This window comes from Pseudoalteromonas sp. C8 (assembly GCF_011378685.1).
In the GTDB taxonomy this organism is placed as follows: domain Bacteria; phylum Pseudomonadota; class Gammaproteobacteria; order Enterobacterales; family Alteromonadaceae; genus Pseudoalteromonas; species Pseudoalteromonas arctica.
On the sequence record NZ_WTKT01000007.1, the window covers coordinates 115,343 to 173,013 of the forward strand.

The following is a 57,671-nucleotide window of genomic DNA, read 5'->3' on the forward strand; positions in this document are numbered from 1 at the left end:
ATTTCCTACTAACGACGCTGATATTGAACGTTTTAGAATAAGCTACCGCGAAAAATTTGGTGCAAGCTCGCAGCAAGACTCTGTATACATGCAAGTAAGCAAAGGTAACTGGCCTGCCGGTATCGAATACTACATGCCGTTGTTTTTTGAAAAGCTAGCGACTATTTTTGACTACCTGCCAGATACAACAACTGTTATGCAGCTGGGTGATTTAGAGCACGCAGCAGATAATTTTTGGCACGATGTAAATGTACGCTATGAGAACCGCAGAGTTGACCCACTTCGTCCATTACTTGAACCCAATGCGCTTTATCAGCCTATTGAAGAGCTGTTTTCTAATTTAGGCAATTTTGCACGTATTCGTTTATCTCTTGCAAAGCTTGGTACTAAAGCGGGCAATAAAAACTTAAGCGTTAGCGAGCTACCAGCGATTAGAATTGATCATAAGCAGCATGAACCTTATGCCGCGTTTATAAATTATGTAGCAGAGCAAAAAAAGAAAAAAGGCCGCATATTACTCAGTGTTGAATCCGATGGTCGTCGCGAATCATTACTGAGCATTCTAAAACCAAGCGGTTTAAAATTTAAAGAATTTGAAACACTCGAACAATTTACAAAAAGCGCGAGTGATGTAGGTTTAATAGTAAGCCCGCTTGAACAAAGTGTAGTACTTGGTACTAAACCAAGCCTTTCTATTATTACCGAGCAAGAACTGCTAGGTATTAAAGTATCTCAACGCAGACGCCGCAAGCACAAGTACGAAGCCAGCCAAGATGCGCTAATCCGTAATTTAGCTGAGCTTAAAGAAGGCCAACCTGTTGTGCATCTCGATCATGGTGTTGGCCGTTACCAAGGTTTGCAAACAATTGATGCCGCAGGTGTAGTTACTGAGTTTGTTACGATTACTTACGCAAGTGAAGCTAAATTGTACGTGCCAGTATCTGCATTGCATATGCTGAGTCGTTACTCTGGTGGTGAAGAAGCCAGCGCCCCGCTGCATAAGCTTGGCTCAGATGCATGGGAAAAAGCAAAAAAACGTGCGGCTGAAAAAGTTCGCGATGTAGCAGCCGAATTACTCGACATTTATGCACAGCGCCAAGCAAAACCCGGTAATAAATTTACTCTAGACGCCCCTGCATATCGCCAATTTAGCGATAGCTTCCCGTTTGAAGAAACTGACGATCAGCGCAACGCCATAGAAGCGGTGTTAGGTGATATGCAATCAAAGCAAGCCATGGACCGCTTAGTGTGTGGTGACGTAGGCTTTGGTAAAACAGAAGTGGCCATGCGCGCTGCTTTTGTAGCGGTTAACGATGATAAACAGGTAGCCATTTTAGTGCCTACCACCTTGCTGGCTCAGCAGCACTTTGAAAACTTTAAAGACCGCTTTGCTGATTTTCCTATTGAAGTTGGTGTACTTTCGCGCTTTAACTCCACTAAAGAGCAAAAAGACACGCTTGAAAAAATGGCGAACGGTAAGCTCGATATAGTTATTGGCACACATAAACTTATTCAGCATGACATTAAATTTAACGATTTAGGCTTACTCATTGTTGATGAAGAGCATCGCTTTGGTGTTCGTCAAAAAGAGAAAATTAAAGCCCTGCGTGCCGATGTAGACATACTCACACTAACTGCAACGCCAATACCGCGTACACTTAACATGGCCATGAGCGGCATGCGCGATTTATCAATAATCGCAACGCCACCGGCTAAACGTTTAGCGGTAAAAACCTTTGTACGCCAACGCGATGTAGAACTAATACGCGAAGCTGTACTACGTGAAATTAAACGTGGTGGCCAAGTTTACTTTTTGCATAACAATGTGGAAACTATTGACCGTGTTGCGCAAGAAATTAGTGAATGGGTGCCTGAAGCAAGCGTCACCTCAGCCCATGGTCAAATGCGCGAGCAAGAGCTTGAGCAAATAATGACTGACTTTTATCATCAAAAATACAACGTGCTGGTATGTACCACGATTATTGAGACCGGTATTGATGTACCAACAGCCAATACCATTATTATGGATAGAGCAGATAAACTTGGCCTTGCGCAATTACACCAATTACGTGGACGAGTTGGTCGAAGCCATCATCAAGCGTATGCCTATTTACTCACAGGTGACCCAAAAGCACTTTCTAAAGATGCGAGTAAACGCTTACAAGCAATCGAATCGTTAGAAGATTTAGGCGCAGGTTTTGCCCTCGCTACACACGATTTAGAAATTCGTGGTGCGGGTGAGTTACTTGGCGACGATCAATCAGGTCAAATGCAAACTATCGGTTTTAGCTTGTACATGGAAATGCTCGAGCAAGCCGTAAATGCGCTACGTGAAGGAAAAGAGCCAACGCTTGAAAATCTACTTAAAAAACAAACCGAAGTAGATTTAAAACTGGCTGCATTATTACCAGATGACTACATACACGATGTAAATGCACGCCTAGGTATGTACAAGCGAGTTGCTAGTTGTGCTAACCTTGATGATATGGATGAACTACAGGTAGAACTTATAGACCGCTTTGGTTTACTGCCTGATGCCGCTAAAAACCTATTTAGCCTACAACTATTAAAAATGCAGGCAAGTAATTTAGGGATAACAAAAATTGAGGCAAATCCAAAAGGTGGTTACTTTGAGTTTAGCCAAGATACTAAGGTTAACCCTAGCTTCATCATTGGTTTGATACAAAGTGCGCCTAAGGTGTACAAAATGGATGGCGCAAATAAACTGCGCTTTGCAATTAGTGAAGCTAACGCTCGCGAACGCTTAAAAATGGTCACTGCAATGATTGCAGATTTCGAAAAAAAGGTTAGCCATTAATGTTGCTAAAAAAATCGCTAGTTATTTTATGCTGCTTGTTTAGCAGCACTGCATTTGCAGAACGCTGGTTTGAGGTTGAGGTGCTTGTATTTAAGCAGCGCCCTGCTCCGTATTTGCAAGAAGATTTTACACTTAAGCACAAAGCTATTGAGGATAAAAACTCTCTAGATTTAATGACCCCTCTTTATACAGAGCAAGCAATGCAAGCCTGTATAGATGGTGATGAGCGTTTTCAAAAACGCTCTTTTACCGACTCATTAGTTAATTCAAACCCGCAATCGGGTGTATGCGGTGACAGTACAAACTACCTACAAAGCTACGATGAGCTACCTATAACACCTCTAGCACCTGCTAAAGATGATATGCAGCAAACTTATTTATTAGCGCCAGAACAACTGCAATTTAAAGCGCAGTACCGACAGCTAGATCGCAAAGGATTAACACCTATTCTACATACTGGCTGGCGCTTTGAAGGCGCAAGTAAATCGCGTGCTCCAAGTATGCATTTAATAGCAGGTAAACACCTTAAAAGTGATTCCAACGTAACCCCTAGCTATTCAAATCCTGATTTTATAAGTTTATTAAATTCACAACCTGAACTATTTAACGACCCAAACCAATCAAAAGCAGAATGGGAACTAGACGGTTTATTTAAAATACACTTACGACATTATTTATACATTACAGCTAATTTTGATATTAGCCAAAAACTAGAAAATGGCGATATAGAGTCAGCCCGCTTTTCTCAGTTTAGACGTGTAATAAGTGGTGAAGTACATTACTTTGACCACCCACGAATGGGCATGATCGTCCAAATCAGAAAATTCAAACATTAATACTAAGTAGGATATAACAATGAAAAAACTCCTTATCATCGCAGCTACATTAAGCCTTGCGGCTTGTTCTAAGGTAAGTCTTGAGAGTTACGAAAAAATCAAAGTAGGTATGGATAAGACTGAAGTTGAAACCATTTTGGGAAGTGCAGATAATTGTGTTGAAAAAACACTGCATACTAATTGTGTGTGGGGCGACGAAGCAAAAAATATCGAGATCACGCTAGTATCAAACAAAGTAACTTTATATAGTAAACATGGTTTAGCTAATAAATAAATTTAAAAAAGGGACTGATTTTATCAGTCCCTTTTTTAATTACTAAAATTCATTTTTTGGAGTAGATAAGCTCAATATTAACGATTTTACTACGATTTAACGTTATTTTATAGCGTTGGTAGAGTGTTCTATCTTCCTCAGTTAGCACAAGCACCATGTTTAATTGATAACGCCGTTCAACCGCCTGCTTAGAAATTTTATTACTATCTAAATGATATAACTTCCCTTCACCACGCTTTAAATAACGCGCAAATGGTGCAAGACTAAATTGCAGTGTTTGTTGCAGTGTATCGTAACCGGGTAAAAATTCTTTGGCACTAACACGTGTCTCACTTGCAAAGTGTAACCACTGCGCGGCTTGTTTATTTTGCTGACGACGCTTTGAAAAAATAGATCTAACTTCTTTAGGTATTTTTTTAAAGCGTGTGTATTCAAGCCAAATTAGCTGACTCGCTATTTTGTCTTTGGTAATACTATTTTTAAAACTAAATCGCCACTTAGGTCGCCCTTGTACAATAGCTCGCCAGATCATACGTGTAATGTCTTCTTTAAATATTTCACGTAGTCCGTAAATGACCCCCAAAATTAAAATAAGCGTCGCGGTGACTTCAGTAAACGTTGAGCGGGCATTAAGTATCACAACCATCACAAATGCCATGATAACAGCTGTTACAGTGCCTTTAACTAATCGTTTAAGGTAGCTGTTAAGAAAACGCGTTTGGCGCTGTAATATAACGCCATGCTCAATTAAACGTTGTAACAAGCGCATTTTATTTGTTATTCGATTTGCGTCTTGCATGGTGGTTTCAGAATTGTAGCTTTTCTCTGCTCGGTACGTATTTTCGTTTTTACAAAACTGCAGTAAATCGTTACGCTCTTTAGCATAATCGCTACTACGTGGGCCTTCATCTAAAAGCTTTAAAAATGATTGTTCGACATGCCAACTTAAATAGTTATCAGCATTGGTAAAAAATGGAAGTAGTTTTTCGTCATCTGGCGTGTAGCGACGCAGCTTTTTTAAAAGTCCTTCACTTTGTTCATATACTTCGTTAGCGCGTTTATAAAAGTCTTCTGCTTCATCAATTTTTAACGCGTCTTTAATGTCGGCATCAAGGGCTAAACGCACTTGGTAACAAAATAAATTAAGGTTTTGACGGTAATCTTGCTGCTCACCTTTGTTTTTACTAACAAAACGGCTTCGTACTAATGGCAAGTGTATATTGTTAGCATTGTAGGCTAAATGCGATTTAAAGTGGTTATTAAAGTAAGATTCTTCGGTAAGCGTTTGCGGATTAATCCCCATTTCATTAGGGATAGAAAAATACAGATCTATGCGCTGTTCAGAACGAGGAGTTAGCTCTGGTTCAATGACAAAAGATAAGTTTTCATCTTGTTTTAACAATCAGTTCTCCTTCTAAAATATCGTTTTAGTGTACTTGTCTCCTTTGTTTTGTTCAATAAAAAAGGCTCAGTAAATACTGAGCCTTAATACGATTAATGTGCTAGTTAAAACTTGTAGTTTACACTTGCAAAAACACGTGAACCAATTACATCATAAACTTCTGGAACAGTACCCATATCGTTACCACCTAATACTTTCTCAGGCTCTTTATCGAAAATGTTGTTCATGCCACCAGTAAATCGTAATGCATCATTCAAGTTGTAGCTCATTGAAATATCGTGGTAAATAACGTTGTCAGTACTAAAGTTTTCACCGTAGTAGTCACCATCCATTCCACGAAGGAATCTTGCGTTATAAAGGATATTTAATGAATCAGTTAGATCGTAATTAACTGAAAGGTTAGACTTTATTTTAGAGTAACCACCGATGTTGCCATCAATAGTACCTGTGTAATTAATGTCATCTTCTTCAAACTTAATTAAATAAGTTGTATCAAGGTTTATACGGTAGTTATCTGCAGAGTAGCTAATATTCCAATCAACACCTGACGTTTCTTGAGAACCTACGTTAGTAAGTGCTGAACTTAGGTTAGATAAGTCACCAGATTGTGTAATGTTTACTGATGAACATGATTCTGAGTCACCTGCAAAACAGCTATTCATTTCGTTTTGAACATCTAAGCGAGTAATCGCATTAGTAATATCAAACTTCCAGTAATCTAGAGTTGTTGATAAACCGTCAGCTACTTCCCAAACCATACCAAAAGTGAAAGAGCGACTTTCTTCGGCTTTAAGATCGTTATCACTTGTGTAGTTTACAAGTATTTGAGCATCTTGTTCGTTGCCCCATGGATCAGCTAGGTAATCGTACGAACCTGAGTTACCACCAAACAGTTCTGATACGTTTGGTGCTCTAAAGCCAGTAGCTAATACAGAACGAACCATAAACTCTTCAGTTACATTCCACGTTGCACCAAGTTTCCACGTTGTTTCGCCACCAAAGGTAGAGTAGTTATCGTAGCGAGCAGCACCTTCAAGGGTAACAGTCTCTAATACCGGCATAGATGTTTCAAAGTAGATAGACTGTACTGAGAAATCACCTTCAGTTGGATCTTGTTGTGCAGCTGTGCTCTCACCAAGCTGAGTAATTAGATCTGGTGTGTAGTAACCACTTTCAAAGCGGTTTTCTACACCGATTGCGTAACCAATATCACTTTCTGTTACTGCGCTATAACCAGCTGAAAGAATAAATTGCTCGTTACCACCTTCGTTTGACTCAGTATAAATTGAATCGTTAGATGTTAATAAGCTACGATCTAAAGAATCACCGCTGAACCAAAGAGCTTGGTTTGCATAAATGCTTTCTTCAACTCGACTTGCATTAATTGAGTTTTGAACTTTATCTTTTGAGTCATTACGACCGTAAGTTGCACTTACATCCCAGCTTGCATCGTTATCTAATAAACCTTGTAATGCAACAGATACACGGTAAGTGTCAGTTTCTTGCTCATAAATACGAGGACCAGCATCAACCATTCTTCTTCTGTACTCTAAAGAGTCAGCAAGATCGCCTGTATCTGCGTCACGGAAGCTATCTGTGTAAGTTGAATCCAAGCTAGAAGTACTTAAATCAATACTTGCTGGTTGTGGTGCAAGTTGTTGATTAGATTCACGACGTGTATACATCAAATCAACATTAAATGTAGTGTCTGAGTCTAGCTCTTTGTCAAAACTAGTAAATAAGCTGTATAGCTCATTAGGTGTTTGAGCATAGCTTGATGTTGTGAAGTCGTATGAAGTAGTTCTATCTGCAAAAACACCATTACCCTGGTAAGTTCTGCCGCCCAGTGTTCCTTCAGGGATAAATGAAGACTCGCCAGGCTCTACAAAACGACGATCCGACTGAATTACTTCACCACGGTTTGAGTATTGAGCACCAACAACTAAGTTGCCATCGGCAATATTCATTCCGTGTAATAAACTAACACCGTAGTTATTGCCATCACCTTTTGTAGTGCGGCTGCCTTCAACGTTTAGCTCTGAACCTTCAAAATCTTTCTTTGTTATGATGTTAACAACACCAGCAATAGCATCAGAGCCATATACTGCAGACGCGCCGTCTTTTAAGATTTCGATAGATTTGATCATTGCTACAGGAATGGTATTTAAATCAACAGAAGAATCTGCGCCAGTACCTGAAGAAACCATACGACGACCATTTAATAATACCAGTGTGCGTTGCGAACCCATACCACGTAAGTTAACTGTCGCAGAACCACCTGAACCATTATTACTTGAAGCGCCTAAGCTAATACCAGCAGCTGATGGCTGGGTAGAAAGTATGTCAGCAACAGATGTGAAACCACTTTTTGCAATGAAGTCATCACCGATAACTGTGATTGGGCTTGCTGTTTCCATATCAGTACGGTTAATACGAGAGCCCGTCACCTGAATTTTTTCAATTGATGTAGCTGCTTCGTCAGCCGCTAAAACTTGCACACTTGAGAACATTGGTATTGCTGCAATTACAGCTAAGCCAAGAGTTGATTTTTTCATGAAAGAACCCTACTTGTTGAAGTTTACCTTTATTGGTAATGCTCACTTGTTATAAGAATAGTGAGTCAGATGGGCAACTTAGGCGCTTTTAACTGAACGAAAACTTAACACCAGTACGTTTTTTATCAACCAACAAAATAGAACAACTCTTTTGGGGACATACGTTACAACTTGTTTCATTGTTAACGAATAAATACATTTAAATATCAATAGCATAAACAATTTAAGATACTTAAATAACACAGTTGAAACCAAACTGGTCAACTTTGTAATTCAATGTAACTAATCGAATTATGTACCAAATTCAGATAAATTAACAAGTTAATCACAGCAAATTATTAAAACCGCAAAACTAAATGTTAATTACTAACCGAATTTACGCATGTTTGGTGCTTAAATAGCTTTATTTGACTACTTTGCGGTTTTTTTGATTAGACTTTTTGTTCAGCCACAATTAAAACTGTGTCTTTATTGAATTAGTTTCATATTATAAAAACTTAATTGGCTACTTGATTCAAATAGCAGTTTTAGTGATCTTCTCGCTTAAATAATCGTATGGATAACAATGCAAACTTCTAATGATAAATGGATTGCATGAAAGTTAGGTATTAAGCCTAATACGTTACATAAAAAGAGTAATTTAGTGTTTGTATTAAAGAGGTTGTATTATCTTTAACGGTTAGCTCTAAATTCCAGAGCATATTTTGCTCAGAACAAATGCCAACCATGGTATTACTCTGCCACAGGCCATTATGTTTTTTAAATTGCTGAGGAATGTAACCCATATACATAGTAATGCCTTTAAGCTTGGCATCTTCAATTGTAAGGTTTGTTGGTAAATCACTAAAAATAGTAAATGGAGTTTCGGGAGAAAGGGTTTTCTCGCTTAACCATACTTTAACATCATTTGAAAAAGTACAAGGCAAATTGGCTGTGCATGTGGCATTTTTTAGAAACTTTTCATCTGTATTTTTGGAAAAATCACACGCTGTTAATAAAAAAAATACCGCCGTGAATAAACTTAATCTATATATAAGCATAACAATTTCGCACTAAAGAAAAACAAATACTAATAATCGCGACTGCAAATAACAAGTGCGAGTGTTACTATTAAGCCAAATTAGGCACAAACTGTATCAAAAAATAAACAACAAGCTCACAAACATTGATTGATGTCATAATTTTATGTAATTGACCTATCTTTTTTAGGCCAAAAAATTTATCATTTCACCCGCAAAAAATAAGGGTTTCTCAAGTTTTTTTTCTGAAGCTTTCATGTATTGAAAGTTTTAGATAACACGCTTGAGAAAATAGTAGGCCCCACTTTTAAAGGTGGGTAATTCATTTCTAAACGCATTTATTGCAGCGGAAGCCAGAAAATGAGCCAAACAGTAGCATCACAAACTGAGTATAACTATAAGGTTGTACGCCAATTCGCTATTATGACAGTGATTTGGGGCATCGTTGGCATGAGTATTGGGGTTCTGATTGCTGCCCAATTAGCTTGGCCAGCACTTAACTTTGATACACCATGGTTAACTTACTCTCGACTACGTCCGTTACACACGAACGCAGTAATTTTCGCATTTGGTACCAGTGCACTTTTTGCGACGTCTTATTACGTCGTACAACGTACTTGTCAAACGCGTCTTTTCTCAGACAAACTCGCCGCCTTTTCTTTTTGGGGCTGGCAGCTAGTTATTGTATTAGCAGTAATTACATTACCACTTGGTATTACTAGCTCAAAAGAATACGCAGAACTTGAATGGCCAATCGATATTTTAATCGCTGTGGTTTGGATTGTTTACGCTATTGTATTCTTTGGTACTTTAATCAAGCGTAAAGTGTCGCACATTTATGTTGCTAACTGGTTCTATGCTGGCTTTATTATTACTGTTGCAGTACTACACATTGTAAACAGCATGGCAGTGCCTGTATCGTTAACTAAATCATATTCAATCTATGCAGGTGCCGTAGATGCTATGGTTCAGTGGTGGTACGGTCATAACGCTGTAGGTTTCCTACTTACTGCTGGTTTCTTGGGTATGATGTATTACTTTGTACCTAAACAAGCAGGTCGTCCAGTGTACTCATACCGTTTATCGGTAGTTCACTTTTGGGCTCTAATTTCATTATATATCTGGGCTGGTCCTCATCACCTTCACTACACAGCGCTTCCTGATTGGACGCAAAGTTTAGGTATGGTTATGTCTATTATCCTATTCGTACCGTCTTGGGGTGGTATGATCAACGGTATTATGACGCTATCTGGCGCGTGGCATAAACTACGTACTGATCCAGTACTACGCTTCTTAGTTGTTTCATTGTCTTTCTACGGTATGTCTACGTTTGAAGGCCCAATGATGGCAATTAAATCTGTAAATGCGTTATCTCACTACACAGATTGGACAATCGGCCACGTACACTCAGGTGCACTAGGTTGGGTTGCTATGATTTCAATTGGTGCTATTTACCACTTAATTCCTGCGTTATTCGCGCAAGGTCGTATGTATAGCGTTAAATTGGTTAATACCCACTTCTGGTTACACACTGTAGGTGTTGTTTTATACATTGTTGCAATGTGGATTTCAGGTGTAATGCAAGGTCTAATGTGGCGTGCAGTGAATGCTGACGGTACATTAATGTACAGCTTTGTGCAGTCTTTAGAAGCGTCGCATCCTTTCTATATCATGCGCTTTGTAGGCGGTGTATTCATCGTAACGGGTATGTTAGTTATGGCTTATAACGTTTACCGCACTATTTCAGCTGAGAAAGAATCTCTGAAACTAGACGCGCAAGCACAATTAGCATAACGGAGTGAGATGATGAGCAAGAAAAATTCACAAAACAAACATGAAATAGTAGAAAAGAACGTTGGCCTTATGGCTATTCTGACTGTTTTTGCTATTAGCTTTGGCGCACTAGTTGAGATCACTCCGCTAATGTTTCAAGACGATACAACTAAACCAGTGGAGGGTTTACGCCCTCTTAACGCTTTAGAAATGGAAGGCCGCGACCTTTACGTGCGTGAAGGTTGTTCTAACTGCCACTCACAAATGATTCGTCCTTTTCGTGATGAAGTTGAGCGTTATGGTCACTACTCTGTAGCAGGCGAATCAGTATGGGATCATCCTTTTTTATGGGGTTCTAAACGTACTGGTCCTGACTTGGCTCGTGTTGGTAAGCGCTACTCGGACGATTGGCATTATGCTCACTTAGTTGATCCACGTGCTGTGGTTCCTGAGTCAAACATGCCAGGCTTTCCTTGGTTAGCAGAGAATACGGTTGATACAAGCCTTACTCTGAAAAAACTACAACTTTTCCGTGATACTTTTGCTATTAACCCAGAAAACCCAAAACATCCGGGTTTAGGTTATGGCGATGATGCAGAGCTTCAAGCAGATGTTGATAAAGTTAATGCTATGAATGATGGCAAAGGCGCAACAGAAATCCAAGCTCTCATCGCGTATTTACAGCAACTTGGTACCCACTTGAAGTAAAAAATTATGGATTACGGAACATACAGAGGTATTTTGACTCTGGTAATTTTAGTATTGTTTATTGTGATTGTTGCATGGGCATATAGCAAGCGAAGCAAAACTCGTTTTGACAGCGCTGCTAATGCCATTTTTGAAGATGAAAAAAAACATGACAACACGCTCTCTAACGAGGAAAAGGAGTCTGAAAAATGACTAGCTTTTGGAGTATTTGGGTTATTGTTTTAACCCTTGCATGCTTATGCATCATCTTTGGCCTATTAGTTTGGAACTTAAAAAACTATGCTGGCGTAAAAGAAGGTGAAAGCTGTGGACATGAATTTGACGGCATTGAAGAGCTAAATAATCCACTACCAAAATGGTGGACTTACATGTTTTTCGCAACTTTTATTTGGTCAGTATATTACCTTGCAGCTTACCCAGGTTTAGGCAACTGGGAAGGTTTGGGTAAATGGACGAGTTCTAACCAAGGTATTACGTCTTTAGCTGAATCTAAAAAAGCAGTTGCAGAGGCCAAAGCAGAAGGTCGCTTTGTTAAACTTGATAAAGAGTATGAAGCTGCAGAAGAGCGCTTCGGTCCTATTTTTAATAAATTGGCACAGGTACCGGTTTTAGATTTAGTTAATTCTAAGTTTGAAGGTGACGCAGCGCAGCAAGTAGCACTTGATAATGGCGACAAACACGAGCAAACAGATGGTCAATTAGCCATCGAAATTGGTCAGCGTTTGTTCTCACAAAACTGTGCGCAATGTCATGGCTCTGATGCGCGTGGTGGTACCGGCTTTCCTAACCTAACTGATAAAGATTGGTTATATGGCGGAACACCAGACAAAATTAGAGAAACACTCCTTAATGGTCGTATAGCTGCAATGCCAGCTTGGGGCGATGCTCTTGGTGAGCAAGGCGTTAAAGAAATGACAGCACATGTGCTAAGCCTTTCTGGCCGTACTGTTAACCAAAAAGATGCAGCAGCAGGTGCAGCTAAGTTTGCAATGTGTGCCGCATGTCACGGTGCTGACGGTAAAGGGTCGGTTGCACATAACCTACCATTTGGCGCGCCTAACCTGACAGATAACATTTGGTTATATGGTGGTTCTCAACGTGCAGTTGAAGAAACACTTAACCATGGTCGTGCTGGTGTAATGCCTGCATGGAAAGACATTTTAGGTGAAGAAAAAATTCACTTATTAACAGCCTATGTTTACAGTTTATCGCAAGATAAATAAGCATGCGGTTAATAAAATGTTTATAAATTAATTTATTTAATTCAATAGATTAATCCAGATCAAAAAAGCCTCCACTGTGAGGCTTTTTTTTAGTCTTTTACGTATAAATCCTATAAAATAAACCTCCCTAAACTAATTTAGAGCAACTATGCAACCTACTCCGTGGTATAAGAATTTTTGGCCTTGGTTTTTAATCTTTTTTCCGTTAGTGGCCATTATTGGCTGTATTAGCCTATTTATTACGGCAATAGGTAACGGTCCAGATATGGTTGTTGACGACTACTACAAAAAAGGTAAAGCAATCAACTTAGAACTTACTAAGTTTGAAAAAGCAAAAGCGCTTTATCTGCATGGCGGATTAAATGTAACCAATGAGCGCGTAAGCTTTAAATTTACAAAAGGCGACAGCAGCAATGTGCATGTATTAAAACTCTCTTTTTACCACCGCACAATTAAAGCACATGACTTTACCGCTACTCTAACCCCTAATGCCAATCAAGAATTTACAGCACTACTTGATAAGTACACACCAGGTGCCTACTCAGTATTTATTGAGCCTATAGATGGCAGTTGGAAAATGAAAGAAAATATAACGTTACCAACTGAACAAACTGTTTTAGTTACTCCTAATTATAAGTAGTATAACTATGTCTAACTCTTGTTTTCATTGCCTTGAAAATGTGCCAAACGGATTTAGTGCAAGCGTTATAATTGACGATAAAGCCCAGCCAATGTGTTGCATTGGCTGCCAAGCTGTTGCACAAAACATCGTTGACCAAGGTATGACCGATTACTACAAATATCGGACCGTACGTGCAGGTAAAGTGGAACAATTGGTACCCGAGCAACTCGCATTTATAAAAAGTTATGACAACGAAGACATTCAAGACGAATTTATAGCCACTAACGATAATATCTCAGAAGTATTACTGAGTGTCGAAGGTATAACCTGCGCCGCTTGTGCGTGGCTTATCGAAAAACAACTATTAAATTTAACCTCAGTAAAACGTGTTGATGTAAACACATCCACTAACCGCGCTATGATCCAATGGGATAAAACCACCACCCCATTAAGCGAAATAATTACTGCGCTTGCTAAGATTGGTTATAAAGCCTACCCGTTTCAAGCCGATACTGAATCCCAACAAAAGCAACAAACAGCAAAAGCCTATATTCGCCGTTTAGGTGTTGCCGGTTTAATGACCATGCAAGTAATGATGTTTGCATTTGCCATGTACTTTGGCATGTTTTCAGGCATGGACAGTAATTTTGAGCAGTATTTTAGATGGATCAGCTTAGTACTGGCCTCACCAGTTATTTTATATAGTGCTCTGCCCTTTTTAACCAATGCTATAAATGGACTAAAAGCAAAACAGCTCAATATGGATTTACCCGTATCACTGGCTATTTTTGGTGCGTTTGGTGCAAGTTGTTACGCCACATTTATGCAAGTCGGCGAAGTGTATTTTGAATCTGTGTGTATGTTTACCTTTTTGCTGTTATTAGGTAAATATCTTGAATTTAGAGCGCGTTTAAAAGCCAGCGAGTTTACTGCAAATTTACAAAAATTATTGCCATTAACAGCCCGCACCATTAACGAAAGTGGCGAAGAGCTTATAATTGCAGCCAAAAAACTAAAACTTAATGACGTAGTGCTTATTAAAGCAGGTGAAACAATTCCTGCCGACGGCGAACTTATTAAAGGTAAAACTACGGTTGATGAATCAATGATGACGGGAGAACATCAACCCGTTACAAAGTTTATTGGCCATAATGTCTATGCTGGGTGCGTTAACCACGACGGCGTTATTGAAATAAAAATTAATAAAATTGGTCAAAATACGCTTTTAAACCAAATTATACGCCTGCAACATAACGCTTTAACCAAGCGCCCTAAACTGGTTGAAATTACAGATAAAGTAGCGCAATGGTTTATTGCGTCTTTACTTATATTTGCTTCACTTACAGCTATTGGCTGGTACCAAATTGATCCCGAACATGCATTTTGGATCACTATTTCGGTTTTAGTTGCTACCTGCCCGTGTGCCCTGAGTTTAGCCATACCTACCGCACTCACATGTGCAGTGGCAACGCTTACCCGCAAAGGCGTATTAATAAAACAAGCGCATGTGCTTGAAACGCTCTCACAAATTACTTTATTTGCATTTGATAAAACAGGCACACTTACGCAAGGTAAATTTAGCCTTGATGAAGTAGATATAATCGATAAACAATATACAAAAGCGCAAGCGCTAGATATAGCAGCCATGCTAGAGCGTTATTCTGAGCACCCTATCGCCAGTGCATTTGATGAGTTTACGCCAGCTCACCGCAGTCTTAATAACGTTGAAGTACATCCAGGGCTGGGAATTAGCGCACAAGATGCAACTAATCATTACGCAATTGGTAAAAGTGGTTGGTTTAATAGCAAAAAATCAAATGCACAAGCGAGCTTGTATATAAATAAGCAAGTTGTTGCACGTTTTTACTTTGTTGATAAAGTAAAAAGCGATGCTAAAAAGCTTATAGACTCACTTCAATCGCAAAACTTAACGTGTCACATGTTAACCGGTGACGCGTCAGATGCTGGGCAAAAAGTAGCTAAGCAACTTAAACTTGAAAGTGTGCAATTTGGATGTTCTCCACAAGATAAACAAACCGCCGTTGAGCAATGGTCTTCACAAAATGAAGTCGTTGCAATGGTAGGTGATGGTGTAAACGACAGCCCGGTATTTGCTAGTGCGCACTTATCTATTGCTATGGAAACCGGTGCAGACATATCAAAAAATAGCGCCGATGTAGTGCTTCTTAATAGCGATTTAGCCTCCATTGGTCACTTACTTAATGTAGCAAAACAAACCAGACGTATTATTAAGCAAAATCTTGCGCTGTCTTTATTGTATAATGCTTCAATATTACCACTGGCAGCGTTGGGCTTAGTTGCTCCTTGGATGGCTGTTATTGGCATGTCTGCCAGCTCAATTATTGTGATTAGTAATTCACTAAGGCTATTAAAGTTATGAGCATAATTTACATTTTGATCCCTATCGCCATTTTGTTCGTCATTATTGCTATTGGTGTTTTCTTTTGGGCAGTGAAAAGCGAGCAGTTTTCGGATTTAAACAAGCAAGGTCATAGTATTTTGTTTGAAGATGACAAAGAGCAACATAACAAAAGTAATGATTGACCCTCTTTATACCAGCGCATTTTTAATGGGACTAATCGGTAGCGGTCATTGCATTGCTATGTGTGGTGGTATTGCAAGCTCATTACAACTGGCAAGTGACAAACGTAAAACATTTACCTATTCATTTGCTTATAATATTGGACGTGCACTGAGCTATATGGCTGCAGGTGCACTTGTTGCTGGTATTAGCAGCCAATTTGCAAGGCAAAACACCTCCTTCTCTTTAGTACTTTCGTTCATTGCAGCTATTTTTATGCTCCTCGTTGGCGTGTATATAATGCGCTTGGGCCCTACTTTGCAATGGTTAGAGAAAATTGGTAAAACCTTGGTGTGGCAACACATTGTTAAACTAAATAAATATTTAATGCCTATTAACTCTCCTTTTAAAGCCCTAGGTTACGGTGCTTTGTGGGGATGGCTGCCATGCGGACTTGTTTACTCAGCACTTACATGGGCGATGACTAGCCCAAGTGCCCTTGACGGTGCCTTAGTTATGCTTTGCTTTGCTTTGGGTACTTTTCCCGCGATGATCACATTAGGCGTTACCGCGCAAAAACTAAATACTATTATTAACCATCCATGGACCCGAATTGTATTAGGCAGTGTTATAATTTGGTATGGTATCTACTTATTGATTATTGCAACTGACAAACTGGTACATTAATCTATTCGCATTATTAACCTATAAGGTTATTTTGCAGTCGTGTATAAAAATTTAAACGGATTAAATTATGGATTTCTCTCAAAGTCGCGCTAAAGGTAATTGTGCTATTAGCTGTAATAACTGCAGTATTAGTCAATTGTGTTTGCCATTTTCACTCAATGGCCAAGAAATGGACAAGCTTGACGAAATTATTGAGCGAAAAAAACCACTCCATAAAGGCGACTATCTATTTGAATCAGGTGCACCTTTACAGGCTATTTATGCGGTTCGTTCTGGTTCATTTAAATCGTACACGTTATCGGAGCGAGGTGATGAGCAAATTACCGGCTTTCATTTAGCGGGCGACCTAGTTGGTTTTGACGCAATAAGTAAAATGACTCACCCCAGTTTTTCGCAAGCACTTGAAACGTCAATGGTGTGCGAAATCCCATTCGATACTCTTGATGAACTATCAGGAAAATTACCAAAACTTCGCCAACAAATAATGCGCTTAATGAGCAGTGAAATTACATACGATCAAGAAATGCTGTTATTACTCAATAAAAAATCAGCAGAGGAACGCTTAGCTAGTTTTATTTATAACTTGTCGGAGCGTTTTGGTGAGCGTGGTTTTTCGCGTAAGGAATTTAGATTTACGATGACTCGCGGTGAAATAGGCAATTACTTAGGCCTAACAGTAGAAACCATTAGCCGTTTATTAAGTCGTTTTCAAAAAGCTGACTTAATTAAAGTAGAGGGTAAATTTATTACAATTTTAGATAATGATGCCTTGGCTAAAACAGCGGCTATAGTTAAGCCTCGCTAAATTAAATAGTTTGATTTAGAACAACAATTTATATGCTACCCCTTTAACTGTTTTATATTTACGTTACACTAAATGTACACCCGTTAGGTAAATGGAGTAGCATATGAACACTATTAAACGCATTATTGCGGTTATTGACCCCACCAAAGATGATCAACACGGTTTAGCACGTTCAATAGATTTAGCTAAAAAATCTGGCGCAAGTATTACCGCCTTTATGACGGTTTACGACTTCTCTTACGAAATGACGACTATGCTATCTGGCGATGAACGCGAAGCAATGCGCGATGCCGTACTAAAAGATCGCCAGCTATGGCTAAACGATTTAGTTTCCCCTTACAAAGATATAAATATTGAAACCCAAGTGGTTTGGCATAATCGCCCTTACGAAGCCATAATCGATACTGTAATTGATGAAAAGTACGATTTAGTAATTAAAGGCACACATCAACATGGTGCACTTAAATCAGTTATTTTTACCCCGACCGATTGGCACTTAGTACGCAAATGCCCAGCCCCGGTATTATTTGTAAAAGAAATGGCATGGCCAGCAAACGGTAATATTTTAGCTGCTGTAAATGCGGTTAGTGAAAACGAAGAACATGTAGCACTTAATAAACGCGTTATTAAAGACGCACAATATTTATGTGAACTTGCCAACGCAAAACTTAATTTAGTTAATGCCTACCCAGCAACTCCTATTAATATCGCCATCGAAATTCCTGAGTTTAACCCAGGACTTTATAACGAATCAGTTAAAAAGCATCATCATGAATCAACCAATGCACTTGCTGCAGAGTTTAATTTAAACCCAGAGCAATGTTTTATTGAAGAAGGCCTGCCAGAGGATGTAATCCCTGATGTAGCGAAGCGGTTAAATAGCGAATTAGTTGTTATTGGTACTGTAGGTCGCACGGGCTTAAGTGCCGCTCTTGTAGGTAATACAGCAGAGCATGTAATTGATAGCCTAGACTGTGATGTACTGGCACTCAAACCCGATGGTTACGTGAGCCCTATGGCAAAGGATTAATTTTAAGCCTTATGTACAAGTTATAAGCGAGTTATTTTTACGTGCTAATAAGGCATGTTTAAATCAATTTTAATTACATCCTAAACTCGCATATTCAGGTGGTTTGGGTATAATACGCCCCTTTATTTTTAGCAAATAACTTTGCTGTATTGTTTTACTAGGGGGCGTAATTGTCACACTCAGATCAAGCTAAAGCTCAATTTAACTTAAATAAGCTGCAAAAGCGTTTACGTCGCCAAACTGGTCAAGCCGTTATGGACTTCAATATGATTGAAGAAGGTGACCGTATAATGGTATGCCTTTCTGGCGGCAAAGATAGCTACACAATGCTTGAAATGCTTCAACATTTAAAACGTGTAGCACCTATAAAGTTTGACCTAGTTGTTGTAAATCTTGATCAAAAACAACCTGATTTTCCTGAGCATGTTTTACCCCAGTATCTTGATAAATTAAATGTTGAATACAAAATTGTAGAAGAAGATACTTACAGTATTGTTACCGATATTATCCCTGAAGGTAAAACAACGTGTTCACTTTGCTCACGCTTACGTCGTGGTATTTTATACCGCACAGCAAAAGAACTAGGCGCTACTAAAATAGCCCTTGGTCATCACCGTGACGACATGATTGAAACATTGTTTTTAAATATGTTTTACGGCGGAAAGCTAAAAAGTATGCCGGCTAAATTAATGAGTGATAACGGCGAGCATATGGTTATTCGCCCACTTGCATACTGTAAAGAAAGCGACATAAGCCAATACGCATTTGTACAAGGTTACCCTATCATTCCGTGTAACCTATGTGGCTCGCAAGAAAACTTACAGCGTAAACATACAAAAACAATGCTCGCTAAATGGGATGCGGAGCACCCAGGTCGTATTGAAAGCATTTTTACGGCAATGCAAAACATAGTGCCTTCACATTTAGCTGACGCCGACTTGTTTGATTTTAAAAACTTACAAACCGGTGAAGTAATTGATGGTGGCGATATAGCCCTTGATAAACCAGATATTCCTAAAGTGCCTGTTGCTAATGAGCTTGATGAACAAGAAGCGCCAAGTGTAGTTACTATAAATCTAAGCTAACAAATTTAAGGGGGTTGTATTTATGTACAACCCCCTTAAATTTACCAATTCAGCATTGCGTTCTATTTTTAACTCTCAGCTAAGCCTTGTAAAAATTCCAAACTTAACTTTTCTTGTGCATTAGCCTGATATGGTAATTGCTGCAAGCTATCGTACGAAAAATCGTTAATATCAAAATGACTTATTTCACTATTCCCAAAGCTGTTTCGCTCACCTGGGCTTGGCGACATTCTCTCAATAACAAAGTCGCTTAAGCGCATATCTGTAATGCCTTGTGGTAACACGGACCAATGAGCTTTCAAATTAAGAGTTTGGCTTCCCTTCGTTAACCGCTCTTTAGATACTAAATGAGCAAGTGGTGTATCGCCACTGTATAAATTAGCCCTAACACGATACAAACCACTTTTTACTACCACTATGTTAGCTGGCAAAATCATGTTTTCGTTTTGTGCATAAGCAGTTTCAAAACCTGTTAAAGTTGCACTCGGCGGCATATATTGAATTTGCGCAACTACGGGAACTTTTTTACCCGCAACATCACCCTCTACAAACACTTGTAAGCTACGAGGGTAATCTTCATCCTCTTCAAATGTTATAATTGCTTCACCGTCACGCGCATTGCCTGTATGGGTATTTAACACTTCTTTTGTATCTGTATTTGCAAGCTCAACGACCACTTTTCCAAGCCCTTGAGCGCTTATCTTTATTGTTATTTCTTCTGGGTATACAAAACGATATTGCTTAAGACTTAACGTTAAAGCATCGCCACTTTCATCAATAGGGCTCGATACCGGGTAGAATTGATTTGGCTTTAATCGATCTTCATCTAATGGACTCAATGGCTGAGAATAAGGAGGAAATTTAAGTGCACTTTCATATTGCATAACCACTTGCTGCGCTGCTTTTGTTAAGTCTTCATTAAACGCGATTTGTTTTTTTGATTGTGTTTTTTTTGCTGTAGGTACATCTATAGGGATCACTTTTACAGGCGATAAATCAGCTACGCTCGCACTGTGTTTACCCTGAGGTGTTATTGGCTCAACAACTTTATGAGCATCATTTTTACCTGTAAACCATAGCGAGAATAAAATAGTGCTAATAATTAAAGCAACGGCATAAAATTTTTTCATTTTTATATTTCAATCTTTTATAAGGCGTATAGTTTTTAACTACACGCCTTGTATGTTATGGAATCACATTATAAATAAGTGCTGATGCGCTTAAATTATTTGAATCCTTAATATAACGATATTGTTTTTTCCAAAACCAACTACCTGTAGTTTTATCAAACGTATTAAAACCTACAGTGTCACCTTCCACATTTACGTTATTCATGGCTATTGTTACATTACCTTTTCGCTGCGCGTTATGTATTTCGTTATGGCTATAACTGTCACTCATCATCATTGGATAATGGTTTGGCATAAAGCTACTTACTGCATCACCTTGCGATTTTAAATGGCCATTTGTATTAATACTGCTGCTACAACTTCCAAACGAGCCAGCCGAACTGGCACCACATGAAGAGTGCGATGCAACAACCGAATCATCATTGCCTTTTAAAAAACCACCCGTTAAACCCAAATATGCATTTCCATCGGCAACAAAGCGTAAACGTGGCGTACGTGCATCTGGGAATGGTGAAATTTTACGTGCATTGTTTACTTTTAAATCGTGTAATACACCAACAGCTTCGGTTACATCACTTCCTAGCCACCATTTGAGTGCAGCATCGACCGCAAAGTTCCATGATGCGCCAGTTAAAGCACTAACAGCTACGTCAGCCAGCTCACTTCCACCACCCGCGCCTGCTAAATCAAACGTAGCAACAATATTAAGCGGCTCTAAGCCTTCGTTTTCTAACCAGTTTTCTTGATTATCAATAATATGGCGTGCAACTAAGTCTCCTGTTGAATGTGTTACAAATACGCAGCCATCACTGCATAAATTAGAGCGTGAAATTTGCTTTAGCTTTGGCCACACCCAATCGGTAGCAATTTTACCTTCAATACGCTCATAAGCAGGCCAATCAATTCGCTCATCTGCACGATTATTCCAGTACGATTGCCAATATGTTTCACCATCATTAATTACATCACTACCCGACTTATTTGTTATTTGCGAAGTTTGTAAGCCATGAATTAATATAATTTTGTAGTCTTTACTCGCTGCAGAAAAGCTCATTAACATAGCTAACCCCGCACCAATTAGGTGGCTTGGCTTAATTAATTTGTGTGTGCGCTTTGTGTTGTTCATACAATTCCTTAATGTTGTGTACTTAATATCTTATTATCATTTAAGGTATTCATGTTGGTTTACATAAGCTTGTCAGCTTAGGTGTTCACTAGGGTCTGTTGTTCTTTGCGGATTAAAATTTGTTCAAACTAGAGGCTATTTAATCACGGCGCGAGATTTGTAACCTAGTGGGCTCGGTAACTGCTCCTGCGTTACTCTACTGGCTTACATCCATGTAAGAATAAGTAAAAACCGAGCAACAAAGAGTAAATAGCCTCTAGGAAGTACCCTTTGGGCAGCGTCTGTTTGGCATTAATGCTACGTTATCGCCTATTTATGGGGAACAACCACACTACTTAGGCTCTGCCTTACCTAAATACCAAACAGACTGCTGCAAATTTAACCTTGAAAGATCAACAGACTCTAGTATTAGGAACAACGAACAAAAATGCAACAACTTATTATCATTTAGGGAAGAGAAGAAACTTATTTCATACTGATTAATGAGTTAATAGAGGTATAGTTGTTATATTTGAAATTATTAGATGGGTTTCAAGGGGTATATTGAGGGTAGTAAGATTAAAGCGGATACCATTGAAAGTGCCCGCTTTAGAATAAGGACGAAGCTAATCTAACCGTTAGCTTTAAGTTCACTGGTAAATTGCCCAATCGCATTTACAACTTCTTGTGCACCTTGTTGGATCTCTTGCATCACTTCACCAGATTCTTTAGATAACGCCAAGCCTTGCTCTGCCTTCTCTTTACCTTTTTCTATTACAGCCACCGTATTTTGGGTTTGTGATTGGTTGCGCTGTACAACTTCTACAATTTCTTCTGTTGCTTTTGAGGTACGCGATGCAAGCAATCGCACTTCATCTGCAACCACAGCAAAGCCTCGCCCCTGCTCGCCAGCTCTTGCCGCTTCAATTGCGGCATTTAATGCTAATAAATTTGTTTGCTCAGCAATACTACTAATGCTTTGTACAATACTCGATATTTGTTGCGACTGCTGATCAAGCGCTGAAATTTCATTTGCAGCTTGCTCCATGTTAATAGCCAGCTCAGTCATTACTGCGACTGTATCTTGTATAACGCTCGCGCCTTGCTCTGCTTTTTTATCAGTTTGGGTTGAGGTGCTATAAGCAATTTCGGCAGCTTGTGATATCGCAATTTCTTGATTTACTTGATCAGTGATAACAGTTGCAAACTTCATCACTTTATAAAGCTCATTCGCGTCATTTGAGATTGGGTTATATGACGCTTCTAGCCAAACAATGTTGCCATGTTTATCTACACGCTTAAAACGCTCAGCAATAAACTTACCTTCTCTTAATTTAGCCCAAAATTGCAGATACTCTTGGGAGCTATACTCTGAAACCTCACAAAACGTACGGTGATGTTTACCTAGTATTTCACTTTCTTGATAACCCATTGCAGCTAAAAACTGATCATTTGCTTTTAAGACATGGCCCTCTAAATCAAATTCAATTACCGCCATAGAGCGATATATCGCTTTAATAGTATCGCTTTGCTCGCGAGAAGCCGTAATTGTTTTTGTAAGTACACTTCCGAATATAGAAAAATAGAGCAACTGATCTTGCTCCCCTTTTACTGGATGTACTATTAAACGTAACCATTCAGCTTTACCATCGCTGCGCATAACTTGCAATGCACCGCCCCAATGCCCTTCTTTTTTAATAGCTTGCTGTAGGCTTTTAAATTCTGAAGATTGACGAGACGAATCTGTAATAAAATCGTCAAAAGAATTATTAGTTAGAGCATCTTCACTGTAGCCTAGGTTTTCTAAAAACTTATCATTGGCGTGCGAAATTCGGCCATCATAAAGAATGTTTAGTACTAACATCTCTCGGTAAAGCCCTTCCCATACTTGTTGTAATGGGTAAAGTTCAGCTTTTAGAGAAGCTATTTCGTTTTGTTTATTTTTAGAAAAAAACATTAATATCCCTACTAATACATTCGATATGAAATGAAATTAATTTTATTATAGAAGATATTATTTATAACGCGATAAATAATAAGAGCTTTAATTACTAGATTCAGAAAGTTTTAAAATAGCCAATACATCAATAAAATAACTTCTATGTCCCAGCAGAACCTTTAATTCTCAAACTTTAATCTTTCATACAATCCAGACGCTCTCGATACGCTTTTATTCATTGCTAATTGCAGTACTTTTTTGTCAGCCACCAGCTCAAACTTATTTTTAGCGCGGGTTATTCCCGTATACACTAATTGCCTGTTAATACCCATGCGCGCTTGTTTTAGCGGTGGCAGTACCATGGCTGTGTAGCTAAACTCTGAACCTTGTGATTTATGAATAGTCATTACATATACTTTATCGTGCGCAGGGAGTCGTGCTGCCGAAAATGCTCGTTGATTACCTTGCTCATCAATAAATATGGCTTTGAGTTGATTACTTTCATCGGGCATTAAAATACCAATATCACCGTTAAATAACTTAAGTTGATAATCGTTTTGGCTCACCATAATAGGCATACCCGTGTAGTGGTGAGTATTAGGACTTACGGTAATTAAACCTTGCTGTTGCAACACGCGCTCTATTCGTTGATTTAAGCTATGAACGCCGTAATCGCCCTCTCGTACCGCAGCTAAAAGCTGATAACTTGCAAAAGCAGCATGTACCTGTGCAACACTTGCACCTTGAGCTATTAAGTTAAGGTACTTTGCATAATGACTTGCTGCACTTTTAACGAGCTTTTCAATTGGTTTTGCTACAAAGTCGTAATCTAAAATTACATCGTTAAAGCGCCCTTCACTACTTTCTTGCTCTACGTAATTTAAAATACCGGTGTTATTGGTGTTTACCGCAAGTGCGAGTTGACCAATGCCGCTTTGTGCATCAAATCGATAACTGTGTTGTAAAAAGGCAATGCAATCTGCGAGTTTAAATTCACTCACGCTTTGCGCTACGAGCTTAGGTTCATTATTAAAACATAAGCTATTTAGCTCATCACAACGTGCTTGCGAGTAGCTTGGCGTTTGCCCAAGTGTTAAACCTTGGCATAAATCGCTCATTACGCTGCCGGTATCTACCGAGGCAAGCTGATCTTTGTCACCTAGGAGTATTAATCGCGCGTGCGCAGGAAGTGCTTCTATTAATTTAGCCATCAGCGATAAATCGACCATACTGGCTTCATCAATAATTAGTACATCTAAATGCAGCGGATTACTTTTGTTATGCCTAAATTTATTAGTAAACGGTTTTACACCCAATAAGCGATGAATAGTTTGAGCGCTTTGCGGGATCAGCGTTTTTATATCATCAGGGATCGTTGTGAGCTTATTTTTGGCACCTAAAATAGATTCACTTAAACGTGCAGCTGCTTTACCAGTGGGTGCCACCAGCTTAATACTAAGCGGCGCGGTTTCATAAAGTGACTGCAAAATAGCCAGCAACTTAGTCACTGTGGTAGTTTTACCTGTACCTGGGCCACCCGTGATCACACTAAAGCCTTTGGTGGCCGCAATCGCACACGCCACTTTTTGCCAATCAGTTTCAATTGTTGAATCAGCAGGAAAATAGGTATTTAAAAGTTCAGCCAATACTTCATTATTAATATTGAGCTTTCGCTCGCTCATGCTTAATAATCTATCTGCGAGTGTTTGCTCATAACCGGCAAGGCGCGCAAAATAAAGTCGCTCGTTAAACAGTTGCAGTGGTTTACTTGCGCCTACGCTTTCATGGTTTTGTAAGTAACGGAGCGCTGTATGTACGTTAAAGTCATCACTAAACGGGCTTAGCGTACTGGGTACATTGCCATCGAGTTTATTAAAGTCGCTTTTGCGCAAATTAAAAGGATTACTCCAATCAACTTCACTCAAGGTTAGGCAGCTATGCTGGCTTTGCTGCGATAAGCACAGCAATAAAATAATATAAAACAGTTCATTGTGAGTTTTCTCAATGTCATTAGCACACAGTAATTCAGCGAGCTTCACATCAACTACACGCAGTCGGTTTTGCGCTAATAAATACTCAAGTAACGGGACTTCGGTAATCGTATTATTTAACACAATGTCCTCTAATGGGGCATCTTGTGCTACATTTTTTAAAGTAAGAGGCTCTGCGGCTTCATTATTAAGTGTCTCGTCAATATCGTCAAACAATCCAGGTTGCTCATTTAAATCGCTCATAGCATAGCTCCTTGGCTAAATAAGCCATCTAAAATAATCACTTGTTCTTCAGTTAGCTTTTTAAAGTACACGCCTTGCCCTGTCGGCATTCCACGTAAAAACGTGTAATACACGCCGCCTAAATGGGTTTCTATCGAGTAATCAGCTATACGTTGTTTTAATAAACGATGCAGCGCTACCGTGTAGATTAAATACTGTAAATGATACTGATGACTGCTCATCGCTTGCTCAAGCATATCGCCTTCGTAATCAGCTGGCGTACTGCCTAAATAATTAGACTTATAATCTAAAATATAATATTTGCCTTGGTAGCAAAATATTAAATCGACAAAGCCTTTTAACAAGCCTTTTACTTGTGAAAATTCAAGCTTACTTTGCGTAAAGCCAAAATGTTTAACCAGCATTTCGTTTAGCTTAGGTGCGCTTAAGCTCTCAAGGGGTAAATTAAACTCCATTTCGACTAGGCAGTCGCTTGGTGTAAGCACACCTAATGAAAGAAGGCTGTTTTCTAGAGAGCTTTTATCTAGGGGGCACGCAAGAACATCGAGTACCCACTTTTCAGCCACTTCTCGCCATTGATCACCTATGTGGTACTTTTCAAGGCTGCGCTTAACTACCTCAGATAAGTTTTGCTCGGTATTAGTTGGGTGAACTATTGGGCTAGTAAAATCTATTTGTTCAAATATTTCGTGCAAACAGCTACCCGGCTTTGGCCCTTTAGGAAAACTATAAGGTGATGGCAGCTCGTCCTCTTGCACTGCAAACTCGTCTTTTTCGTGATCTTCATCACTTCGCCCTGGGGCTAATTGGTCGCTGTGCTTTTTAAAGCTCAATGCACTAAAGCTGGTTGCTCGCCAGTTACGCTCAATGCTTGCTGTTACTTTATTAACACTTAACGTTTGCTGCGCACTTTCACTGTTATTAAAACAAAGTGTTCCCTGTTCTAATAATGTTTGTGAGGTAAATTGCTGATAGCTCATCGCACTATTAGCGTCGCAAAACTCACTTAAATGCGTGCGCCATGTTTGGCTACTGGCAAGCTCAAGCCCTGCAAATAAAACATGCCCTAGTGCACTACTTTGCATTGCTAAGCGGCTACTTTGCCCTTGCCCAATGTTATAAACACCAAGCGCACAAAAATGCACAGCGCGAGTAAGTGCTACATACAGCAGGCGTAAATCTTCAGCTAGGCGCTCTTGCTCTGCTTTTTGCAGTGCATCTTCGTCTTTACTTAAATCGTAAATTAGTTTGCCATTATCGTGATAAAGCGCTTCTTTAGTTTCGCGATAGCCACTGGCAAACGGCATAAATACCAGTGGGTATTCAAGCCCCTTTGAGGCATGCATAGTGACAATTTTAACTAAGTTGGCGTCACTTTCTAGGCGTACTTGTACTGTTTCACCGTCTTGTTGGCTTACCTTTTGTGCAAACCAGCGTAGTAAACGCAGCGTGCCTTCAAGCTCTATTTGTTTTTGCTGTAAGATTTCGCCCAAGTGCCTAAAGTCAGTAAGCCACCGCTCAACGTTATACCCTAACCCTTGCCATTTAGCGCTAAGCTGGTTGTGGCTCATTAAGCGCTCAAGCATTGCCATAGCGCCTTGCTTGTTCCAAATGTGGCTAAGTTGTGCAAAAAAGTTTAAGTAGTCTTGCCATTTATTTTCATCATCGGCGAGTGCATGTATTTCGTTATAACTTAAACAAAATAATGGACCAGCTAAAACACCGCGTAGCAATGACTCGTCATATTGACCATGCAGCGCTGTTAAAAAGTTAAGTAGGTGATGGCTAAGCTCTTGGCTAAAAACGCTTTCTCGTGATAAATACACGCTGGAAATTTTGGCATCATCTAGCGCTTTTTTCATTATTTGCGCTTCAACACGGTCGCGCACTAATATACAAATATCGGCAGCGCTTACAGGGTTACTGCCAATGCACGCGTCCCCCTGTTTTGCTTTTTCAAGCAGGGTCACTATTTTATTAGCAAAGTGAGTGGCTAAATGCGCTTGCCCTACACCTTTGTTAGTTGGTTTGTTTTTTTCATCGGCGGCTTCATCCACAAATACATTAAATTCGAATGCGGTAGCGGGTTTGCCATCAATTAAAAAAGAATCAGCCGCTTTTTTGCCTTTCGCAGCCACTGCGTTAAACGGTATAGCGTCGTTATAAATAAAGCTGTTAGCGTGTTTGCCAAATAAACTATTAACGCTATTTACTATATCGGTGCTTGAGCGAAAGTTAGTACCCAGCGTAAATTGCTGATCAGTCTGTACAGCTTCTTTTGCGCCAATATACGTAAAAATATCCGCGCCCCTAAAGCCATAAATAGCCTGCTTGGGATCGCCTATCATGGCAAGCGTGGTATTTTGTTGCCCATAAATTTTACTAAAAATACCGTACTGAATCGGATCGGTATCTTGGAATTCATCAATCATGGCAACCGGAAACAACTGCGCAATTTTTTGCGCCAGTACCTCGCCTTGCTCGTTATTAAGCGCACTGTGTAAATTGGTCAGTAAGTCATCTGGGGTGATAACGCTTTGCTCTTGCTTGCGCTTAACTATTGCGGCTTTTACCCAGCGTGCTGCATGTTGTACAACCGCTATTTTAAGCCCTTGGTTTATGGTGTTATTAAGGGCGGCAAGCTCGTCAAACTGACTCAGTAATGGATGCACAAATAATGGCTGATTCTTTTTATAGTTGCCTGCATCGCTTAAGTTTTCTGTACTCCATACTTCAAACGAATACTTGCTAGTGCCAAATTCAAAAAACAAATCGCCGCCTAAACAAAATACCTCAAGCGCACTAAGGCTGCCTTTTCGTGCTGGCGTTTTAGACCCGCTTAAACCCGAGCCTTTAATAGCACCTATAAACTCTTGCTCTAACACCGCTTTTTTAAATGCAGGTACACGGGTTATGTATTCGTCACGGGCTTTCCATACATCATCTAAATTTATTTGTGGCGTAATGTGCGCATTAGCTTTGTTTAAAATACTCGCCACTTGAGCAAATAAAGCCTCTGGTGCGGCAAATACATCTAAAATAGCATCGGTGCGCTCTTTGTTAAGTGGGTATACAAACGCGCGCCAAAAATCTTTAATGGTTTCGAGCAGTATGTCGCGCTCATCCAAAATAAATTCGAGATTAAATGCCACACCCGACTCAAACGCATGTTGTTTTAGCATCCGCTGACAAAAGCCATGAATGGTAAAAATAGCGGCTTCGTCCATTGATTTAGCAGCTGCATCGAGCAAATCAAACGCGCGGTGTTTATCATCAATTTTGGCAATTACGCCTTCAATGAGTTCGTCATTTGGGTCTTGCCCAAGCAGTGCGTCGCGTGCAGCAATGATTCGGCTGCGTACGCGGTCTTTAATTTCTTGGGTGGCGGCGTCGGTAAAGGTTACAACCAAAATTTGCTCAACACTGAGCGGCGTATTTAACTCACCTTCTATTTGCATACCTAGTAAGTAACGTAAATACAGCCCCGTAATTGTATAGGTTTTGCCGGTACCCGCACTGGCTTCTATTAAACTTTGACCAATGAGCGGCATAGTAAGAGGATTAAGCGCTTGCATGGTCACTCTCCTTTGCGTGTTCAAATAAAGGCGTGAGCAATTTATCACTCCATTTTATAAATTCTTCTTGGCAGTCATTTAGCGATTGCACCGTTAAGCGAATATACGGGTTTTCGCCCTCGCCTCGCCCTATGTATTGCGGGCTAAATTTGCTCATTGCTTTTGTTATATCGCCGCCGCTTTTAACGTATTCATAACCACTTACCGGAAAAAACGGCACAGGCTCTGCGCGCAGCGCTTTGTATAACTCAAACCAATCGGCTAATAGTGCATCCGCATCGGCTTTGTTTATGGGCGCAAAGGTAATTTGCTTATCGAGCCCAAGTAACAATGTTTCTACTTGTTGATCCATACTTTGCGCTGCAAGGTGATAAATAAAGCCTTTAATTAAATCTTTCGCTTTAATACTCGCACTGCGGTAAAACACTTGTTTTTGCAAATAAACATGATTGAGCCAGCCCTCTATTTTGGTGCCTTCAATGGTATGCAAAACTTCTATCGGCTCACTTTTCCCGCTTTTAATATGCTCTTTAACTTGCCCTGCAAGCGCATCAACTCGGTGCTCCATACTCTCAAATATGAGGCTGCCTACATTGGCTTGAGGTAACTCACCCCGCTGCAGTATTTGCTCGGTACTCAGTGGTTGCTCGTTTATATTGGCTTTAAGTATTTCATCAAGGTAAAAATAACGGCGCAGCGCATCTAGGCTAAATGGCTCTTCGTCTTTTGCTACTTCGTTAAATTGTGGCAGGCGTAAACCTAATGTTTGTTGATAAAAGCTCTCTTGTGCGCTGCACACACTTCTAATAAACACATCGAGATCTAGCTGATCTGGCACAGTCACATCAAGCGCAATAACTGGCTCTGGTTTAATTGACTCACTTGGCAGCCAAATTGGATTGTAACTGTGGTTGCTCAGCACAGTATTAGCTTGCTCATCGGCTAAATAGTAATGGCTATTAAAGGGCTGTAAATGCTGCTGATTAATTAGACATGCGGGCAGCGTTTTTTCACTCTTTTCGTTTAATACAAAACTACGCCCAATATATTCTAACAACTCACTTACAAGGGTTGATGGCGTGCGCGGTTGGTTATCAAAACACGAGCGACCAATGTAACTCATGTATAGGTTGTCGCGGGCACTCAGTAGCGCTTCTAAAAATAAGTAGCGGTCATCTAATTTACGTGATCGGTCACCTTTTTGCTTTTTAGAATAAGGCACTAAGTCAAAACCAATGGGCTGTACGTTACGTGGGTAGTCGGCATCGTTTAAACCCAGCATGCATACCACTTTAAATGGTACGGCGCGCATGGGCATAAGCGTACAAAAATTGACTTGCCCAACTAAGAATCGCTGCCCTACGCCTTTTTCTTGAATGCCTTGTTTAACTAAATAACTAACAATACGCTGCGAAACCGCTTTGCTGTAATCGCCGTTGTCGTGGTGTTTTTGTATTTCTTCGAGCACGTTTTGAAGTACTAATAAATCCCAGCTGTCGTCGCTTTCACTTTCGTATATGGCGTTTAATAGCTCGCTTAAAATATGCGCTTTATTAGTGAGCGTGTCATCCGGCGTTAGCTGCTCTTTAAAGCTTTGCAGTACATCAATAAAGTGTACGAGCTTATTGAGTGTATCAAGCGCCATGCCTTCTACTTCATCAGCGCTGTAAATACCGTTAAACGGGCATTGTTCGTCGCGCATGGCAATGCCAAGCAATAAACGGTTGAGCCCGTGTTGCCAAGTATTTAAATCGATAGCGGGTAAATCAAAGCTTCTTTTATGCGCTGCGTTTATACCCCATTTAACCCCAACACGTTCAAGCCAGTATTGAATTTGCTCGTATTCGTGCGCTTCAAGCCCAAATTTTTCGGCTATTTGCGTAACTTGTAATAAATCGAGAATATCCGACACACCAAAGCGCGAAAACGGTAAGTTAGCTAAACTCGCAAATGAGCTAAGGACGGGCTTTTCTTGCTCTATGGCTAAATCGGCCAATGCGTAAGGAATAAAGCGGCTGCCTTGTGCTCCGCCAAATACGGCTTCAATGTAAGGGCTGTAAGTGCCTACATCGGGCATCATGACGATTATGTCTTTGGGGGTAAGCGCTGGGTTTTGATTAAATAAGTTAAGTAAGTAGTCGTGCAAGCGCTCAACTTCTCTGAGCGGAGTATGGCAATCGCTTAGCGTAATGCTGGTGTCGGTTGCGCTGATTGGTAATTTACCTTCGTCGTTTATAAACCACTCTTTGTTATCGGTCAGCGATTCACCTTTAAACGCAAGCTGATAAATCTCGCTTTGTACTTGCCCTAGTAAGGTGTCGTCAAACACATCAATAAAACCATCAATCCAACGGGCATCTAACTGTACGAGTTGCTCAAAATAGTCGCGACCTAATTTACCCCACGACGATAACAACGGATTACCTATAAAGTAGTATTCTTCATCTGGGTTGGTGTGTTTTTTTTGTTGCGCTTCCACCAGCGGCATTTTAGCGTATTTAGCGCTTATTTTAGCTGCTGTTTTTTCATCTATAATATCGCCCCAGTAATGCTCACTCGGGTTAAAAAAGAATAATATAACCTCTGTTTTTTTACTCAGCGCTTCAAATACGTCTAGCTGGGAGCTGGCAATCGCCGATATACCAAATAAGCTAATGCGTTGTGGCAGTATGCTATTGTCCATAGTCTCAAGTGCTGCAAGTAACTGCCCTTGCATATTAGCGCGATGAAATTGGCTTTGCCCAAGTTCTTGGCTTAGTTTTACAATGCGTCGCCATAAGTCAGGTTGCCATGGGGCAATGGTTACATCTACGTCATCAAGCTCATCTTTGCCGCTATCCCATGTGGCTATCCAGTGCGGTCGGTACATTAAATATTGGTCGTACACATCGGCTATTTTTTCGCATAACGCAAAGGTTTTTTGCCCGTCAATATCGCCCTCTAAATAGGTTTTTAGCGGTAAATATAGCGGCTCATCAATACAGATGGGTAAAATGGCAAACAGCTTCCAAGCAAGGTTGGGCTTATTAAATGCCGACTCTTTAGGGACATTTGGCAGTAATTGCTGATACAACTGCCAAATAAAGCTCGACGGCAGCGGAAAATCTACCTGCGCCGCAACCCCTAAGTTTTCGCTCAAACCTATTTTTAACCACTGCGACATACCCGGCGATTGCACTAGCACTACTTCTTTGTCGAACGGGCTTTGCAATGGGTTTACTTTTAACAGCTGGTGGAACTGCGCTTGCAGGGCTTCCATCCGGTTTGATTGAATAATATTTAGCATATAACACTGACCTTGCTTGAGATAAAACCAGTGTAAGATATTTTCAATATTAGGGGTAGCGCAAACGGGTAATTGGCTTTAATAAATCAGAGAGTTAAGAACTAACTTACAGATTTTATACGCACAGCATCTATTTTATATACTGTGCGTAGTAGTGAGTTTATTTATAAGGGCTAATACTTGATAAACTAAAATCACTTTGCATTATTACTTCGCCATCAATGCCTTTTAATTTAAGTGAAATAGTGGGGTCAATTTGCTGCCAGTCTATGCTTAAATCACCATAATTTACGTTATGAGTAAAATTCCCTACTCGGTGTTTGTTAGGGCTTACATCTTTCCACTTTTCAGTTAAGCCAGAGCTGGTCATCTCAATTAATGGGTAATCAAGGTTTTGCTGATACTTTGATATTTCACCCCAGTGCGTATCGCCGCTGATGATCACTACCCCATTTACCTTATGCTTTTTAATCAATGCAAATAAACGGTTTCTATCTTCAGGAAAGTTTGCCCATGACTCCCAACCTGTAAAATCGGGTAAAAGCTGTAAGCTTGAGGCAATCAATTTTATTGCAGCAGGCTTTTTAAGCTCTTGTTCAAGCCATTGCCACTGGGCTTCACCTAGCATGGATGCGCCCTTCACTTCACTAGGACTATACGGGCCTTGGTTATTTAACTTACGCTTAGTGTAGTATTCAAGCTCACCTACATGGTTTAGCGCATCACGGTTCCAACGTAAATCAGGCATTATTACTTGTATGGTTTGCTCATTTTCACCATACATGTACGAGGTATAAATTCCATCAGGACGAGTGCGACGCGCTGAGTTTACAGGTTCATCCCAAAAATTAAGCATAATTTGGCGTGATTGCTCTTTATGCGGATACTCTTTACCTGCATCGTTTTGGCCATAATCGTGGTCATCCCACATAGCAATAATAGGCGTTTGCTCTTTCAAGATTTTAAAACCCGCCTTTGCCCCTAAAAGTTGGTATTTATCGGCAAGTACATCCATATCGTTGGTATCGCCGTAAATATTGTCACCCAAAAATATAAACAAATCCCCCTGCTCTTTGTTAATTGCATTAAATATGGGTATGTTTTTATCTTGATGCCCACACGAACCAAATAGGATTTTAGATGGCGCGGCATTAACACTCGCGCTAATAACCAAACTCAGCACCAAGGCAGATAGGGTTAATGGTTTTAATAGGTTCTTCATTTTAAAATATCGCTAATAGCAGGCGCCATATTTGAATTTATTTCATTTGGGTTCTGCCCAAGAGCCTTTAAAACGGTAGCCGCTATTTGCGCTTGTTTAAGCTCATTTTCAGTTTTAATTAAGCCACGTCCTTTTATTGCGGGGCCAATGGCTGCAAGCCAAATATGTTCAGAGCCAACAATTCCTTCTGGGTAGGTATTTTCACCTAACTCTAGCTCAGCAAGTGCACGTTTAGAGCTGTGATGTTGCCAATCGTTGGCATTATTGCCACGGCCGTGATCAGTAGTAATAATTAGTGTGGTGTTATTTTTATAACCCGCTGTAGTTTGAATAGTTGCCCATAAGTCTTTTATAAAGGCGTCACTTTGCCTTGCCGATTTAAGGTATTGATCGTAATGTCCATCATGCGCAAAGTCATCGGTTTCGCCTAAACTTATCACTAACAACTTAGGCTTTTTAGCCAACATATACGCTTTAGCAAAGCGATATGTAAAACTATCTAGTCGTACGTTATACCAAGGACTGGGAATTTCATTTTGTAGCGCATTTAACAGCGGCGCATCGGTGAATAAATTCTCTTCAATTGACATAAAACCTGCATTTACATACACGTTACTGCGCTTAGTATTTACAATGTATGGGAATACATCCCAACTACCAAATAAGGCAGTGCTATCTTTAAACTCAGGTAACTTATCTAAACGCTCTAAAATAGTTTTATTTGGGTTGAGCACTTTGTTGTTACTATTTATATTTTCGTCAACTTCACCGGTGAGTATTTCGTTATAACCAGGGTATGAAAAATACCACGGGTTACTTACCGACATAGTAGAGCCGTTAGCTCTATCGCCAATAATTACGCCTTGTTTAGCCACTACTTGCGTTAAAAAAGGCATTAGTAATTGCTGGCGCTCATTTGCAGTTTTTGCCCAAAATTGTCTCTTTAATTGCTCAGGCTTTTTAACAAAATCAGTATTATTAATTAAGCTATTATCAGCCCCGTTAAATACTTCTTGCCAGCGTACTCCATCAAGCGTTACCAGCACTACATTTTGCGCTGCTGTTGCAAAGTTGCTCGCTAATACACTTAAGCTAAATAGTATTACTTTTATAATTGTTTTCATCGCGTTTGCGCCCTTTCATATAATAAAGCCCATCAATGATGGGCTTTATTTTAATTCAATTACTAAAACCTAATTAAAAGTCAGCGGTAAATGTAACTGCTGCGGTGCGAGGCGCACCAATGTAATAAGTAGCGCCGTTACCGGTACCACCTGCTAAGTAGCTTTTGTCAGTAACGTTATAAACAACAAACGATACGTCAATGGCTTTAAACGGGCCTGCATCTACGTCAGTTGAATAACCTGCATTAAAATCAAGTACGGTGTAGCCGTCTACTTTATTGCGGGCGCGCGTGTCTTCGTCTTGCCATGCGCCTAAGCGCTCACCGGTGTATTTAGCCGATAAACCAACACGAAAGCCATCGCTAAAGTAATCGGTAGATACCACAAATAAATCCTCTGATGAATCTATTATGCTGTCGCCTTTTCTAAAGCTTGGTGCTACCTCATTACCACTTTCGTCTTTTAATATTACGCCCTGTGAATCGTATGCATTTGGATCATCGGATGAATACTCAGAACTGCTATTAGTATACGACGAGTACACGCTCCAGCTTGGTGTTAACATATAGCTTGCTGCAAGCTCGAGCCCATTTGAGTCAATGCCTCCTACATTTACGTACGAGCCATTTGTACCAATCGTGTAATCAATGCCGTCTGTGCCACTACCAGGGGCAATAAAGGTAATGCGATTATCAAACTTAACACTGTAAGCCGTTGCTGTAAGGGTTAATCTGTCGGCTTGGTAACGTACACCAAAGTCTATATTGTCGGCAGTTTCTGGCTCTATGTTTGTAAGTGTTGAACTGTCTCGCTCAAGTACACCGTCTTTTATTGCGGAAAAATTCTCGCTGTAACTGGCAAATAATTCTGTGCTGTTATTTAGCTGATACAATACGCCACCGCTAAATAAAACGTCTGAGTCGCTATCTACTTTATCTGATCTTTCGTTAGCAAAGTGGTCGTACTTTTGTAATTCAACTAAATACTGTTTTGCACCAATATTTAATGTTAAGTCACCAAAATTAATCGAGTCTTGTAGGTACCATTTGAATGTATCGGTATCAAAAGTGTTTTTGTATTGTGTCCAGTAAGGCGTGCTATCAAAGTGATGATAGATACGCGCGTCAATTACTTTGTGCCAATCACGCGATTCTTCACGCTCGCTTTGCTCATACCAAAAGCCCGCTTCTATATCGTGATCACCAAATGTCGCTTGGTAATTTGCCGTTACACCTAAACGATCTTTGTTGTAATGCGTATGGCGGTAAGACATGACAGGTGTTGCTGTTGCATCGTAACACGCAGGATTTAAACCAGGACCCGACTCCCATGGCCAGCTCAAACTTTGCGTACAATCGGCATTTGGTGCAAGCGGGTTGCCCTCACTATCAGCAAAACCATAAGAGCCTGCATTAGTGCCGCCCTCTAGAGTTGGGTCGTCATTTTCATCAACAGGCGTTGTTAAATAAGGTGGGATCCAATCGCCGCGACCTGAATTTTTATGATAATAAGGACTAACGGTTAATAATGAAGTTGGCGAAATCGCGTATTCAAATTTTAAATAGCCTAAGGTATTTTCACGAAGCGTTCCCCAACCTTCTGCAAACATTTGGTCAAAATGCGGAATTCCTGTCCAATTCCATGTTAGCTGATCCCACTCTGGTGTTTGTTCAAACTGCTCAAGGCTTACGCTGTTATAGTTTGTCTCGCTTACATCGTCGTAAGATAAACGCCCGGTAAGTGTTAAATCGTCAAAATTAGATACAAACTTAAGCTCTGCGTGTTGGTTGTCTTTGCCCCCATTACTGCCTGAGCCAATCCAGCGGCTTGTATCTGTTTGCGAGTAACTTACGTACGCTTGTGTGTTATTAAAAACAGTGCCTGTTTCGTGTTTAAAGTAATAACGCGTGGCATCGTGGCTGCCTGATGTATACGCAAAGGTAGTGCCTTTTTCAAGGCTTGGGTCTTTACTTACAAAGTTAAATGTCCCGCCTAGTGCTTCAAGTGAAGCCGACTTAATATCAGACGTACCTTGACCTACTTCAACCGTTGCAAGGTTTTCGCTATCTAGGTAACGGTTAGCTTTAGCACCACCGCCATAATTAGAGCCACCATTGGGAATGCCATCAACGGTCATACCTAATTGTTGTTGGTTTCCATCAATACTAAAACCACGCATGGTGATTGTAGTAGACCAATCGTCGCCACCAAATGCATCACCTTCATTTATGCTAATACCCGGTAAATTATCAATAACCGATAATATGCTCGATACCGAACTTTGTTGCTCAAGCATTGCAGGCTCAATAACATTGTTAGCGTAGCTCGTTGGTTTAGCAACCACGGTTACTTCTTCTATGGTGTTGTCGTTAGCATAACTAGATGTTGATACAGCCATGGCAATTGCCATGCTCAAAAGCGATTTGTTTTTTAAAGCGTACATTGTTGTCCCGTTTGATTTTAATTATGAAATATGAAAACGCGGACAGTATGAATTTTAAATATGACAACGAGGATGAACTTTATTTACATAAAAATTAAACAAATATGGAAGATTTATGGCGGGAATATGTACAAAAAAAGACACCCAAAGGTTTAACTTTGGGTGTCTTAATTATTTTCTAGAACTTATTACAAATAGTAATTTATTTCAATTGTGCAAGCATTTCATCGCTGTATGGTACTAACTCTTCACCGTTTGCAATTTTGCTAATGTAATCTGGGTTTGCAATAAGTGGGCGACCAATCGCTATTAAGTCAAACTTAGCATCGTTAATAGCTTCTTTTGCTGACTCAAAACTATAACTACCTACGCCTACTAATGTACCTTTGTAGCCTGCACGTAAAAATTCAGAGATGCTTTTGCCCTCAAGCGAGTCAAAGCGCATGCTGTCGTCAAAAATACCGCCGTGTAAGTACGCTAAATCTCTCTTCTCAAGCTCTGGTAATAAGTAATCAAATACCGCTTTATCGCGGCTATCTTCGCTCATATTAAAGTAAGCACCCGGTGTTAATCTAAGTGCAGTACGATCACTGCCTACAGCAGCAATAACCGCATCGGTTACTTCTAGTGCAAAACGCGACATGTTTTCAGGCGTTTGACCATATTCGTCGCTGCGTGTATTTGCAGCGTAATGTAAAAATTGGTCAACTAAATAACCGTTAGCACCGTGAATCTCTACCCCATCAAAGCCCGCTTCAATTGCGTTTTCAGCAGCTTTTGCGAAATCAGCAACTAGACTTTTAATATCATCAGTAGTGGCTGCTTTTGGTGTGATGTATGTAAGCTCACGCATACGAGGGACAGAGCCTTCAACGCCAATTGCTGATGGAGCAAGTACATCGCCATCAAAAAAGTGAGGGTGTGCAACACGGCCAACATGCCAAAGCTGTGCAAACATTTTGCCGCCATTAGCGTGCACAGCGTCAGTTACTTTTTTCCAACCTTGAATTTGCTCGCTGGTAAATAAACCGGGTGTATTTGGGTAACCTTGTCCGTCTGGACGAATAATAGTTGCTTCGCTAATAATTAAACCGGTTTCGGCACGGCGAGCATAATATTCAACCATATCTTGTGTTGGCACTAAGTTATCGTCAGCCATACAACGCGTTAATGGCGCCATAAGTACGCGGTTTTTAAGCTCAATCGTGTTATTTAATTTAAACGGAGCAAGTAGATCAGTTGTCATTTTTCAATCCTTCATTAAGTATATGCTTACTACAATGTGGCCTTTTTACAAACATTCAAGCTTATTTTTGAATGATCGCTCAAATTTGTGAGAAATTATACTGATCAATCTACAAATTAGATCTGCATTGCTGAAATTAAATAGCAACTTTTCAACACTCTGTCATATAACTCGATATACTTGTGTGCATATAATTTAGATATATTAATATCAATAGTAATTAAGAGTGAGCTAATTATGACAACGCCAAATTTAAGCGAAGAACACGCAGTAATTTTAGGACTTGGAGCAAAAAAACGCCTAGCCTATATGTTCGAAACCGTACAACAGTTCAAGCAAGTATGGATTTTAAACGATGATGATGGCTGCGTTATGCTTGCCAACGAAGATGACGACTGTGTGCCAGTTTGGCCAACTCGCGAATTTGCAGAAGCATGGGCTACTGGCGAATGGGCTGGCTGCAGCGCTAAAGCAATCCCACTTACTGACTGGTTTAGTCGCTGGACACCGGGTCTTGAGGAAGATGACTTACTTATTGCTGCCTTCCCTACAGAGGAAGATGATGGCACGATATTGTTTTCAGATGAGTTTGAAAAACAATTAAAAGCGCCAAAGCAAAAATATTAAGGTTCAAAGCCTAAATACTCAGAGTTCTAAAATTTATAAACGCGGCACTTAATTTAGTAGCCGCGTTTTTATTGGCAATATCTAAAATTCAAATAAGCCTGCGTAATTGCATCTGGATTTTCTACTTGCGGATAATGCCCAAGCTCTACAAACTCTTGTACGCGCGCATTGGGAATAAGCTTTTTATAATGCTCAATCATGTACTTACCAGAGATGGGGTCTTCTGCGCCTGCTATAAACGTAAGTGGTATATTGCTATTTATGATGGCACCAACCCAGCGTTCTCGGTTTTGCTGCCTCTGCTTTATATAACTAATGAGTTTGGGCATTACGGCTAAGCCATCTTTATAAATTAGCAGCTCCCAAAGTGTGTCTACCACTTGTTTTGAAGGCGGTGTACTTTTACCAAAAATAGTAAGTAGATTATTGCCAAATTTTTGTTTATTCATTAATTTTGGCACTATCCAACCTAGCTTTGAAAGTAAAAGCTTTTGTATAAATAATGGTTTGTGCACTTCTGGAAACAGTCCACCATTTAAAAAGCAAACACTATTGATCGTTATGGCACTTTGATTATGTACTTGCCTTGCTAATAACTCTTGAGCCACTGTATCGCCATAGTCATGAGCTAAAATATGTACGTCATTAATATTTAACGTTTTTAAAAATTGAGTATATAAGTCGGCTTGTTCGGTAATTTTATAAGTAGCGTTTATTGGTTTATCTGACAAACCAAAACCTAGCATATCGAGCGTAATTACAAAATAATGTTCACTAAGCGTTTGCCACATACCTTCCCAATCCCAGCTAGCACTTGGAAAGCCATGTATCAAAAGCAGCGCAGGCTTAGTTATATCACCAGCTATTTTTGTAAAAATTTGATGGCCAGAAATATGAGTAAATTGGCCCTGCGATTGCCACTGTTGAAGAGAAAACATATATTAGCTTTATTTTTATTATTTATTTGTTAGTTTTATCATAGAGGTAATTAAAAAAGGAAATAAAACCAATGTATAATTTGCATTGGCTTATTAAACGTCATTTTAAAATTTAATAGTGTAATCTACATAAACTCGATGGTCAGCTCTATCGCCTTTAACACCATCAACACTGCCTAACTTTTCGGTTGTATAATCTACAAATAACCAGCGCAAACTTAAGCCTTTTATTTTCTCAACTTTATAGCGCGTATCTACAGCCCAATATTTTTCGTCAGCTGTGCCAGCTAACTTACCCAGCGCAGAGTTTTCAGCATCGCTACCGCTTGTGTAGTAAAACTTTGTTGTTAAACCTGGCGATACTGCTTTTAAATCAATACCAAAACGTGCCTGCCACGTTGCCTCGTTTTGATTTGTTAAATCGGCACCAATCAATGAGCGAGTTGGAAATGGGTTTGTACCATGATCGCCACTAAAGTTATCTTCAATCCAAGCATCACTTACCTTAGTAAATGCCGCACCTACACTCCAAATATCTTTTTTCCAATCAGCATCTAAGTAATAGGCAAATCCATCGTTTTCACTTTTAGTTAAACCTGTTAAAGCGCCAGTTGCATCTTCATCATCTAAATCGCCGCCCTCTGCGCCTGTTACAAATAAATCACCATCATCTTGTGAGGTAAATATGCCAGTTGAAAGGGTTAACTTACTTTGCTCAAGTTTAATGTCGTAACTGATTTTTAATCCCATTTTACTTAGATAATTGTGCGAATTTAAATATTCAGCCTCTAATATTAGATTGTCTTTTTTATGCGTAGCACCTACGCCCCAAATTACGTTAATGGCGCCTGTTGCCGATTGATCGGTAGAAAAGTCTTCCCATCTATCATCGTGTCGACGGCTCCATTTGTCGTAAACGTAACCATATAATTTAGTGTTGCCAATTTTGTAATCACCAAAAACACCTCTAAAAGTATTAGGAATAGCCCGGCTCCCAGAGCTTTTAAGCAACATACTTTTGGTTTTTTGCCCGCCCACTTTAACGTGACCGTTGTTGCCCAATTTAAAATCTAAAAAATATTGACCAAATTTAGAAAAGCTATCGTCAACTCCACCGCTCTCATTACCCGCTGGTAAAATATTACCTGCGGCTGAACCCGTAGAATTAATATCCATCACGGTGTAAGTCGATACACCCACACTCACTAAATCGTTTATATAACCCGATGTGTAATTGAGCTCTATACCTTGAGCAAAAGTTGAATCGTCACTTGCGTCGTTATCGTAGTCACGGTCAAAATAAATTGATCTAAGTTTTATATTAAATTCATCTTGTTCTGTCAGCCCATTAACAGCGGCATACGAAGGAATAGAAATACATGTTAATACTGCGCCTGTTGCCGCAAGTAATTTAGATACTCGGTGAGCCATAGTTATCTCCGTTACCTTGTTTTTTTTAAGTTTTCACTGTGCAGTGCATAGCAGCGTGTATTTTTTCGACCTACACGGCAAACATGTCATAAGGTAATTACATTTTAAGTAATCACATTTCTTTCATGCTAGTAAATATAGAACAATATAAATTTATAATGTTTTAATTTCTATATTATAAAATATTAAGAGTTTGTTTTGTTTCGGATGAATTGTAAAAGTAGGTAAAGATTACCTCTTGCTCACTCGTATCTAAGTCGCTAATTTTATTTAAAAAAACATCATAATATTAATTGAATTTTACTTGATTTAAACTTACCAAAGTAAAGTTATGAGCAAAAACTAAAAGCTATCCGTTGTTTTTTGAGCACCTAATATCTACTAAAAAATCGATTAATATAAAAACCAGCACCTTTAGCTAATACTTTTGTTGTTCGCTATAAAGTAGCAAAGAACATAAAAATTATTATATTTATATACATGTTCATCTTATCTTGGTGAGTAAAATCAACTTTTTATATTACATCCACTCTAAACCTTTATAAAATATATATATTCTAATTAATAACAAAGTTGTATCCTGAATAATAAGTGCTATATTTATTTCGATGATAAAATAGATATACTGTCAGTATATTAACAATAAAGGATGAGTTAATGTTTTCAGGACGACCGGTTAGTAAAAGGTTATTAATCTCGGTGCTTACTCATGCTATTTTTTTCATCAGTGGTGTTGTATTAACTTACTTTGCCCACGCTGCACATCAAGATGCTGTTAATAACAAAATAAATGAAGCCCTCAACAACCGCCTTTCTTCACTCTCAACAGGCGTTACTAGCAGATTCGACTTGTATAAATATGGGCTATACGGTTTAAAAGGATTTATACACGGCATTGGCGTTAATAATTTAAGCTACCAAACAATTTCTAATTACTCTAACAGTCGTAACTACGCCCAAGAATTCCCTGGAGCAAATGGTATTGGTTTTATAAGAAAAGTGAATGCCGAAAACTTAGCTCAATTCTTAAAAACTGCAAAATCCGATCGACCTAACCAAATATTCAAACTAAATAAACTAGCTAACGAAAGTGATGAGCACTTTATTATTCAGTATATATTTCCTGAGCAAAGTAATTCACGGGCTCTAGGACTCGATATTGCATCGGAAAGTACACGTAAAAAAGCAGCATTAAACTCTGCAATTAATAACCAAGTTCAATTATCAGCGCCTATTACTTTAATCCAAGCGGATAACAAATCGAAACAAGGCTTTTTAATTTTACTACCAGTTTATAAAAATATTATTATTCCAACTGATAAAATCCAGCGTTTAGAGCAATTAATTGGATGGACTTACTCCCCTTTATTAATAAACAATATTTTAGACTCTCTTTCCCAAGCTGATGAAAATAAGTTAGTCATTAGCGACATAAGTAACAACGTTAAAACTGACTTTTTTAGCTACGGCATTAAAAGCAACACGGCTGATTATCAGTTAAATAAAGTAATTAAAGTGATGGGAAGAACATGGGAAATCACACTTAGTGCTTCAGACACATTTATTGAATCACTACACTTACCGAGTAAATATCAAGCTATTGTCAATGGTGTTTTTTATACCCTTATTTGTATGTTTATAACTTTAATAATTCAGCTGTTTTTTTATCGTAGAGCACAAAGAACACAGCGAAGAATTATCAAAGCTAAACAAAATAAGCATATGCTGCAGCAAACAAATTTAAAATTAGAAAAAGAAGTAAAATTACGTACTAAAGAAATTGCCGATATAAGTATGCTTCAACAAAGTATTTTAAACAGTGCCAGTTACTCTATTATTGCGACCGACATAAATGGCTTAATTACTTTGTTTAATCCCGCCTCTGAAAAGTTATTAGGCTATAAAGCGCAAGACGTTATTGGAATTGAAAATCCGGGTATTTTTCATTTAAAAGAAGAAATTATAAAAAAAGCCAAACAGCTTAGTGCAGAGTTAAATGAACCTGTTTTCCCTGGTTTTGAAGTGTTTATCTTAAAAGCAACGGCTACAGAGCCTGATATCAATCAGTGGACATACATTTCTTCTACAGGCGAGCACATACAAGTTAATATAAGTGTCACCTCTTTATTAAATAACGAAAATGAAATTGTTGGCTATTTGGGTGTAGCATACGATTTGACCGAACAAATTAATCACGAACAAGCTCTCGGACATGCTAAAGAATTAGCTGAACAGGCATCACAAGCTAAATCTGAATTTTTAGCAAATATGAGTCACGAAATACGCACACCTATGAACGGCATACTAGGTACATTACAGTTACTGCAAGAGCAGCCATTGAATGAAAAATCAAAAGAGTATTTAAAAAAATCACTTTATTCGACCCGCTCACTCACCACTATTATTAATGATATCCTCGACTTTTCTAAAATTGAAGCTGGGAAGCTTTCATTAGAATATAAATCATTCGACCTTTTTGAACTTATTCACCACTTAGAGTCTGATCTTGGCCTGCAAGCCAGTGATAAAAATATATATCTCAAATTTATAATTAATATTGAGCATAAGTATTGGGTAGGCGACCCCGTTAGACTCAGACAGATATTTTTAAACCTAATATCTAATGCGATTAAGTTTACCTCGCAAGGTGGCGTTACAGTAACGTTTAGGCTAACCGACGAAAACAAAATATGTTGTTGTATATCAGACACCGGAATTGGAATTTCTGAGCAGGCTATAGAGCGATTGTTTGAGCGCTTTGAACAAGCAGAGCAATCAACTACGCGTGAATATGGCGGTACAGGTCTTGGTTTACCTATTACTAAATCATTAATAGGTTTAATGAATGGCGAAATTAAAGTAACAAGCCAATTAGATTCAGGTAGTCAGTTTTATGTGTACTTACCATTAAAACAAGCACAGATTGATGAAAGCACATTAATAACAAAAAATGTTGAGCTTCCTGACCTATCTGGAAAAACTATTTTATTAGCTGAAGATAATAAAATAAATCAGCTTGTTGCATCTGCGATGCTTGAGCCTACAAAAGCCACCATTATTATTGCTAACAATGGTTTAGAAGCAATCTCATTATACGAGTCACACAAGCCAGACATTATTTTTATGGACATTCAAATGCCTAAAATGGATGGTCTTCAGGCATGTAAAAAAATTAAGGCGCTTAATAACGAACAAATTGTTATCGCGTTAACCGCTAATGTTTTTACAGAGCAAAAAGAAATATACAGGCAGTTATTTGATGGTTACGTTTCAAAGCCAATTGAAAAACATGAGCTTGTCGGCATGTTATCAACACTCTATTTAGTTAATAGTTAGTCATTGCGAAGGCATTAAAAAACCCAGTTACTAATACCTTTCGATATTAGTAACTGGGCTCTAAGAATAATGGTGGAGGGAGAGGGATTCGAACCCTCGTTAGGGATAAACCTAAACACACTTTCCAGGCGTGCGCCTTCAGCCACTCAGCCATCCCTCCACAGTGCTGCAATTGTGTAATGCAACAGCGCGCTATAGTATGAAATAGACCCTTAAGGTGCAAGGCATTTTTAAATATGAGCCTTTAAATGCTTACTTATCAAGCAATAGCTTATCTATAGGCACAAAAAACGGCTAAATCTAAGACCTAACCGTTTTAATTTATACTTTTAAAATTACTTAGCCATGCTCGCAGTAAATTCAAGCATGCGATTAAGCGACTTAAGTGCGCCTTCGCGTAAATCCATATCAACGAATACTTCTTTACCTTTAGGGCTTATGAGGGCTTCCTCAATCGCTTTTAAGCCATTCATTGCCATCCAAGGGCAATGTGCGCAACTTTTACATGAAGCGCCCTCACCTGCCGTTGGAGCCGCAAAAAACTCTTTATCTGGACATAGTTGCTGCATTTTATAAAAGATGCCGCGATCGGTTGCTACAATAAACTTTTTATTGTCCATTGTTTGCGCAGCTTTAATTAATTGGCTCGTAGATCCAACCGAATCGGCAAGTGCAACAATTTCTGCTGGTGACTCAGGATGAACTAATACGCCTGCATCTGGGTGTAGCGCCTTCATATCTTTTAAGGCTTTAGTTTTAAATTCGTCATGTACAATACATGCGCCATTCCACATAAGCATATCAGCACCGGTATTTTTTTGAATATAACTACCAAGGTGCTTATCTGGGCCCCAAATGATTTTTTCGCCTTGCTCATCAAGGTGCTCTACTATTTCAAGTGCACATGATGAGGTTACAATCCAATCTGCACGCGCCTTAACTGCGGTAGAGGTGTTTGCATACACAACCACTTTACGGTCAGGGTGCTCATCACAAAACGCTGAGAACTCGTCTATCGGGCAACCAATATCTAGCGAACACGTCGCTTCAAGCGTTGGCATAACAACCGTTTTATTTGGCGTTAAAATTTTGGCTGTTTCGCCCATAAATTTCACGCCCGCGACGATGATCATATCTGCATCGTGACGTGCACCAAAACGCGCCATTTCTAGCGAATCGGCAACGCAGCCGCCAGTTTCTTCAGCAAGTGCTTGAATTTCAGGATCGGTATAATAATGTGCAACAAGTACTGCATTTTTATCTTTTAGTAATTGTTTTATACGCGCTTTATATTCGCCTTGCTCGTCATTTGTTAACGGTGCTGGCTTAGGGGGGAAAATATAACCTTCAGGCATAATAGTTTGAGCTAGACTCATGTTCTCGACCACTTATCTACAGTGCATTAATTAGGGCGAATTATACGAGAATATAAACACAAATAACAGCAAACTAGTAAAGCTGTTTATAAAAAATAGAATGGGAATTTAAAAAAGAATATAAAGGAAAGTATTAGAGAGTGGTGGGTCATGATGGATTTGAACCATCGACCAATTGATTAAAAGTCAACTGCTCTACCAACTGAGCTAATGACCCGCTCTAATATAAATCTGCTTTGTAAAAAGCTGCGTAAATCCGCCGATTAAAACTTTCATAGAATGGTGGGTTATGATGGATTTGAACCATCGACCAATTGATTAAAAGTCAACTGCTCTACCAACTGAGCTAATAACCCAATCTATGCGCTTATTCAATTATGAATGAAGCTTACGTAAATCCGCCGATTGATACCAAACACTATTCATAAGAATAAAGAATGGTGGGTCATGATGGATTTGAACCATCGACCAATTGATTAAAAGTCAACTGCTCTACCAACTGAGCTAATGACCCGCTCTGATATAAATCTGCTTTGTAAAAAGCTGCGTAAATCCGCCGATTAAAACTTTCATAGAATGGTGGGTTATGATGGATTTGAACCATCGACCAATTGATTAAAAGTCAACTGCTCTACCAACTGAGCTAATAACCCAATCTATGCGCTTATTCAATTATGAATGAAGCTTACGTAAATCCGCCGATTGATACCAAACACTATTCATAAGAATAAAGAATGGTGGGTCATGATGGATTTGAACCATCGACCAATTGATTAAAAGTCAACTGCTCTACCAACTGAGCTAATGACCCGCTCTATTGTTGCGTTTAAATGCAACTTACTACTTTACGTAAATCCGTCGATTGGAACCAATCACTATTCAAAGGAATAAAGAATGGTGGGTTATGATGGATTTGAACCATCGACCAATTGATTAAAAGTCAACTGCTCTACCAACTGAGCTAATAACCCGCTCTATGCACTTATTCAATTATGAATGAAGCTTACGTAAATCCGCCGATTGATGCCAAACACTATTCACAAGGAATAAAGAATGGTGGGTTATGATGGATTTGAACCATCGACCAATTGATTAAAAGTCAACTGCTCTACCAACTGAGCTAATGACCCGCTCTGACGTTGCGTTTTATAACAACTTAGTATTCTACGTAAATCCGCCGATAAAAGACCATTCAAAGAATGGTGGGTTATGATGGATTTGAACCATCGACCAATTGATTAAAAGTCAACTGCTCTACCAACTGAGCTAATAACCCGCTCTATTGTTGCGTTTAAATGCAACTTACTACTTTACGTAAATCCGTCGATTGGAACCAATCACTATTCAAAGGAATAAAGAATGGTGGGTTATGATGGATTTGAACCATCGACCAATTGATTAAAAGTCAACTGCTCTACCAACTGAGCTAATAACCCGCTCTATTGTTGCGTTTAAATGCAACTTACTACTTTACGTAAATCCGTCGATTGGAACCAATCACTATTCAAAGGAATAAAGAATGGTGGGTTATGATGGATTTGAACCATCGACCAATTGATTAAAAGTCAACTGCTCTACCAACTGAGCTAATAACCCGCTCTATTTATGCGTTTAAATGCAACTTACTACTTTACGTAAATCCGTCGATTGGAACCAATCACTATTCAAAGGAATAAAGAATGGTGGGTTATGATGGATTTGAACCATCGACCAATTGATTAAAAGTCAACTGCTCTACCAACTGAGCTAATAACCCGCTCTATTTGTCGCATTTCGAGTGGGGTAACCATTCGTTTGCTGCGGGCGCTTATAATACTTATTTATAAAATGAGTGCAACCGAAATTGTCTCTTTTTTTAAGTTTTTATGTCTAGATGCACAAAATTAAACCGTTTGTGCTCAAACTACATGCAAATCCAAGATTCTTCGAGAGTTTCCATGTAGTTTGCTCGCCCTAACTAGAAATTTAATCGCTAGTGAACTTTAGTTTCCTAAACGATCAGTTGCTAGTTTTGCAGCGGTTGTACTTGGGTATTGATTGATAAGATCGCTCAATATTTTTTGTGCTTGCGCCGCTGAACCTTGATCTTGTAAAAGTGTGCCTAACTTTAGCATTGCATCTGGACGTTTATTAGAATTTGGAAATTCGTTCACAACGACTTTAAAGTGCTCTACTGCTTTTACACCATCATTTTTAATAGTAAGCAACTGCCCTAACCAATAATGCGCATTAGACGCATATACAGAGTTTGGGTAGGTAGTTAAAAACGTTTGAAATTCAGGAATCGCTTGGTCATAGCGTTTATCTTTCATTATTAACGCAACAGCGCGCTCATAGGCTTCGTTTTCAGATAAGTCACTGCTATAGGTCTGTGCATTGCTTTGTTGCGTGTAATCAGTTGCGGGAGCTGCTGCTGGCTGTGTATAAGCCTGGCTCACGCGGTTTTCAATTTCTTGATACAACTCACGCTGACGCTGCAGTACTTTTTCAAGCTTGTAGCTTTGCTCTTCGGTTACACCTCGAATTTGGCTTACTTCGTCTTGTAACAAGTTAAGCTGTTGCTGTAACTCAACTTGCAAAAAGTTACGTTGTTGCATCATATTCTCAAGCGACGCTAATCGCTTCTCAATACTTGATTGTGAACTCGCAGCTTCTGAAACAGGAGCGGGAGCAGCCATTAACTGGGTGCTCCCGCTCAATATCATGGCTGCCAAAATAATTTTCGGCTTCATAATATCTCTTATCTTAGTAAACTAGTACCGCACGGCGGTTTTTAGCGAAAGCTGATTCAGTGCGAGACTTAACCATTGGCTTCTCTTCACCGTAGCTTACCACTGACATTTGGCTAGCTGAAACACCTAAGCTTAATAAGTATTTTTCAACTGCTTGGCCACGGTGCTCACCTAGTGCAATATTGTACTCTGGAGTACCGCGCTCATCTGCATGGCCTTCAATTAGTACTTTAACTGATGAGTTTTGAACTAAAAACTCAGCATGTGCACGAAGTAAGTCTGCGTACTTGCTTTCAACTGTCGCAGTATCAAAATCAAAGTAGATTACTTGCTCTTGACGAAGTGCTTCGTACTTTTGACGAAGTTGCTCTTCTGCTTGTTGCTCAGGAGAAATTGTAGCTACTTCAACTGTATCAGTGTTAGTTGATTGCTCAACAACGCCTTGATTTGATTGGTTTGCAGCACCTTCATCAATATCTGAAGATGAGCTACAAGCTGCTAATGTCATTACTGGCACAGCAATTAGCAGGCCTTTAAGTATTTTGTTAAGTTGCATTGAGTAGATTCCTATTTTGAGTAAACCAGTAATATTACTGTAAGTATGGCGACCAAGCTGGTGCCTTTACTTGTCCGTCTAGCACAGGTAACCGTGCCTTAAAGCGGCCGTCCATCGATACTAGCGCAAGTACCTGTTTATTATTATGAAGCGTGCTATATATAATCATCGAACCATTTGGCGCTATGCTCGGTGATTCATCTAGGCGTGTTCTCGTTAATACTTGGAACGCGCCTGTAGCCAGCTCTTTCTTAGCAAGATGGTACTGCCCGTTGGTACGGTTAACCATCACTAATTCTTTTCCATCTGGTGTTATTGAACCAGCAAGATTCATATCACCATCAAAGGTGAGTCGTTGTGACCTACCTGTTTTTAAATTTAACTTATAAATCTGAGCATTACCACCCCTTTCAGATGTAAACACAATATCTTGACCATTAGGGTGCCAAGATGGCTCAGTATCTATGCTACGGTGATTTGTTAAGCGTGTTTCTTTACGTGTAGCTAGGTCAAGCATGTAAACTTCTGTTGCACCCGTCTTGTCCTTAGAAAGCACTAACAATAGCTTTTTACCATCTGGCGAAAACTGCGGTGCACCATTAATACCACGGTAGCTTGCTATTATTTCGCGTTTACCTGTGTATATATCTTGAATGTAAATTTGGCTTTGACGATTTTCAAACGTTACATACGCTAACTTAGTACCATCTGGTGACCACGCTGGCGACATTAAAGGCTCTTTTGAGCGAAGTAATACTTGCTCATTAAATCCGTCATAATCTGCAACAACTAACTGATAAGGCTTATCATCATTATCACGTACTATTACATAGGCAATTTTAGTTAAAAATGCGCCTTTTTCACCAGTCAATCTTTCATAAATAACGTCACTGATTCGATGAGAGTAACGGCGAAAACCACTTTCACCAATAACACTTTCACGCGCTTCCAAAATATGATCTTGGCTTTTAACTAGCTTACCATTACTCATCATTTGTGTGTTGCCACCGGTAATTTGGCCACGAATCACGTCAACTAACTCATAACGCACTAAGTAACGCCCATCAGTTTGCTGCTCAACTTCGCCCACTAATATCGCTTCCACACCTTTATTAACCCAAGATGCGTAATCAATTTCGCTATCTTTGGTTGGCTGTTGTGGCATCTGCGCTACATCTACAGGTTTAAATTTACCACTGCGCATTAAATCAGCAGCAATAACACTGCTTAATTTTTCAGGGATCGGGCCAACACCTTGGTACTTAAAAGGTACTATAGCAATGGGCCTTGCACCGTCTACACCCTCAGTTATTACAATTTCAAGTGCTGCATTAGCAACACCCACAAACCCAAACAGTAAAACTAAACAGGCTATTTTTATTTTGTTGAACATATCATTCCTTTAAAATTCTGGCTTGATTGTTAAATTAATATTCTTAAGTTGTTCGAATACGTCTTTATCTTTAGATACCGGTAATGTGTCGGCCATGCGCACTGCTCTTAATGCAGCTTCACATACCAACTTATCGCCACCTAATGATTTAACTTGCGTTACTAAACCATTAAAACCTAAACGAATATTTACTCGGCACTGTTGGTTTTTCATTTTTTCATCAATCAATAAGTTTTGCTGAATACGCGCCATAATTAATGCACGGTACTTATCAACTTCGCTTACCACTTGTTGTTGACGTATTTTACTACGGGCAGCCTGCTCTTTGGCAAGTTGCTCTTGTAACATTTGCTCTTGCATTGCTTGCTGGCGTTTACGTTCTGCCTCGGCTGCACGCTCTTTTGCTTCTTCTTCACGTTTTTTACGTTCAGCTTCTGCTTTTTTAAGTGCGTCTTCTTCGGTTTTACGCTTATCAGCAGCAGCTTTTGCTGCACTTTCAGCTTCTTGCTTTTGCTTTTCAGCTTGCTTAGCTTTAGCGCGCTCTTTTTGCTCAATAGCACGTGCTTTTTTAGCTTGTGCTTGCGCCTCGGCTGTTTCTTTTTCTTTAGCTTTACGTTCTTGCTCTAGCTTTTTAATATGCCTAGATTCAGATTCGCGTTGCTTACGTGCATTGGCTGCTCTGCGTTCTAAATCGCGGATACGTTTGTCTTCAGCACTTTTTTTATCTTTTTCTTTCTTTTGAAGTTCAGCAATTTTTTGCTCAACTTGTTTTTGATCAACTGTAACGGCTGATACTGCTTTATCTGGCGTAGGTATAGCCGAATTAAGCGTTACTTCCATTACTTTAGGTGCTGGCGGATGAATGTTTGCAGACGCATACAAAAAACCACCAATGCCTAAATGAAGTACTATCGATTTTACTACTGAACTATTCATACAGCTACTTCCCCTCAAAGGATTCAGTCATTAATCCTACTGATGGTACGCCTGCATTTTTCAAAAAATCCATTAGTAATAATACTTCTTGATACGACACTTTACCCGAGCCTTTAATCATAACTGGCACGTCAGGGTTTTTCATTAACTGTAATTTTATAACCGCAGCAACATCAAGTGCTTCCATAGGCTCTTCAGGATCAGTACCTACGCTTACATAATATTTACCCTCTGCATCAATTGAAGCAATAATGGGCGGAGTATCTTTAGTATCAACTAAATCAGACTCTTCCATTTTAGGTAAATCAACTTTTACACCGTGTGTAATAAGCGGTGCTGTTGCCATAAATATAATAAGTAATACCAACATTACATCAATGTAAGGTACTACATTAATTTCTGCGACCGGACGGCGCTTTTTACGCTGATACATTCGCTTGTGCCTCTATTTGTGTAGCTGCTTGACGGTGTAAAATATTAGCAAACTCTTCCATAAAGTTAATATAGTGAGACTCAAGCTTTTCAACACTGTTTGAAAAGCGGTTATAAGCAATAACGGCCGGAATTGCCGCGAATAAACCCATAGCAGTCGCAATAAGTGCCTCTGCTATACCGGGTGCTACCATTTGTAATGTAGCTTGCTTAACTTCACCTAGTGCAATAAAGGCATTCATAATACCCCACACTGTACCAAACAAACCGATGTACGGACTAATAGAACCTACCGTTGCTAAAAACGATAAGCTAGATTCAATTTTTTCAATTTCACGAGAAAGCGCAACACGCATAGAACGATGCGTCCCTTCCATAACAATACTCGCACTTTGAAATGTATTCTTTTTATGACGAGCAAACTCTTTAAAGCCTGAAGTAAATAAGGCTTCAATACCTTGAGACTGACCGCTGCGTGACGATATTTCGTTATACAATTTACTTAGATCAATACCAGACCAAAATTTTTGCTCAAATTTCTTAGCATTTGATAGTGCATCTGATATTGCTTTTTTACGCTGAAATATAATTGTCCACGACATTACAGACATGGCAACTAGCCCTAACATCACTAACTGAACAAGCAAGCTTGCTTCTAAAATTAGGTCTAAAAAATTAAGCCCTGATCCCACGTTAAACTCCTAAGTAATTTCAAAATACGGCAAATTGGTTAATTTGTGTAAATATGACCGTTTATACGGTCAAAAGTTGCATCTAGTGTATCTAGTCCATTTCAAGCTGACAACGGTATTGCTATGAATAGGCAACAAAAAACGTTAAAAAACAGCTTTAGTTGGCATTTCCCTTTGCCTCAGTATTTTATTTAATCTTTTAAATAAACTCGCTAACTATAAATATGCGTAAATATATAAGTAAAACGTCATAAAATGCGCCGTTTATTCAAAATAAGAGCATAAACACTCAAAACCTATAAGCCTTACCTTCACGTAACAGTAAAACTAATACCGAGCCACATCAAAAGAAATTACTTAAGCTAGAAATTTCATTAACTTATAAATTTAACGATTAATTAACGCGCAAGATTCAAACAACAATAAAATTCACCGAATTAGTTTTTCTAATCTGAAAATACAAATTTTCTAGTTTGAACAAAAAGATGATCTTACGTATTATTCTCCCATACCGAACTAGCGCACCGAATGAGATAGTTTCATTAAGCCAAGTTCTTAGTAATAGGATATTTTATCGTATTACATTGTTTTACTTTTTCTGGATAAAACCAAATTCAGTAAAACGTAGTTCCCTGGATTACTTCCTTCAACTTGTTGTTTGCCCGCATTTTTTGCGGGCTTTTTTTTGCCTACAATTTAGTGCGCTACATATTTTATACCAACCTGCATAAATCTTTGATCAATTTAACGAATTAAATTGCACTATAACGTCGTTAAAAATTTTTTATTTAGAACAACTAGATACAAAAACTTTTGCCTAGTTCTAGCGTAATTTTCTTAACGTTAAGTAGACCCCATATATAAGCAGATTGGTATTATTTATAAACTAATAATTGCCCTACCTATTTTACAATAAGTAATTCGGTTACTAGTTTGAATGGTACGCAGGATAGCTTCGCAAGTCTTAACGCCCTGTGAATTAACAGTTAACTATAAAGCGTATAAGTATTTTGAAATAACATTTGCAACAGTGTGCTGAGGTTTTGGGTAAAATACCAGCCGTATAAATATTTGAAAGAAAGGGGTACTAAGTCAATTACCTGCTGCGCAATAAACCACAGCAAGTAATGTATATGATGAGGCTAGTCTTTTTTAGGAAGTAAACCAAAGTGATGATATGCACTGTCAGACACGATTCGACCACGCGGAGTACGCTGAATAAATCCTTGCTGAATTAAAAACGGCTCTATTACATCTTCTATTGTTTCACGCTCTTCACCAATAGCTGCAGCTACATTGTCGAGCCCTACTGGGCCGCCCATAAATTTTTCAATTATGGCGAGTAAATATTTGCGATCCATATAATCAAAACCACTTTTATCTACGTCAATCATATCAAGCGCTTGCTTAGCTACTTCGGCATTTACTGTACCGTCAGATTTTACCTGTGTGTAATCGCGTACACGCCGTAATAAACGGTTTGCAATACGTGGTGTACCACGTGAACGTTGTGCAATTTCGGTTGCGCCATCATCACACATTTCTAAACCAAGATAATGTGCAGAGCGCCCTACTATGTGCGACAAATCTTCTACAGAGTAAAACTCTAATCGCTGCACAATACCAAAACGGTCACGTAGTGGCGATGTAAGTGAGCCTGCTCGCGTAGTGGCACCAATAAGCGTAAATGCAGGTAAGTCTAATTTAATAGAACGCGCAGCTGGGCCTTCACCAATCATTATATCAAGCTGGTAGTCTTCCATTGCTGGATACAGTATTTCTTCAACTTGCGGGCTTAGCCTGTGTATTTCATCAATAAACAGTACATCGCCTTCTTCTAAATTAGTAAGTAACGCAGCTAAATCGCCTGCTTTTTCAAGTACAGGGCCGGATGTTGTTTTAATACTTACGTGTAATTCGTTGGCTACAATATTTGCAAGCGTGGTTTTACCAAGCCCTGGTGGGCCAAATATTAATAAATGATCGAGCGCTTCACCACGGGTTCGGGCAGCTTCAATAAAAATTTCCATTTGCTGCTTAACATGAGGCTGGCCTCTGTAGTCGGCTAAAAGTTTTGGTCTTATTGCACGATCTATAGAGTCTTCATTTGTTTTTTCAGTCGCATCAATTAAGCGATCCGCTTCAATCATGGGTTACTCACAACATTGATTTTAAAGATTCTCTAATAAGAACCTCAGTAGACATATCGGGCTTGCTTATCGATTTTACTGCTTTTTGCGCTTGTGGCAATTTATAACCTAACGCAACCAATGCCGATACGGCATCATCGGCTGCATTATTAGCAATTGTCGCATCGCTCATCGGCTCTATTACCGCGCTGTCACTAAATGGCGTAAATAAATCATTACCCCAATCTTTTAATCTGTCTTTCATTTCGAGTACTAAACGCTCGGCTGTTTTTTTACCTACACCCGGTAATTTAACAAGCGACGTTGAGTCTTCGTTATTTACACAGCTTACAAATTGCTTTGCCGACATGCCCGATAAAATAGCTAAGCCAAGTTTTGGACCAACGCCATTTGCTTTTAATAGCTCTCTAAACAAGGCGCGTTCAACTTTATTATTAAAACCAAATAATAATTGAGCATCTTCACGCACTACAAAGTGGGTGTAAACAATCGCGTTTTCACCAATTTTTGGTAAATCGTAAAAACAGGTCATTGGCATTTGTACTTCGTAACCGACACCACTTACTTCGAGTAATATTTCTGGTGGCTGTTTTTCGACTAAAATACCATTTAAGCGGCCTATCATAGTTATTTCCTTAAACGTCCTCTAACGGTTTTGCTTGCGCTACCCGCTAGTTTAATTAAATTTTGTTCTGAGTGAGCGTGGCAAATCGCAATAGCAAGTGCATCAGCTGCATCGGCCTGTGGCGTACCGGGTAGTTTTAAAATATTTTTTACCATGTGCTGCACTTGTGTTTTATCAGCGCCACCGTTACCTACTACTGCTTGCTTAATTTGCCTAGCTGAATATTCAAATACGGGTAAGTCGGCCATTGCAGCGCCAACAATCGCCGCGCCTCTAGCTTGGCCAAGCTTTAAAGCTGAATCGGGGTTATGCGCCATAAATACTTTTTCAATGGCAAAGGTTTCTGGCGAAAACTGCTCAATAAGCTGTGTAATGCCTTGATAGATCATTTTAAGCCTAACCGGAAAAGGATGATCGGCTAACTTAATACAACCACTGCCTAAGTATGTAAATTTAGAACCTTGGTGGGCAACAACGCCATATCCGGTCAAACGTGAACCAGGATCGATCCCTAAAATGATGGCCAAACAGCGCTCCATTGTTATTATTTTTAAATTACGCTAATAATGCCAGAGCACTGTATAAATTACCAGTACAAAGAAAAACAAAAATGCCCACGTATTAGGTGGGCATTTGCAGGAGCGTGTTAGTTTAAACTTACCCTAGGGCACGCACTAATCCTTGGGTGTTTTGTTTAAGTGTTCGGGCAATCATTAAATAGCCTAAACCAGCCACAAATACACCGCCAGCTACCGGACCAATAATCCATATATGCGGATGTAACTTACCTGCTAAATCAAACATTTGCTGCTGCACAATTAAAAGCGCTATATCACTAAAAAATGCAGCCACTAAGCCAGCTAAACCGCCGAGTAATAAAAACTCGTACAAGGTCGCGTTTTTAATCAATCGGCTTTTAGCGCCAAGTGTTCGCAGTATTACAATTTCTTGCATACGCTCACCTAAACTAGCTTGCACTTGCGATATAAGTACAAGCGCGCCACACAGCACAACAATGGCAAGTACAAAGCCAATGGCGAGTGATACTTGCGAAATAGTTGTTTGTATTTGCTTAACAAAGTTGTCAATATCAATCGCTGTAATAGTAGGGTAAGTACGCAATAACTGGCTAAAGTCACGCTTTTGATCTGGGTTTATACGTACCGACGAAATATACGTCGCCGGAAAATCTGCAAGTACATCTGGGCTTAAAATAATAAAAAAGTTAGGTTTAAGCGTGGCCCAATTAACTTTGCGCACACTGGTAATTTTAGCGTCGAACGATTGCGAACCAATTAAAAATGTAAGCGTATCGCCTATCTCAACATCTAAACGCTCAAGCATCGACTCCTCTACTGAGGCTTCAGCCATCGCATTTTCACCAAACCACGTGCCTTGTGTTACTTCATTTTGGTCAGGCACATCTTTAAGCCATGTAAGGTTTAGCTCGCGGCCAATACCTGCACGTGCTTCTTCGTCTTTTTTCTCGTTGTCTTGCAGCGATACAGAACGTGCTACCAACTCGCCGTTTACCGCATTTACGCGTCCACGAATAGTGGGATAAAACTCTGATACCTGAATATCTTTTTGAGCTAAATACTCATTAATTGGCTCAAGCTCATTTTGCGTAATATTAACTAAAAACGCATTAGGCGCATCGGCAGGAAGTTGCGATTGCCAATCAGATATCATGTCGTTTTTAAGTACCACTAAAAACAGCAGTAATTTAATCGCTAATGAAAAACTAATTAACTGTACCGCGTT

42 protein-coding genes and 12 tRNA genes (2 of these 54 running past the window's edge) are annotated in these 57,671 nt (G+C 39.4%); 16 read left to right on the forward strand and 38 right to left on the reverse strand.

The genetic code is table 11. The annotated features are described in order from the left end of the window. The 3 genes in view from mfd to GQR39_RS08745 are tightly spaced (at most 19 nt apart) and all read left to right on the forward strand, a layout consistent with a single transcriptional unit that may run on beyond the window. A protein-coding gene (gene mfd / locus GQR39_RS08735) for a transcription-repair coupling factor (protein ID WP_165735395.1) crosses the window boundary here: on the forward strand, positions 1–2,818 show its 3' portion. Its footprint begins 656 nt before the window's first position; only the last 2,818 of its 3,474 coding nucleotides appear in the window; its start codon lies beyond the left edge, outside the window; it ends in the stop codon at positions 2,816–2,818. Continuing rightward, positions 2,818–3,654 carry a peptidoglycan binding protein CsiV gene (locus tag GQR39_RS08740; RefSeq protein WP_101163971.1) on the forward strand — a complete coding sequence of 279 codons (837 nt, stop codon included), beginning with the start codon at positions 2,818–2,820 and terminating at the stop codon, positions 3,652–3,654. The genes mfd and GQR39_RS08740 overlap by 1 nt, the downstream gene beginning before the upstream one ends. 19 nt (positions 3,655–3,673) lie before the next feature. Continuing rightward, entirely contained in the window at positions 3,674–3,928 is a 255-nt protein-coding gene (locus GQR39_RS08745) for a hypothetical protein (protein ID WP_007585664.1), read from the forward strand. A 49-nt stretch (positions 3,929–3,977) separates the two neighbouring features. Here GQR39_RS08745 and GQR39_RS08750 read toward each other — a convergent pair whose 3' ends face one another. From GQR39_RS08750 to GQR39_RS08760, 3 genes are all read right to left on the reverse strand, one after another. Continuing rightward, positions 3,978–5,330, reverse strand: coding sequence for a hypothetical protein (locus tag GQR39_RS08750; protein WP_007585662.1), 1,353 nt, complete (start codon positions 5,328–5,330; stop codon positions 3,978–3,980). Between the two features lie 104 nt (positions 5,331–5,434). Continuing rightward, a complete protein-coding gene (locus GQR39_RS08755) occupies positions 5,435–7,885 on the reverse strand; it encodes a TonB-dependent receptor (protein ID WP_007585660.1) in 2,451 nt (816 codons plus the stop codon). Positions 7,886–8,499: 614 nt separating this feature from the next. Further along, positions 8,500–8,925, reverse strand: coding sequence for a hypothetical protein (locus GQR39_RS08760; RefSeq protein ID WP_165735396.1), 426 nt, complete (start codon positions 8,923–8,925; stop codon positions 8,500–8,502). A gap of 339 nt (positions 8,926–9,264) precedes the next feature. On the opposite strand from GQR39_RS08760, the gene ccoN reads away from it, so the two are divergent. From ccoN to ttcA, 11 genes are all read left to right on the forward strand, one after another. Beyond that, positions 9,265–10,698: a cytochrome-c oxidase, cbb3-type subunit I gene (gene ccoN, locus GQR39_RS08765; protein ID WP_007585649.1), complete on the forward strand. Its 1,434-nt coding sequence runs from the start codon at positions 9,265–9,267 to the stop codon at positions 10,696–10,698. Positions 10,699–10,710: 12 nt separating this feature from the next. After that, entirely contained in the window at positions 10,711–11,385 is a 675-nt protein-coding gene (ccoO, locus tag GQR39_RS08770; protein WP_010554062.1) for a cytochrome-c oxidase, cbb3-type subunit II, read from the forward strand. 6 nt (positions 11,386–11,391) lie between these two features. Continuing rightward, complete coding sequence (locus tag GQR39_RS08775) at positions 11,392–11,577, forward strand: cbb3-type cytochrome c oxidase subunit 3 (RefSeq protein WP_010554061.1); 186 nt, start codon at positions 11,392–11,394, stop codon at positions 11,575–11,577. Continuing rightward, complete coding sequence (ccoP, locus tag GQR39_RS08780; RefSeq protein WP_024597381.1) at positions 11,574–12,608, forward strand: cytochrome-c oxidase, cbb3-type subunit III; 1,035 nt, start codon at positions 11,574–11,576, stop codon at positions 12,606–12,608. The genes GQR39_RS08775 and ccoP overlap by 4 nt, the downstream gene beginning before the upstream one ends. A 148-nt stretch (positions 12,609–12,756) precedes the next feature. Further along, a complete protein-coding gene (locus GQR39_RS08785; protein ID WP_024599143.1) occupies positions 12,757–13,248 on the forward strand; it encodes a FixH family protein in 492 nt (163 codons plus the stop codon). 7 nt (positions 13,249–13,255) lie between these two features. Next, positions 13,256–15,631: a heavy metal translocating P-type ATPase gene (locus GQR39_RS08790; protein WP_165735397.1), complete on the forward strand. Its 2,376-nt coding sequence runs from the start codon at positions 13,256–13,258 to the stop codon at positions 15,629–15,631. Continuing rightward, positions 15,628–15,795 (forward strand): cbb3-type cytochrome oxidase assembly protein CcoS, encoded by a 168-nt coding sequence (gene ccoS / locus GQR39_RS08795; RefSeq protein ID WP_002963071.1) that lies wholly within the window; start codon positions 15,628–15,630, stop codon positions 15,793–15,795. Before GQR39_RS08790 ends, ccoS begins: the two co-directional genes overlap by 4 nt. Beyond that, entirely contained in the window at positions 15,788–16,459 is a 672-nt protein-coding gene (locus GQR39_RS08800) for a sulfite exporter TauE/SafE family protein (RefSeq protein WP_024594369.1), read from the forward strand. The genes ccoS and GQR39_RS08800 overlap by 8 nt, the downstream gene beginning before the upstream one ends. A gap of 67 nt (positions 16,460–16,526) precedes the next feature. Then, positions 16,527–17,264: an FNR family transcription factor gene (locus tag GQR39_RS08805; RefSeq protein ID WP_007585636.1), complete on the forward strand. Its 738-nt coding sequence runs from the start codon at positions 16,527–16,529 to the stop codon at positions 17,262–17,264. 103 nt (positions 17,265–17,367) lie between these two features. Further along, positions 17,368–18,294 (forward strand): universal stress protein UspE, encoded by a 927-nt coding sequence (gene uspE / locus GQR39_RS08810; protein ID WP_007585634.1) that lies wholly within the window; start codon positions 17,368–17,370, stop codon positions 18,292–18,294. Positions 18,295–18,464: 170 nt separating this feature from the next. Further along, positions 18,465–19,379 carry a tRNA 2-thiocytidine(32) synthetase TtcA gene (ttcA, locus tag GQR39_RS08815; RefSeq protein ID WP_007585631.1) on the forward strand — a complete coding sequence of 305 codons (915 nt, stop codon included), beginning with the start codon at positions 18,465–18,467 and terminating at the stop codon, positions 19,377–19,379. A gap of 68 nt (positions 19,380–19,447) precedes the next feature. Here the strand turns inward: ttcA and GQR39_RS08820 are convergent, their stop codons facing one another. The 10 genes from GQR39_RS08820 to GQR39_RS08865 form a co-directional block, all read right to left on the reverse strand. Continuing rightward, positions 19,448–20,509: a hypothetical protein gene (locus tag GQR39_RS08820; RefSeq protein ID WP_165735398.1), complete on the reverse strand. Its 1,062-nt coding sequence runs from the start codon at positions 20,507–20,509 to the stop codon at positions 19,448–19,450. 55 nt (positions 20,510–20,564) lie between these two features. Then, the gene (locus GQR39_RS08825; RefSeq protein ID WP_165735399.1) at positions 20,565–21,635 is read right to left on the reverse strand and encodes a hypothetical protein; all 1,071 of its coding nucleotides are present in this window, start codon (positions 21,633–21,635) and stop codon (positions 20,565–20,567) included. Positions 21,636–22,245: 610 nt separating this feature from the next. Further along, entirely contained in the window at positions 22,246–23,571 is a 1,326-nt protein-coding gene (locus tag GQR39_RS08830; protein ID WP_165735400.1) for a PAS domain-containing methyl-accepting chemotaxis protein, read from the reverse strand. Between the two features lie 161 nt (positions 23,572–23,732). Further along, positions 23,733–25,787, reverse strand: coding sequence for an exodeoxyribonuclease V subunit alpha (gene recD, locus GQR39_RS08835; protein ID WP_165735401.1), 2,055 nt, complete (start codon positions 25,785–25,787; stop codon positions 23,733–23,735). Further along, positions 25,784–29,362: an exodeoxyribonuclease V subunit beta gene (gene recB, locus GQR39_RS08840; RefSeq protein ID WP_165735402.1), complete on the reverse strand. Its 3,579-nt coding sequence runs from the start codon at positions 29,360–29,362 to the stop codon at positions 25,784–25,786. Before recB ends, recD begins: the two co-directional genes overlap by 4 nt. Next, positions 29,349–32,648, reverse strand: coding sequence for an exodeoxyribonuclease V subunit gamma (recC, locus tag GQR39_RS08845; RefSeq protein WP_165735403.1), 3,300 nt, complete (start codon positions 32,646–32,648; stop codon positions 29,349–29,351). Before recC ends, recB begins: the two co-directional genes overlap by 14 nt. A gap of 160 nt (positions 32,649–32,808) precedes the next feature. Beyond that, positions 32,809–33,870 carry an alkaline phosphatase D family protein gene (locus GQR39_RS08850; protein WP_165735404.1) on the reverse strand — a complete coding sequence of 354 codons (1,062 nt, stop codon included), beginning with the start codon at positions 33,868–33,870 and terminating at the stop codon, positions 32,809–32,811. Continuing rightward, complete coding sequence (locus GQR39_RS08855; protein WP_165735405.1) at positions 33,867–34,994, reverse strand: alkaline phosphatase family protein; 1,128 nt, start codon at positions 34,992–34,994, stop codon at positions 33,867–33,869. The genes GQR39_RS08850 and GQR39_RS08855 overlap by 4 nt, the downstream gene beginning before the upstream one ends. Before the next feature lie 73 nt (positions 34,995–35,067). After that, positions 35,068–37,437 carry a TonB-dependent receptor gene (locus GQR39_RS08860; protein ID WP_165735406.1) on the reverse strand — a complete coding sequence of 790 codons (2,370 nt, stop codon included), beginning with the start codon at positions 37,435–37,437 and terminating at the stop codon, positions 35,068–35,070. 202 nt (positions 37,438–37,639) lie between these two features. After that, positions 37,640–38,683, reverse strand: a complete 1,044-nt coding sequence (locus tag GQR39_RS08865; protein WP_010554047.1) for an alkene reductase — start codon at positions 38,681–38,683, stop codon at positions 37,640–37,642. 237 nt (positions 38,684–38,920) lie between these two features. On the opposite strand from GQR39_RS08865, the gene GQR39_RS08870 reads away from it, so the two are divergent. Further along, entirely contained in the window at positions 38,921–39,310 is a 390-nt protein-coding gene (locus GQR39_RS08870; RefSeq protein ID WP_165735407.1) for a DUF2750 domain-containing protein, read from the forward strand. Positions 39,311–39,378: 68 nt separating this feature from the next. Here GQR39_RS08870 and GQR39_RS08875 read toward each other — a convergent pair whose 3' ends face one another. Further along, positions 39,379–40,248: an alpha/beta hydrolase gene (locus tag GQR39_RS08875; protein ID WP_165735408.1), complete on the reverse strand. Its 870-nt coding sequence runs from the start codon at positions 40,246–40,248 to the stop codon at positions 39,379–39,381. A 105-nt stretch (positions 40,249–40,353) separates the two neighbouring features. Beyond that, positions 40,354–41,679 (reverse strand): OprD family outer membrane porin, encoded by a 1,326-nt coding sequence (locus GQR39_RS08880; protein ID WP_165735409.1) that lies wholly within the window; start codon positions 41,677–41,679, stop codon positions 40,354–40,356. A 657-nt stretch (positions 41,680–42,336) separates the two neighbouring features. Between GQR39_RS08880 and GQR39_RS08885 the strand changes: the two genes are divergently transcribed. Further along, positions 42,337–45,015, forward strand: a complete 2,679-nt coding sequence (locus GQR39_RS08885; RefSeq protein ID WP_024590478.1) for a CHASE domain-containing protein — start codon at positions 42,337–42,339, stop codon at positions 45,013–45,015. Between the two features lie 70 nt (positions 45,016–45,085). On the opposite strand, the gene GQR39_RS08890 is transcribed toward GQR39_RS08885, so the two are convergent. The 23 genes from GQR39_RS08890 to GQR39_RS09000 form a co-directional block, all read right to left on the reverse strand. Then, positions 45,086–45,175, reverse strand: a tRNA-Ser gene (locus tag GQR39_RS08890). A gap of 175 nt (positions 45,176–45,350) precedes the next feature. Beyond that, positions 45,351–46,391 (reverse strand): quinolinate synthase NadA, encoded by a 1,041-nt coding sequence (gene nadA, locus GQR39_RS08895; protein WP_007580396.1) that lies wholly within the window; start codon positions 46,389–46,391, stop codon positions 45,351–45,353. A gap of 141 nt (positions 46,392–46,532) precedes the next feature. Next, a tRNA-Lys gene (locus GQR39_RS08900) sits at positions 46,533–46,608 on the reverse strand. Positions 46,609–46,671: 63 nt separating this feature from the next. Then, positions 46,672–46,747 (reverse strand) — tRNA-Lys (locus GQR39_RS08905). Between the two features lie 82 nt (positions 46,748–46,829). Continuing rightward, a tRNA-Lys gene (locus GQR39_RS08910) sits at positions 46,830–46,905 on the reverse strand. A 63-nt stretch (positions 46,906–46,968) separates the two neighbouring features. Continuing rightward, positions 46,969–47,044 (reverse strand) — tRNA-Lys (locus GQR39_RS08915). Positions 47,045–47,126: 82 nt separating this feature from the next. Further along, positions 47,127–47,202, reverse strand: a tRNA-Lys gene (locus GQR39_RS08920). 84 nt (positions 47,203–47,286) lie between these two features. Then, a tRNA-Lys gene (locus GQR39_RS08925) sits at positions 47,287–47,362 on the reverse strand. 83 nt (positions 47,363–47,445) lie between these two features. Next, positions 47,446–47,521: transfer RNA gene (locus GQR39_RS08930), tRNA-Lys, on the reverse strand. A 70-nt stretch (positions 47,522–47,591) separates the two neighbouring features. Beyond that, positions 47,592–47,667, reverse strand: a tRNA-Lys gene (locus tag GQR39_RS08935). An 84-nt stretch (positions 47,668–47,751) separates the two neighbouring features. Continuing rightward, positions 47,752–47,827, reverse strand: a tRNA-Lys gene (locus GQR39_RS08940). A gap of 84 nt (positions 47,828–47,911) precedes the next feature. Further along, positions 47,912–47,987 (reverse strand) — tRNA-Lys (locus tag GQR39_RS08945). Positions 47,988–48,071: 84 nt separating this feature from the next. Beyond that, a tRNA-Lys gene (locus GQR39_RS08950) sits at positions 48,072–48,147 on the reverse strand. A gap of 226 nt (positions 48,148–48,373) precedes the next feature. After that, a complete protein-coding gene (gene ybgF, locus GQR39_RS08955; protein WP_024590479.1) occupies positions 48,374–49,123 on the reverse strand; it encodes a tol-pal system protein YbgF in 750 nt (249 codons plus the stop codon). Between the two features lie 13 nt (positions 49,124–49,136). Next, positions 49,137–49,679 carry a peptidoglycan-associated lipoprotein Pal gene (pal, locus tag GQR39_RS08960; RefSeq protein ID WP_024590480.1) on the reverse strand — a complete coding sequence of 181 codons (543 nt, stop codon included), beginning with the start codon at positions 49,677–49,679 and terminating at the stop codon, positions 49,137–49,139. Between the two features lie 34 nt (positions 49,680–49,713). Next, complete coding sequence (gene tolB / locus GQR39_RS08965; protein ID WP_101163332.1) at positions 49,714–51,072, reverse strand: Tol-Pal system beta propeller repeat protein TolB; 1,359 nt, start codon at positions 51,070–51,072, stop codon at positions 49,714–49,716. Between the two features lie 9 nt (positions 51,073–51,081). Beyond that, complete coding sequence (tolA, locus tag GQR39_RS08970; protein ID WP_007580388.1) at positions 51,082–52,008, reverse strand: cell envelope integrity protein TolA; 927 nt, start codon at positions 52,006–52,008, stop codon at positions 51,082–51,084. Positions 52,009–52,012: 4 nt separating this feature from the next. Next, positions 52,013–52,441: a protein TolR gene (gene tolR, locus GQR39_RS08975; protein WP_007580386.1), complete on the reverse strand. Its 429-nt coding sequence runs from the start codon at positions 52,439–52,441 to the stop codon at positions 52,013–52,015. Next, positions 52,428–53,132, reverse strand: coding sequence for a protein TolQ (gene tolQ / locus GQR39_RS08980; protein ID WP_007580384.1), 705 nt, complete (start codon positions 53,130–53,132; stop codon positions 52,428–52,430). Before tolQ ends, tolR begins: the two co-directional genes overlap by 14 nt. Positions 53,133–54,274: 1,142 nt before the next feature. Next, positions 54,275–55,282, reverse strand: a complete 1,008-nt coding sequence (gene ruvB, locus GQR39_RS08985) for a Holliday junction branch migration DNA helicase RuvB (protein ID WP_007580382.1) — start codon at positions 55,280–55,282, stop codon at positions 54,275–54,277. Positions 55,283–55,289: 7 nt separating this feature from the next. Next, positions 55,290–55,907, reverse strand: a complete 618-nt coding sequence (gene ruvA / locus GQR39_RS08990; protein ID WP_024590483.1) for a Holliday junction branch migration protein RuvA — start codon at positions 55,905–55,907, stop codon at positions 55,290–55,292. A gap of 2 nt (positions 55,908–55,909) precedes the next feature. Continuing rightward, complete coding sequence (ruvC, locus tag GQR39_RS08995; protein WP_002960649.1) at positions 55,910–56,434, reverse strand: crossover junction endodeoxyribonuclease RuvC; 525 nt, start codon at positions 56,432–56,434, stop codon at positions 55,910–55,912. A gap of 130 nt (positions 56,435–56,564) precedes the next feature. Further along, positions 56,565–57,671, reverse strand: the 3' end of a protein-coding gene (locus GQR39_RS09000; RefSeq protein ID WP_024590484.1) for an FtsX-like permease family protein. 1,395 nt of this gene lie beyond the right edge of the window; the window shows 1,107 of its 2,502 coding nt (coding positions 1,396–2,502); the start codon falls outside the window, past its right edge; its stop codon occupies positions 56,565–56,567.

Excerpts from the sequence above, each read along its gene's own strand:
- GQR39_RS08850 (WP_165735404.1), bottom strand. The coding sequence starts at position 33,870 with ATGAAGAACCTATTAAAACCATTAACCCTATCTGCCTTGGTGCTGAGT.
- GQR39_RS08805 (WP_007585636.1), top strand. The coding sequence starts at position 16,527 with ATGGATTTCTCTCAAAGTCGCGCTAAAGGTAATTGTGCTATTAGCTGT.
- ruvA (WP_024590483.1), bottom strand. The coding sequence starts at position 55,907 with ATGATAGGCCGCTTAAATGGTATTTTAGTCGAAAAACAGCCACCAGAA.
- GQR39_RS08790 (WP_165735397.1), top strand. The coding sequence starts at position 13,256 with ATGTCTAACTCTTGTTTTCATTGCCTTGAAAATGTGCCAAACGGATTT.
- ccoS (WP_002963071.1), top strand. The coding sequence starts at position 15,628 with ATGAGCATAATTTACATTTTGATCCCTATCGCCATTTTGTTCGTCATT.
- GQR39_RS08760 (WP_165735396.1), bottom strand. The coding sequence starts at position 8,925 with ATGCTTATATATAGATTAAGTTTATTCACGGCGGTATTTTTTTTATTA.
- ccoP (WP_024597381.1), top strand. The coding sequence starts at position 11,574 with ATGACTAGCTTTTGGAGTATTTGGGTTATTGTTTTAACCCTTGCATGC.
- pal (WP_024590480.1), bottom strand. The coding sequence starts at position 49,679 with ATGCAACTTAACAAAATACTTAAAGGCCTGCTAATTGCTGTGCCAGTA.
- GQR39_RS08830 (WP_165735400.1), bottom strand. The coding sequence starts at position 23,571 with ATGTTTTTTTCTAAAAATAAACAAAACGAAATAGCTTCTCTAAAAGCT.
- ybgF (WP_024590479.1), bottom strand. The coding sequence starts at position 49,123 with ATGAAGCCGAAAATTATTTTGGCAGCCATGATATTGAGCGGGAGCACC.
- GQR39_RS08825 (WP_165735399.1), bottom strand. The coding sequence starts at position 21,635 with ATGAACAACACAAAGCGCACACACAAATTAATTAAGCCAAGCCACCTA.
- nadA (WP_007580396.1), bottom strand. The coding sequence starts at position 46,391 with ATGAGTCTAGCTCAAACTATTATGCCTGAAGGTTATATTTTCCCCCCT.
- GQR39_RS08875 (WP_165735408.1), bottom strand. The coding sequence starts at position 40,248 with ATGTTTTCTCTTCAACAGTGGCAATCGCAGGGCCAATTTACTCATATT.
- GQR39_RS08755 (WP_007585660.1), bottom strand. The coding sequence starts at position 7,885 with ATGAAAAAATCAACTCTTGGCTTAGCTGTAATTGCAGCAATACCAATG.
- GQR39_RS08785 (WP_024599143.1), top strand. The coding sequence starts at position 12,757 with ATGCAACCTACTCCGTGGTATAAGAATTTTTGGCCTTGGTTTTTAATC.
- recD (WP_165735401.1), bottom strand. The coding sequence starts at position 25,787 with ATGAGCGATTTAAATGAGCAACCTGGATTGTTTGACGATATTGACGAG.
- tolB (WP_101163332.1), bottom strand. The coding sequence starts at position 51,072 with ATGTTCAACAAAATAAAAATAGCCTGTTTAGTTTTACTGTTTGGGTTT.
- GQR39_RS08775 (WP_010554061.1), top strand. The coding sequence starts at position 11,392 with ATGGATTACGGAACATACAGAGGTATTTTGACTCTGGTAATTTTAGTA.
- tolR (WP_007580386.1), bottom strand. The coding sequence starts at position 52,441 with ATGTATCAGCGTAAAAAGCGCCGTCCGGTCGCAGAAATTAATGTAGTA.
- recB (WP_165735402.1), bottom strand. The coding sequence starts at position 29,362 with ATGCAAGCGCTTAATCCTCTTACTATGCCGCTCATTGGTCAAAGTTTA.
- GQR39_RS08860 (WP_165735406.1), bottom strand. The coding sequence starts at position 37,437 with ATGTACGCTTTAAAAAACAAATCGCTTTTGAGCATGGCAATTGCCATG.
- GQR39_RS08865 (WP_010554047.1), bottom strand. The coding sequence starts at position 38,683 with ATGACAACTGATCTACTTGCTCCGTTTAAATTAAATAACACGATTGAG.
- ruvB (WP_007580382.1), bottom strand. The coding sequence starts at position 55,282 with ATGATTGAAGCGGATCGCTTAATTGATGCGACTGAAAAAACAAATGAA.
- GQR39_RS08745 (WP_007585664.1), top strand. The coding sequence starts at position 3,674 with ATGAAAAAACTCCTTATCATCGCAGCTACATTAAGCCTTGCGGCTTGT.
- ccoO (WP_010554062.1), top strand. The coding sequence starts at position 10,711 with ATGAGCAAGAAAAATTCACAAAACAAACATGAAATAGTAGAAAAGAAC.
- recC (WP_165735403.1), bottom strand. The coding sequence starts at position 32,648 with ATGCTAAATATTATTCAATCAAACCGGATGGAAGCCCTGCAAGCGCAG.
- GQR39_RS08870 (WP_165735407.1), top strand. The coding sequence starts at position 38,921 with ATGACAACGCCAAATTTAAGCGAAGAACACGCAGTAATTTTAGGACTT.
- tolA (WP_007580388.1), bottom strand. The coding sequence starts at position 52,008 with ATGAATAGTTCAGTAGTAAAATCGATAGTACTTCATTTAGGCATTGGT.
- GQR39_RS08740 (WP_101163971.1), top strand. The coding sequence starts at position 2,818 with ATGTTGCTAAAAAAATCGCTAGTTATTTTATGCTGCTTGTTTAGCAGC.
- ccoN (WP_007585649.1), top strand. The coding sequence starts at position 9,265 with ATGAGCCAAACAGTAGCATCACAAACTGAGTATAACTATAAGGTTGTA.
- GQR39_RS08800 (WP_024594369.1), top strand. The coding sequence starts at position 15,788 with ATGATTGACCCTCTTTATACCAGCGCATTTTTAATGGGACTAATCGGT.
- uspE (WP_007585634.1), top strand. The coding sequence starts at position 17,368 with ATGAACACTATTAAACGCATTATTGCGGTTATTGACCCCACCAAAGAT.
- GQR39_RS08885 (WP_024590478.1), top strand. The coding sequence starts at position 42,337 with ATGTTTTCAGGACGACCGGTTAGTAAAAGGTTATTAATCTCGGTGCTT.
- GQR39_RS08880 (WP_165735409.1), bottom strand. The coding sequence starts at position 41,679 with ATGGCTCACCGAGTATCTAAATTACTTGCGGCAACAGGCGCAGTATTA.
- GQR39_RS08855 (WP_165735405.1), bottom strand. The coding sequence starts at position 34,994 with ATGAAAACAATTATAAAAGTAATACTATTTAGCTTAAGTGTATTAGCG.
- GQR39_RS08820 (WP_165735398.1), bottom strand. The coding sequence starts at position 20,509 with ATGAAAAAATTTTATGCCGTTGCTTTAATTATTAGCACTATTTTATTC.